At 40.8% G+C, this 57,671-nt stretch carries 52 protein-coding genes and 2 other annotated features; of the genes, 46 read left to right on the forward strand and 6 right to left on the reverse strand.

The genetic code is table 11. The annotated features are described in order from the left end of the window. The first annotated feature begins 402 nt into the window (after nucleotides 1-402). On the forward strand, nucleotides 403-1,473 hold the full coding sequence (spoVID, locus tag AA980_RS12965) for a stage VI sporulation protein D (protein WP_034723179.1): 1,071 nt from the start codon (nucleotides 403-405) through the stop codon (nucleotides 1,471-1,473). A gap of 91 nt (nucleotides 1,474-1,564) precedes the next feature. Next, entirely contained in the window at nucleotides 1,565-2,605 is a 1,041-nt protein-coding gene (gene ysxE / locus AA980_RS12970) for a spore coat protein YsxE (RefSeq protein WP_024026829.1), read from the forward strand. A 16-nt stretch (nucleotides 2,606-2,621) separates the two neighbouring features. Here the strand turns inward: ysxE and AA980_RS12975 are convergent, their stop codons facing one another. Further along, nucleotides 2,622-2,813 carry a hypothetical protein gene (locus AA980_RS12975; protein ID WP_024026830.1) on the reverse strand — a complete coding sequence of 64 codons (192 nt, stop codon included), beginning with the start codon at nucleotides 2,811-2,813 and terminating at the stop codon, nucleotides 2,622-2,624. A 160-nt stretch (nucleotides 2,814-2,973) separates the two neighbouring features. Then, nucleotides 2,974-3,211: a binding site (T-box leader), on the forward strand. 159 nt (nucleotides 3,212-3,370) lie between these two features. On the opposite strand from AA980_RS12975, the gene AA980_RS12980 reads away from it, so the two are divergent. The 5 genes from AA980_RS12980 (at nucleotide 3,371) to AA980_RS13000 (ending at nucleotide 13,986) form a co-directional block, all read left to right on the forward strand. Beyond that, nucleotides 3,371-6,013 carry a valine--tRNA ligase gene (locus AA980_RS12980; RefSeq protein ID WP_024026831.1) on the forward strand — a complete coding sequence of 881 codons (2,643 nt, stop codon included), beginning with the start codon at nucleotides 3,371-3,373 and terminating at the stop codon, nucleotides 6,011-6,013. A 218-nt stretch (nucleotides 6,014-6,231) separates the two neighbouring features. Beyond that, nucleotides 6,232-7,554, forward strand: a complete 1,323-nt coding sequence (locus tag AA980_RS12985; protein ID WP_024026832.1) for a bifunctional folylpolyglutamate synthase/dihydrofolate synthase — start codon at nucleotides 6,232-6,234, stop codon at nucleotides 7,552-7,554. A 76-nt stretch (nucleotides 7,555-7,630) separates the two neighbouring features. Beyond that, a complete protein-coding gene (locus AA980_RS12990; protein WP_024026833.1) occupies nucleotides 7,631-9,343 on the forward strand; it encodes a sensor domain-containing diguanylate cyclase in 1,713 nt (570 codons plus the stop codon). A 184-nt stretch (nucleotides 9,344-9,527) separates the two neighbouring features. After that, the gene (locus AA980_RS12995; protein WP_024026834.1) at nucleotides 9,528-12,995 is read left to right on the forward strand and encodes a DUF5057 domain-containing protein; all 3,468 of its coding nucleotides are present in this window, start codon (nucleotides 9,528-9,530) and stop codon (nucleotides 12,993-12,995) included. A 70-nt stretch (nucleotides 12,996-13,065) separates the two neighbouring features. Beyond that, nucleotides 13,066-13,986, forward strand: coding sequence for an ankyrin repeat domain-containing protein (locus tag AA980_RS13000; protein ID WP_024026835.1), 921 nt, complete (start codon nucleotides 13,066-13,068; stop codon nucleotides 13,984-13,986). A 31-nt stretch (nucleotides 13,987-14,017) separates the two neighbouring features. Here AA980_RS13000 and AA980_RS13005 read toward each other — a convergent pair whose 3' ends face one another. The 3 genes from AA980_RS13005 to AA980_RS25830 are packed head-to-tail and all read right to left on the reverse strand — an operon-like array spanning nucleotide 14,018 to nucleotide 16,711. After that, nucleotides 14,018-15,592: a hypothetical protein gene (locus tag AA980_RS13005; RefSeq protein WP_024026836.1), complete on the reverse strand. Its 1,575-nt coding sequence runs from the start codon at nucleotides 15,590-15,592 to the stop codon at nucleotides 14,018-14,020. 13 nt (nucleotides 15,593-15,605) lie between these two features. Continuing rightward, the gene (locus AA980_RS25825) at nucleotides 15,606-16,229 is read right to left on the reverse strand and encodes a PulJ/GspJ family protein (RefSeq protein WP_024026837.1); all 624 of its coding nucleotides are present in this window, start codon (nucleotides 16,227-16,229) and stop codon (nucleotides 15,606-15,608) included. Beyond that, on the reverse strand, nucleotides 16,226-16,711 hold the full coding sequence (locus tag AA980_RS25830) for a prepilin-type N-terminal cleavage/methylation domain-containing protein (protein ID WP_024026838.1): 486 nt from the start codon (nucleotides 16,709-16,711) through the stop codon (nucleotides 16,226-16,228). The genes AA980_RS25825 and AA980_RS25830 overlap by 4 nt, the downstream gene beginning before the upstream one ends. Before the next feature lie 334 nt (nucleotides 16,712-17,045). Here AA980_RS25830 and AA980_RS13020 point away from each other — a divergent pair, with 334 nt between their 5' ends. From AA980_RS13020 to pheA, 28 genes are all read left to right on the forward strand, one after another. Then, nucleotides 17,046-17,783, forward strand: coding sequence for a hypothetical protein (locus tag AA980_RS13020; RefSeq protein ID WP_024026839.1), 738 nt, complete (start codon nucleotides 17,046-17,048; stop codon nucleotides 17,781-17,783). Nucleotides 17,784-17,830: 47 nt separating this feature from the next. Further along, nucleotides 17,831-19,159, forward strand: coding sequence for a G5 domain-containing protein (locus AA980_RS13025; protein WP_024026840.1), 1,329 nt, complete (start codon nucleotides 17,831-17,833; stop codon nucleotides 19,157-19,159). A 15-nt stretch (nucleotides 19,160-19,174) separates the two neighbouring features. Continuing rightward, nucleotides 19,175-20,836 (forward strand): GspE/PulE family protein, encoded by a 1,662-nt coding sequence (locus tag AA980_RS13030; protein WP_024026841.1) that lies wholly within the window; start codon nucleotides 19,175-19,177, stop codon nucleotides 20,834-20,836. Nucleotides 20,837-20,848: 12 nt separating this feature from the next. Next, entirely contained in the window at nucleotides 20,849-21,898 is a 1,050-nt protein-coding gene (locus tag AA980_RS13035) for a type IV pilus twitching motility protein PilT (RefSeq protein ID WP_024026842.1), read from the forward strand. Continuing rightward, on the forward strand, nucleotides 21,891-23,108 hold the full coding sequence (locus AA980_RS13040) for a type II secretion system F family protein (protein WP_024026843.1): 1,218 nt from the start codon (nucleotides 21,891-21,893) through the stop codon (nucleotides 23,106-23,108). Before AA980_RS13035 ends, AA980_RS13040 begins: the two co-directional genes overlap by 8 nt. A 135-nt stretch (nucleotides 23,109-23,243) precedes the next feature. Beyond that, entirely contained in the window at nucleotides 23,244-23,756 is a 513-nt protein-coding gene (locus AA980_RS13045; protein ID WP_024026844.1) for a type II secretion system protein, read from the forward strand. A gap of 18 nt (nucleotides 23,757-23,774) precedes the next feature. Continuing rightward, on the forward strand, nucleotides 23,775-24,521 hold the full coding sequence (locus tag AA980_RS13050) for a prepilin peptidase (protein WP_024026845.1): 747 nt from the start codon (nucleotides 23,775-23,777) through the stop codon (nucleotides 24,519-24,521). Between the two features lie 16 nt (nucleotides 24,522-24,537). Then, a complete protein-coding gene (pilM, locus tag AA980_RS13055) occupies nucleotides 24,538-25,533 on the forward strand; it encodes a type IV pilus biogenesis protein PilM (RefSeq protein WP_024026846.1) in 996 nt (331 codons plus the stop codon). Continuing rightward, on the forward strand, nucleotides 25,530-26,363 hold the full coding sequence (locus tag AA980_RS25835) for a PilN domain-containing protein (RefSeq protein ID WP_156351158.1): 834 nt from the start codon (nucleotides 25,530-25,532) through the stop codon (nucleotides 26,361-26,363). The genes pilM and AA980_RS25835 overlap by 4 nt, the downstream gene beginning before the upstream one ends. Next, a complete protein-coding gene (locus AA980_RS13065; RefSeq protein WP_024026848.1) occupies nucleotides 26,360-27,157 on the forward strand; it encodes a type II secretion system protein M in 798 nt (265 codons plus the stop codon). The genes AA980_RS25835 and AA980_RS13065 overlap by 4 nt, the downstream gene beginning before the upstream one ends. A 134-nt stretch (nucleotides 27,158-27,291) precedes the next feature. Further along, nucleotides 27,292-28,422, forward strand: a complete 1,131-nt coding sequence (locus AA980_RS13070) for an SPOR domain-containing protein (protein ID WP_024026849.1) — start codon at nucleotides 27,292-27,294, stop codon at nucleotides 28,420-28,422. 195 nt (nucleotides 28,423-28,617) lie between these two features. Next, complete coding sequence (locus AA980_RS13075) at nucleotides 28,618-29,190, forward strand: Maf family protein (RefSeq protein ID WP_024026850.1); 573 nt, start codon at nucleotides 28,618-28,620, stop codon at nucleotides 29,188-29,190. Nucleotides 29,191-29,237: 47 nt separating this feature from the next. Continuing rightward, nucleotides 29,238-29,927, forward strand: coding sequence for a RadC family protein (gene radC, locus AA980_RS13080; RefSeq protein WP_024026851.1), 690 nt, complete (start codon nucleotides 29,238-29,240; stop codon nucleotides 29,925-29,927). Between the two features lie 167 nt (nucleotides 29,928-30,094). Further along, on the forward strand, nucleotides 30,095-31,117 hold the full coding sequence (locus AA980_RS13085) for a rod shape-determining protein (RefSeq protein WP_024026852.1): 1,023 nt from the start codon (nucleotides 30,095-30,097) through the stop codon (nucleotides 31,115-31,117). 362 nt (nucleotides 31,118-31,479) lie between these two features. Then, on the forward strand, nucleotides 31,480-32,361 hold the full coding sequence (mreC, locus tag AA980_RS13090; RefSeq protein ID WP_024027450.1) for a rod shape-determining protein MreC: 882 nt from the start codon (nucleotides 31,480-31,482) through the stop codon (nucleotides 32,359-32,361). Next, entirely contained in the window at nucleotides 32,358-32,876 is a 519-nt protein-coding gene (mreD, locus tag AA980_RS13095) for a rod shape-determining protein MreD (RefSeq protein WP_024027451.1), read from the forward strand. Before mreC ends, mreD begins: the two co-directional genes overlap by 4 nt. 157 nt (nucleotides 32,877-33,033) lie before the next feature. Beyond that, nucleotides 33,034-33,714: a septum site-determining protein MinC gene (gene minC / locus AA980_RS13100; RefSeq protein ID WP_024027452.1), complete on the forward strand. Its 681-nt coding sequence runs from the start codon at nucleotides 33,034-33,036 to the stop codon at nucleotides 33,712-33,714. A gap of 1 nt (nucleotide 33,715) precedes the next feature. Then, nucleotides 33,716-34,519 carry a septum site-determining protein MinD gene (gene minD, locus AA980_RS13105; protein WP_024027453.1) on the forward strand — a complete coding sequence of 268 codons (804 nt, stop codon included), beginning with the start codon at nucleotides 33,716-33,718 and terminating at the stop codon, nucleotides 34,517-34,519. Between the two features lie 478 nt (nucleotides 34,520-34,997). Then, on the forward strand, nucleotides 34,998-35,792 hold the full coding sequence (locus tag AA980_RS13110) for a M23 family metallopeptidase (protein ID WP_034723546.1): 795 nt from the start codon (nucleotides 34,998-35,000) through the stop codon (nucleotides 35,790-35,792). Then, the gene (locus AA980_RS13115) at nucleotides 35,785-36,651 is read left to right on the forward strand and encodes a M50 family metallopeptidase (protein ID WP_024027455.1); all 867 of its coding nucleotides are present in this window, start codon (nucleotides 35,785-35,787) and stop codon (nucleotides 36,649-36,651) included. The genes AA980_RS13110 and AA980_RS13115 overlap by 8 nt, the downstream gene beginning before the upstream one ends. Before the next feature lie 38 nt (nucleotides 36,652-36,689). Beyond that, entirely contained in the window at nucleotides 36,690-38,150 is a 1,461-nt protein-coding gene (locus tag AA980_RS13120; RefSeq protein ID WP_024027456.1) for an Rne/Rng family ribonuclease, read from the forward strand. 36 nt (nucleotides 38,151-38,186) lie between these two features. Further along, nucleotides 38,187-38,270 (forward strand) — a sequence feature (ribosomal protein L21 leader region). Between the two features lie 13 nt (nucleotides 38,271-38,283). After that, the gene (gene rplU / locus AA980_RS13125) at nucleotides 38,284-38,592 is read left to right on the forward strand and encodes a 50S ribosomal protein L21 (RefSeq protein ID WP_024027457.1); all 309 of its coding nucleotides are present in this window, start codon (nucleotides 38,284-38,286) and stop codon (nucleotides 38,590-38,592) included. Between the two features lie 15 nt (nucleotides 38,593-38,607). Further along, on the forward strand, nucleotides 38,608-38,952 hold the full coding sequence (locus tag AA980_RS13130) for a ribosomal-processing cysteine protease Prp (protein WP_024027458.1): 345 nt from the start codon (nucleotides 38,608-38,610) through the stop codon (nucleotides 38,950-38,952). Continuing rightward, nucleotides 38,953-39,246: a 50S ribosomal protein L27 gene (gene rpmA / locus AA980_RS13135; RefSeq protein WP_024027459.1), complete on the forward strand. Its 294-nt coding sequence runs from the start codon at nucleotides 38,953-38,955 to the stop codon at nucleotides 39,244-39,246. A 198-nt stretch (nucleotides 39,247-39,444) separates the two neighbouring features. Continuing rightward, a complete protein-coding gene (locus tag AA980_RS13140) occupies nucleotides 39,445-39,981 on the forward strand; it encodes a sporulation initiation phosphotransferase B (RefSeq protein WP_024027460.1) in 537 nt (178 codons plus the stop codon). Nucleotides 39,982-40,014: 33 nt separating this feature from the next. Continuing rightward, the gene (gene obgE, locus AA980_RS13145; RefSeq protein ID WP_024027461.1) at nucleotides 40,015-41,304 is read left to right on the forward strand and encodes a GTPase ObgE; all 1,290 of its coding nucleotides are present in this window, start codon (nucleotides 40,015-40,017) and stop codon (nucleotides 41,302-41,304) included. A 21-nt stretch (nucleotides 41,305-41,325) separates the two neighbouring features. Then, on the forward strand, nucleotides 41,326-41,781 hold the full coding sequence (locus AA980_RS13150) for an ACT domain-containing protein (protein ID WP_024027462.1): 456 nt from the start codon (nucleotides 41,326-41,328) through the stop codon (nucleotides 41,779-41,781). Nucleotides 41,782-41,949: 168 nt separating this feature from the next. Then, nucleotides 41,950-42,795 carry a prephenate dehydratase gene (gene pheA / locus AA980_RS13155; RefSeq protein ID WP_024027463.1) on the forward strand — a complete coding sequence of 282 codons (846 nt, stop codon included), beginning with the start codon at nucleotides 41,950-41,952 and terminating at the stop codon, nucleotides 42,793-42,795. A 57-nt stretch (nucleotides 42,796-42,852) separates the two neighbouring features. Here pheA and AA980_RS13160 read toward each other — a convergent pair whose 3' ends face one another. Both AA980_RS13160 and AA980_RS13165 read right to left on the reverse strand, forming a co-directional pair. Next, nucleotides 42,853-43,389: a transcription repressor NadR gene (locus tag AA980_RS13160; RefSeq protein ID WP_024027464.1), complete on the reverse strand. Its 537-nt coding sequence runs from the start codon at nucleotides 43,387-43,389 to the stop codon at nucleotides 42,853-42,855. A gap of 33 nt (nucleotides 43,390-43,422) precedes the next feature. Then, nucleotides 43,423-44,568 (reverse strand): IscS subfamily cysteine desulfurase, encoded by a 1,146-nt coding sequence (locus tag AA980_RS13165; RefSeq protein WP_328586682.1) that lies wholly within the window; start codon nucleotides 44,566-44,568, stop codon nucleotides 43,423-43,425. Between the two features lie 368 nt (nucleotides 44,569-44,936). Between AA980_RS13165 and nadB the strand changes: the two genes are divergently transcribed. The 11 genes from nadB to tgt all read left to right on the forward strand — a co-directional run bounded on the left by nadB (nucleotide 44,937) and on the right by tgt (nucleotide 57,666). Beyond that, nucleotides 44,937-46,514, forward strand: a complete 1,578-nt coding sequence (gene nadB / locus AA980_RS13170; RefSeq protein WP_024031205.1) for an L-aspartate oxidase — start codon at nucleotides 44,937-44,939, stop codon at nucleotides 46,512-46,514. Next, nucleotides 46,483-47,331, forward strand: coding sequence for a carboxylating nicotinate-nucleotide diphosphorylase (gene nadC, locus AA980_RS13175; RefSeq protein WP_034725419.1), 849 nt, complete (start codon nucleotides 46,483-46,485; stop codon nucleotides 47,329-47,331). The genes nadB and nadC overlap by 32 nt, the downstream gene beginning before the upstream one ends. Nucleotide 47,332: 1 nt before the next feature. Continuing rightward, nucleotides 47,333-48,430 (forward strand): quinolinate synthase NadA, encoded by a 1,098-nt coding sequence (gene nadA / locus AA980_RS13180; RefSeq protein WP_024031207.1) that lies wholly within the window; start codon nucleotides 47,333-47,335, stop codon nucleotides 48,428-48,430. A gap of 171 nt (nucleotides 48,431-48,601) precedes the next feature. Continuing rightward, the gene (safA, locus tag AA980_RS27605; RefSeq protein WP_053005477.1) at nucleotides 48,602-50,836 is read left to right on the forward strand and encodes a SafA/ExsA family spore coat assembly protein; all 2,235 of its coding nucleotides are present in this window, start codon (nucleotides 48,602-48,604) and stop codon (nucleotides 50,834-50,836) included. Further along, nucleotides 50,823-51,812: a phosphotransferase gene (locus AA980_RS13190; RefSeq protein ID WP_024030743.1), complete on the forward strand. Its 990-nt coding sequence runs from the start codon at nucleotides 50,823-50,825 to the stop codon at nucleotides 51,810-51,812. The genes safA and AA980_RS13190 overlap by 14 nt, the downstream gene beginning before the upstream one ends. A 106-nt stretch (nucleotides 51,813-51,918) precedes the next feature. Further along, nucleotides 51,919-52,614, forward strand: a complete 696-nt coding sequence (locus AA980_RS13195; protein ID WP_024030744.1) for a YhcN/YlaJ family sporulation lipoprotein — start codon at nucleotides 51,919-51,921, stop codon at nucleotides 52,612-52,614. A 318-nt stretch (nucleotides 52,615-52,932) separates the two neighbouring features. Further along, entirely contained in the window at nucleotides 52,933-53,487 is a 555-nt protein-coding gene (locus tag AA980_RS13200) for an intercompartmental signaling factor BofC (RefSeq protein ID WP_024030165.1), read from the forward strand. 294 nt (nucleotides 53,488-53,781) lie between these two features. Further along, the gene (gene ruvA, locus AA980_RS13205) at nucleotides 53,782-54,393 is read left to right on the forward strand and encodes a Holliday junction branch migration protein RuvA (protein ID WP_024030164.1); all 612 of its coding nucleotides are present in this window, start codon (nucleotides 53,782-53,784) and stop codon (nucleotides 54,391-54,393) included. A gap of 10 nt (nucleotides 54,394-54,403) precedes the next feature. Beyond that, the gene (ruvB, locus tag AA980_RS13210; RefSeq protein WP_024030163.1) at nucleotides 54,404-55,405 is read left to right on the forward strand and encodes a Holliday junction branch migration DNA helicase RuvB; all 1,002 of its coding nucleotides are present in this window, start codon (nucleotides 54,404-54,406) and stop codon (nucleotides 55,403-55,405) included. 33 nt (nucleotides 55,406-55,438) lie between these two features. Next, entirely contained in the window at nucleotides 55,439-56,467 is a 1,029-nt protein-coding gene (gene queA, locus AA980_RS13215; protein WP_024030162.1) for a tRNA preQ1(34) S-adenosylmethionine ribosyltransferase-isomerase QueA, read from the forward strand. 59 nt (nucleotides 56,468-56,526) lie between these two features. Beyond that, nucleotides 56,527-57,666, forward strand: coding sequence for a tRNA guanosine(34) transglycosylase Tgt (gene tgt / locus AA980_RS13220; RefSeq protein ID WP_024030161.1), 1,140 nt, complete (start codon nucleotides 56,527-56,529; stop codon nucleotides 57,664-57,666). Nucleotides 57,667-57,671: the final 5 nt, after the last annotated feature.

Here is a 57,671-nt window from a genome sequence, read left to right on the forward strand (position 1 = left end):
GGTAATAAAAAAGTAGTTTGGCGAGATTCGCCTCAAGTTTGGCGAAATAACGATCAAACTTGGCGAAATCAATCCCCAAGATGGCGATATAAATTCAAAAGTTGGCGATATTCTAGGTCAAATTGGCGAAATCCCAGCCTCATCATCGGAATCCTAGGCAAAATCATCGGAATTCTAGTCCGAATCGACGGAAACCCACTCCAAATCACAGAAACCTCGACCTCAAATCACCGCCAACCCCATCTCTTACCAAATCCAAAGCCCGAAAACCATTAAAAAAACAGAAAACCTCCAATCCTTTCCCCATCCCCATGCACTTTTTTATCATAAATAAAAATATTTCTACATAGAGTGTAAGTGACATAGTGATTTTGCGTGAAGGAAACGAAAGGAGGAGTCGCTTTGTCCCAGGAGAATCAATCGTGCCTGCGATTTTCTTTGGAGGAGTCCTTGTGGTTTAGAAAAGGACAGGAAGTCGAAGAGCTTGTTTCGATTTCCTTAGACCCGGACATCACCATCCAGGAAAACGATCAGTACGTAACCATACGTGGTTCGCTGGAACTCACTGGCGAATATAAAAGTTACGAAGCTAGCGATGAAGGCGAGGATGAAGGTTTTAGCTCGCACAAGTTTGTTGAAAGAGTGGCGGAACGAGAGGAAGGAAGCTGTGAATTTTCCCACCGTTTCCCAGTCGATATTACGATTCCGAATAATCGGATCCAAAGTATTTACGATATCGATGTCCTCGTTGAATCATTTGATTATTCCCTGCCTGAGCGCAGCTGTTTGAAGCTTTCTGCAGAGCTGACCATCAGCGGCCTTTATGGAACTGAACAACAGCAGCAGCAAGAAGAGGAGTCAGAATACGAGGTACTTCACCGTACCGAAACGTATGCCGTTGAGGCTGAAGAAGAAGCCCTCGATGAACAAGAAGCTGATCAAAGCGCATTTGAAGAAAACTTCTTATTTGAGGTAGAGGCTAGAAAGCAGCAGGAAGAAGAGAGTGTGGAAGTTTTACCGAAATTTCCAACCTTCAACTATCAGCCACAGGAAGTGAAGGAGGAAGAAGACTACGAGCCACTATGGAACCTTCAGGAGGCGAGAAGTGAAAGCAGCTATCATCAGGAAGTAAGCTTTGAACAAGAGTCCAGCCCACATACTCACTTTGAAGAAGACGTTACAATTGTTGAAGAAAGTTCATCCTCATCTGATGACATCATAAAAAAAGTAAAGAAGAAGCTGACTAAAAAGAAGAGCATGACGCTGACAGAGTTTTTTGCCCGCAAAGAAGAAAGCACCGGGCAAGTGAAAGTAAAGGTTTGTATCGTTCAAAAGGGTGATACCCTTGATGGGCTGGCCGAACGTTATGACGTAACGGTTCCAAATCTCCTCCGGGTTAATAATCTTGAACTTAATCAGGATGTTTATGAGGGTCAGGTCTTATACATTCCAGCGACGCTTGCAAAAAAATAACTTTTTAGAAAAGAAGATGAGCGGGTTTCTTTGACCTGCTCACCTTCGTTTTTTGTAATACTTCTAGCCTTTTTAAGGAGGTAGAATTTTTATGAGTGACATGAATCGACTAGAAGCAATTTATCCTATTTTAAAAGATTATCTTGTTGAGCCTTATTTTGTCGAAGATTACGGTGGTGTCCTAAAGGTTTATTCAGATAAAGGAACGTTTGCCCTGAAAAAAATTGCGCCGACAATCGGTACGGATTTCATTCGCCACGTTCATCTGCTTTACCAGAAGGGCTTTAATCGGATTGTCCCGATTTATCCAACAATGGACGGCAGGTATGCAGTCTTACACGAGAATAATCTCTATTATCTAATGCCCTGGATGCCGAATGATCATAAGGAAGACCGCGAGCATAAAAACCAGCAGTTATTCCGGGAATTAGCACGGCTCCATACGCTTTCCGCCAAAGAAATCACGGTGAGCAACGAAGAACGAACAGAGCACTATGAAAAGACGATCGAGCAAATGGATAAGCATCAGGAATTCCTCGATGGTTTCATTGATGAATGTGAAAGAAAGACGTATATGTCGCCATTCGAATTGTTATACTGCATGTATTATACCGAGATAAGCCAGGCACTGCGCTATTCGAAGGCTAAATTTGAAGAGTGGTATGAGAAAACGAAAGAAATTGAAAACGCCCGCATGGTCATTACCCACGGGAAATTATCGTCGGAGCATTTTCTATTTGATGATCGAGGGTACGGTTTTTTTATCAATTTTGAAAATGCTCGTTACGGTTCACCTATTCATGATCTCCTCCCGTATTTGTCACGAGCTTTAAATACGAGCCTAAAACGAAGTGATACGGCCCTTGACTGGGTATATCATTACTATAAATACTTTCCATTTAAAGAAGATGAGAAATTATTATTCTACAGCTATTTGGCCTATCCGATTCCCGTGATCCAAGCTGCAGAAAGCTACTTTCGAAATACTCGGCCTAGGAATGAGCTGAAATTTGTCCGCAAACTGCAGCAGCACTATTGGCATTTAAAAAATTCCGAGTATGTTGTCATGCGCATGACGGAAATCGAAGCCAGCCAGCAAGTAAAAGAAGGAGCCCAGCAGCAGAGTGATTAACTGCATAATGGGCTCCTTAAATAATTTCAAAATAGATCGTAATGGCGATAACAATAAAGAATGATAATAATAAAACATCAAAGACGGTTGGTAAAAACATCGTTCGGATGAATTGAAAAATAATAAAAGGCAGAATTAATTGTCCGCAAAATCTCCGAAACGTTCGAAACCAGGGACGGTGTTTGTATTTTTGAAAATTTCCCCTCACTTAAAAAACATCCCCCTTCAAATCTGGCATTTGTTTATGTATATTCTACATATCTGTAAATTCCCCTGAAAAATTTCATATAGTATAAATTATAAGAAATTTGGTAATCATGATTGACGTCAAGCCTTATTTTTCGTAGTATAACTATATAATTTAATTATCGTAAGCAAAGACAGGGAAGAGTACGATGCCTAGCCAACTTCAAGAGAGGGAAATCATTAGCTGAAAGATTTCCTAAGAGGCACATCAGAAGGTCGCCCACGAGCTTCTTCTGCGAACGGATGACAAATCCTATTAGTTGAAGACGGATCAAATCCGTTATCCTTTTTTAAGAGCCAATCATCTTTCTTGATTGGAAAAAAGGTGGTACCGCGAAGCAAACTCCATTCGTCCTTTTATGACGATTGGGGTTTTTTGTTTTTTTAGTGGAAAAGGGGCGGAGCGCCGCAAAAATGAGTCAGTTTAACAAATTTAGAACAATTATGAAATTTTTACATTGTAAAGGTGTTGAATAGCTCTGCTCGCACCAGCTTTATTATTAGAAGGAGGAAGGAAAGATGGAAACAAAAGAATTAACAATGCCAACCAAATACGATCCACAATCGATTGAAAAGGGACGTTATGATTGGTGGCTCCAAGGCAAATTTTTTGAAGCAAAAGATGATGAGGGTAAACAGCCGTATACCATCGTAATCCCGCCCCCGAATGTAACCGGAAAACTTCATTTAGGCCATGCGTGGGATACAACATTACAGGATATTTTAACAAGAATGAAACGGATGCAGGGCTATGACGTTCTTTGGCTTCCGGGAATGGATCACGCCGGAATCGCCACCCAGGCAAAAGTTGAGGCGAAACTACGCACCGAAGGGAAAAGCCGCTACGACCTTGGCAGAGAGAAATTTGTGGAGGAAACGTGGAAGTGGAAGGAAGAATACGCTTCCCATATCCGGGCGCAGTGGGCAAAGCTTGGCCTAGGGCTTGACTACAGCCGTGAGCGATTCACCCTTGATGAAGGCCTCTCTGATGCTGTTCGCGAGGTTTTTGTTACCCTTTATAAAAAAGGACTCATTTACCGCGGCGAGTACATTATTAACTGGGATCCATCGACGAAAACAGCTTTATCCGACATCGAAGTTATCTATAAAGATGTTCAAGGTGCTTTCTATCATATGAAGTACCCACTCGCAGACGGCTCTGGATTCATTGAAATTGCGACCACTCGTCCAGAGACAATGCTTGGTGATTCAGCTGTTGCCGTTCATCCGGAAGATGACCGCTATAAACACTTAATTGGTAAAACCGTTATCCTGCCAATCGTTGGCCGCGAAATTCCGATTGTCGGTGATGATTATGTTGATATGGAATTCGGTTCCGGAGCGGTAAAAATTACCCCTGCTCACGACCCGAACGATTTTGAAATCGGAAATCGTCATAATCTTGAACGCATTCTTGTAATGAACGAAGACGGGTCAATGAATGATAAGGCCGGCAAGTACAAAGGCCTAGATCGTTTTGCATGCCGCAAGCAAATTGTTAAAGATTTGCAGGAACAAGGCGTTCTCTTCAAAATTGAGGATCATCTGCATTCTGTCGGCCACTCAGAACGAAGTGGTGCAGTTGTTGAGCCATATCTTTCAACACAATGGTTTGTTAAAATGCAGCCGCTTGCCGACGAAGCAATTGCTCTGCAGAACAAAGAAAACAAAGTAAATTTCGTCCCTGACCGTTTTGAAAAAACTTACTTGCGATGGATGGAAAATATCCGTGACTGGTGTATTTCAAGACAGCTTTGGTGGGGACACCGCATCCCGGCATGGTACCACAAAGAAACGGGTGAAGTATATGTGGATCACGAGCCGCCAGCAGACGTAGAAAACTGGGAACAGGACAAAGATGTGTTAGATACATGGTTCAGTTCAGCACTTTGGCCATTCTCAACAATGGGCTGGCCAAACAAAGAAGCGGCTGATTATAAGCGTTACTTCCCAACAGCTGCATTGGTAACAGGCTATGACATCATTTTCTTCTGGGTATCGAGAATGATTTTCCAAAGCGCTGAATTTACTGGCGAGCGTCCTTTCAAAGATGTTCTCATTCACGGTCTCGTTCGTGATGAGCAGGGACGAAAGATGAGTAAATCGCTTGGCAATGGTGTCGATCCAATGGATGTCATTGATAAATATGGTGCCGACGCCTTAAGGTATTTCCTATCGACCGGCAGCTCACCAGGCCAGGATTTACGTTATAGTACGGAAAAAGTAGAATCGACTTGGAACTTTGCTAATAAAATTTGGAATGCCTCCCGCTTTGCATTAATGAACATGAATGGGATGACATTTGAGGAGATTGATTTTAGCGGTGAGAAGTCTGTAGCCGATAAGTGGATTTTAACACGCTTAAATGAAACGATTGACCATGTGACAAAGCTATCAGAGCGCTATGAATTCGGTGAAGTAGGCCGTGCCCTTTATAACTTTATCTGGGATGATTTCTGTGATTGGTATATCGAAATGGCGAAGCTGCCGTTATATGGTGAAGATGAAGCAGCAAAGAAAACGACTCGTTCGATTCTTGCTTACGTATTAGACCAAACGATGCGCCTCTTACATCCGTTCATGCCATTTATCACCGAGGAAATTTGGCAGAACCTGCCGCACCAAGGCGTCTCGATTACCGAAGCGAAATGGCCGGAAGTAAATCCAGCGTTTTCTGATGACGAAGCAGCTGGAGAGATGAAGCTGCTCATGGAGATGATTCGCTCTGTACGGAATATTCGTGCCGAAGTAAACACGCCAATGAGCAAGAAAATCAAAATGCTTGTAAAAGCGAAGGATGAACAGGTCCTAAAGGCAGTCGAAAATAACCGCAGCTATATTGAGCGCTTCTGTAATCCTGAAGAATTGCAAATGGGGACAGATATTCAAGTACCTGAAAAAGCGATGACGGCTGTTGTTACTGGCTTAGAAATCATTCTCCCGCTTGCAGGCTTGATTAACATCGATGAAGAAATTGCCCGTCTGGAAAAAGAATATGACCGCTTAAATAAGGAAGTCGACAGAGTTCAGAAAAAATTAAGCAATGAAGGCTTTATGAAGAAGGCACCGGAGAGTGTGGTTGCTGAAGAGCGTGCCAAGGAGCAAGATTATCTTGAAAAAAGAAGTATTGTTGAAGCACGGATTAACGAATTAAGAGGATAATAAGTAGAATGAGGCGAATTCAGCAATGGATTCGTCTCGTCTTATGAAAACATGCACTCATTTTTGGTGTTGTGGAATTTTATCGGCGATTTTAAGCGATATATCGGCGAATCAGAGCAGTTTATCGGCATATTTTTGAATTTATCGGCGAATTTCACACATTTATCAGCGAATCTGAAATAGGAGACAATATTACTAAAAAAAGGGGTGCTGCAAAAATGTTTACAACCTATAAAGAAGCCCTAGAATGGATTCATGCCCGTTTAAGGCTGGGCATTAAACCAGGTTTAAAACGAATGGAATGGATGATGGACAGGCTTGGCAATCCAGAAACAAAGATAAAAACAGTCCATATCGGGGGAACAAATGGAAAAGGCTCGACCGTTACTTTTCTGCGCTCCATTCTCGAAGCCGCAGGCTATACGGTTGGAACCTTTACCTCGCCGTATATTGAGCAGTTTAACGAGCGGATTAGTGTGAACGGGAAACCGATTACCGATGTGGAATTACTAGCGCTTGCCAATGTTATTCGTCCATTAGCGGATGAATTGGAGAATACGGAGCTTGGCGGTCCAACCGAATTCGAAGTGATAACCGCGATGGCCTTCGATTATTTTGCCAAGAATAGCAAGGTAGACATCGTTATTTTTGAGGTAGGTTTAGGTGGACGGTTCGATTCAACCAATATCCTTCATCCGTTAGCTTCGATAATCACAAATATTGGTCTTGATCATACGAACATCCTCGGTAACACCTATGAGGAAATTGCATTTGAAAAAGCGGGAATCATTAAGGAACAAACGCCAGTATTTACCGCTGTCAAACATCCTGGTGCACTGAACGTGATTATCGAGCAGGCCGCTCAAAAGACCGCGCCTATTTACCGCTTAAATCAAGAGTTTTCAATCCAAGCTCATGAATCGCTTGAAAATGGCGAAGCATTCACATTACAAACGGAAACACAAACCATACATGAACTTGAAATCAGGATGATCGGCCAGCATCAAACAGAAAATGCTGCACTTGCGGTCAGCGCAGCCCAATTTTTAAATCAAGAAGGCTCGTTAAACGTGAGCACCCAAGCTATCCGCGATGGTTTAAAAAAGGCCTACTGGCCAGGAAGATTTGAAATTCTCTCGCAAGACCCGCTGGTCATCATTGATGGGGCCCATAATGACGAAGGCGTTACAGCGTTAGTTGATGAGTTATCAACCCGTTACCCGGACCGTCACATCCAGATTGTGTTTGCGGCCCTAAAGGACAAAAAGCTTGATAAAATGATAGCCAAACTTGACAAAATTGCCGATCAAATCTCATTTGTCAGCTTTGATTTTCCCCGCGCCGCCAAAGCCGAGGATTTGCTGCAAATCAGCCAATCTGCGAACAAACTGGCGGTCGACAACTGGAAGACCTATTTGTTAGAAGAAATTGATGACCTAGATACGAAAGACATGGTAGTCATTACCGGTTCTCTCTATTTTATTTCGGAAGTTAAACCTCATTTATGTAAATATTTGAAAAATAAGACGATTTCTCTATGACAAGCTGCCTATTATTTGATAAAATTAGGTTATCTTGAATTAATAATAACTGACCGATGGAAAGTAGGAGAGTAAGATGGGTGTAAAACCACAAGTCCAAAGAACGATTTTTCTAGTTTGGTTTTTGCTGGTTCCAGCTGGTTTATGGTTTACCTATACTTATTATCCTCCTGAATTCACCGGCAACTGGATTGATATTTTGGCGTTTTTGCTGTTAACACTAGCTGTTGCGTCGATGCCAATTGTCATCAATGATATGTTTATCTTTCTTATTCAATGGGTGGCACTCGCGACCTTTTTAAAGTTTGGCCTCTTTGTCGAAATCCTCTTTGCCCAGGCTGCGGTGATCTGTTTACTTGTACGGCTAAGGATCCTGAAAAATGGTCAATTATTTCGTCTGCCGCTGAATTTAATCATGTTCTTTATAGGGTCTTTCGTTAGCGGAATCGTTTATTTCTTACTCGGAGGCGAAACAGGTCCCAACCTTTCTCACGATAGACATGCACTCTTGCTAGCTGTTGTCTATGCCGTGGTAAATTATTTATTAAATCAAATCATCATTTCTTTTAATCTCTATTTTATTTATAAAAGGAAAGAGTCCTATTTTGGTAAGGACTTCTTTGTCGAAACGATTACTACATTAATCACGTTGCCAATTGGGATTATGCTGTACATTTTATACAAACAAGTGGGATTACTAGCTATCTTGTTTGTCGGAATTCCGTTTGCTAGTGTATCAATTGTGTTTAACCTTTACTATTCAAGTCAGAAGATAAATGAATACTTACAAAAGGCTGCGGAAATTGGTCATCAGTTAGCCGAACGCCTAAATGTAAACGACGTCATTCACTTATTTATTCAAAAGCTTAGTGAAATGCTGCCCGTTGATTATGCTTATATTTTTGAAGTGTCAGGTGACAAGCTTAAAGTAATTCGCCGGATTGAAAGCGGCACCGTCATGCCGAATGACATTAACCCAATGAAAAAGAACGAAGGAATTTGCGGTATGGTTTGGGCGAGACGGAAGGCTTATCTATTCTCTGCAAGGATGGAGTGGCGAGGAATTTTCAGCGGCCATATTCCTAGTGATGTCGAAAGTATTCTTTGTGTTCCAATCGTAAGCAGTAACGATGTAACAGGAGTATTATTACTGGCAGCAAAAAAGAAGCGCGCCTATGAAAAATTCCAGCATATGATTATCGATATCCTCTGCTCCCATTTTGCCGTGGCAATGGAGAATGCCAAGCATTATGAACAAACCAAAAGGCAAAGTGAACGCTGTGCATTAACAAAATTATATAATTATCGCTATTTCGAGAACATGTTAAACGAAGAATTCGAAAAAATGGCTAGTTTTAACCGTCAGATGCTTTCTTTAATCATTCTTGATATCGACCATTTTAAAGAGGTAAACGACACCTATGGCCACCAAAGCGGCAATGAAATCCTGATCGAGCTTGCAAACAGAATCAGTAAGCTAGTCGGAGGCAACGGTACTGTCGCCCGCTATGGCGGCGAAGAATTCGTTGTGCTTTTACCGGATACTTCAAAGGAAAAAGCCTATCAAATGGCTGAGCACATCCGGCAGTCCATCGCAAACTGGCCGTTTACACTTAGTCAGTCCTTAGACCAAAAACAGCAGCAGGTGCGAATCACCGCTTCGATTGGAGTCGCAACCGCACCAGAGGATGCAGAGGATGCACTGGCATTGATTCGCCATGCTGACAGAGCGCTCTATGTTGGGGCGAAACGGGCTGGGCGGAATCGAGTGGCGGAATATATTAAATAAAGAGCAAAAATCCTTAAACATAGGATTTTTGCTCTTTTTAATAGGTGTCAAAATTTCAGCAATATATTAAGAGTTTGTCATTTTTTCTGTAGTTATTATTTAACGATTTGCTATAATAGTAAAAAAGACATATGTAATGGACAGATATGATAGATTAGCTCGAAAAATTAAGGGGGGATAAAATATGAAACGGTTATTTTCTGTAATTTCGGTGATTGTTCTTTTATTTGGGCTTGTAATACAGACATCCTATGTGAAAGCAGCAGCTCCTACCACAAATCCTGTGCTCAAAGTATTAGAGATTGTGGATGTGGGTTCATCAAAACTAACTAGTAAAATATTAAATAGCGGGAACAACAATTTTTCTGTTGAAACGGTAACGATGAAGAAATTTGTTGCTTCGAGAGAGGAACTTGATGGGAAGTACGATATTATTGCGATTCCTGATGGTGGCACCTACTCTACCAAGACTGTAACTCAATTACTGAATGATAAAAATATGACAGCTGCTAAAGCTCATGATACTAGTGCTATATTAAATGACATAACTAATTTAAAAGCAACTGAAATTATTGAAGACTATATTAATAAAGGGCAGCCCGTAATATTGGGGAATACAAGTATAAAAAATGGTGGAAACCTTCAGCAGCAATTTTATAATAAGTTCTCCTCAAACAAGAATGTTCTTTTTTATAGTACTGATCATAATAGCGCAGCGACTAAAATAAATAATTTTATTAATACGAATAAGTCCGGTTATGTAGCCCGCCCTAGATTTGATTTAACTGTAAAACCATCCGAATTAAGCCAAGAATATAAACCGGGTGACAACCTTCTATTTACTATTAAAATGTTAACGGATATTCAGTCAAAGAATTTGCTAGCAAGTTTATATATTGATTCAGATTTCAATGATAGATACGATCCATCGGAAGTAGTTCTTGAAAAGCAAATAACGAATTCCACCGATTCGATTAGTTATGCATTGCCTAGAGGCTATAGTGGGATTCGAAATTGGAAGCTTGAAGTTACTGACATGGGGACAAATTTGAAGGATTATCAAAAGGGAACCATTTTATTTACAGATCAAAAAGTAGTCGTTAATGTTCTACAGGTCCAAAGTGGTAGTAATGATGGGAGCAGTCTTAAGACACCAAATAATATGAAACAAGAGTACTTAAGTAATTCTAAATATCAAATTGACATTGATGTGGCGGATATGTCACAATTTAATTTGAGTAAGGACCCAAGGAACCCAGATAATACTAAATATTCACATGAAAACATAAATGGGAAATACGATATGCTTATCTTTGGATTTAAAGACGAATACAACAAAGCCGCCATTAATACCAATGCTGTTGGATCAGTAAGGCAATTCATAGATACGAAGCAAAGCATATTATTTACACATGATACTATATATGGTAATGTTGACCCTAAACCTGCAAACAATTGGGTAGGGAACTTTATGGATGATACCGGGCAAAAGAGACCGCAAACGAATTTAGGCTTAAACGCGCCTAATACTTCAATTTCAACGATTAAGGTTAATGAAGGGTTAGTTACAAAATACCCGTATCAATTAGGCAAAAATATTAAGATAAATAACACTCACAATCAGTATTATACCTTAGATTTAGAAGACCCTGAGGTCACACCTTGGTTTAACATAATTGGAAGTAGTCGTGATGAAAACGATAGTTGGAATCACTATTATACTTATTCTAAGGGGAACATCACTTATTCAGGGACAGGACATACGAATAGTAATTTCCCTGATGACGAACAACGACTATTTGTAAACACCATGTATCGAGCTTTCTTAGGATCCAATCACGCCCCTGTAATTACAGTGAATACACCAGGGAACGGCGATAAAATCCCTGCGCATCAAAAAATTGAATTGTCTTATTATATTCAGGATTTTGATTTAAAGGACAAATTTGTATCTACAAAAGTGTTTTTAAATGAAAAACAGGTGTATTCACAGGATAATGTGACAAATGGCTCTACAATTGTTCAATCAATTGACCATGGTATGCCAAACGGTGGGAATGCAGTTTTAAGGATTGAAGCGACAGATAAAAGTGGAGCAAAATCAGAAAAATTGTTGAGCCTTACCATTGTCAAGATCAACGCAAATCTTGAGGTAAGTAGAACTGCATCGACGAATGAAATTGTTCCTGTAAATAAGGAAATTAAGTTAAATTATGCTATTAACCCTAAGGAAATTAGCGGTGTCGCTGCGCAAACTTTAGGTTCCAATGCAGTATTATCAAATGTGACATATACCGAGACATTTCCTCCGAATATTGAGCTTGTATTGCCTAGCGGCTTCACAAAAACAGGTAATTTATCAACCGGATACACAGTAACTGGCAATCTACCTTCTATCACATATAATAAGATTGGTGATAAGTATGTAGCTTCACCGGTGAATTTTGCAATTTCTGTTATCCCAATAACAAAAGGTCAGTTTACATTAAATAATGCAAAACTTAGTTATAAAGACATCGATACCAGTACGCAAATCCTCCAATTTAATACTGTTACAGCACGATCAGATTTTGAAGTTATTGGTATTCAATTACCTGATAATGTGGTGTTAAATAAAGGGATGCCAAAAAACTTTGCTCTTGATTTGAAAATTCTCCCGGAAAACGCGGGAATAAAGGAAATTAAGTGGTCGGGAACAAATAATTCAATATTTACCATTAATGCAGATTCGGGGGTAGTTACTGCCAAGGATTTAGGAGCCGGGTATGTTAATGTTAGAGTAACGGATGTTTTTGGCAATGTAAAAGAGGCTTCCACATATGTTACCGTTAGGATTCCTGTTGAAAACATCGTCGTTAATGATATCACGATGAATGTTGGGGACACGAAGGACTTGCCAATAACAATCACGCCTGCTGATGCTAAATATGGTCTCACCATTGTCCTTGATGAACCAAGCTTAGCCTCCATTGATAAAGATAAATTTAAACTTACAGCTCTTAAACCTGGTACAACGAATCTAAGAGTTAGTGGAATAAATTCCAATGGAGATGTTATTTCCAAAATTGCTAGATTAACGGTTAATAATATTCTTGTTAACAAAATTATCGTTGATCCAAGCTTCAAAAAGTTAAATAAATTTGAAGAATTCATTTTTGGAGCAAGAATAGAACCTGAGAATGCTACTAATAAAAATTTAATTTGGAGATCACTTAATCCTTCTATCGTTCAAGCGTTAGAAAACGGTAAGGTCATCGGAAAATCAACAGGTACAGCTACTATTGAAATTACAGCGGCGGATGGCGGCGGAGCAACGACAACAGTCAAAGTAGTTGTAGGCTCTCCATTGACTGGTATTGAGACAAGCCCTCCAGAAATCGATATTACCAAGGGTGATAATAGTAAAAATATTAAAAACTACCTCGTATACCATCCTGGAGATGCAACGAATGTAAAAGATGGAATTACACTTGATTCATCCGATACGTATATTCTGGATGTTGATTCAAATGGAAATATATTAGCAAAACGTATAGGGAAGGCTAGTATTACTATCACAGTTCAGGATGAAGATGATAAAAAGTATTCAGCGATATTAAAGGTAAATGTTATTGAACCAGGTACTGGTGCTGGAGATAATGACAAATATTAATTAAATAGTGAGAAGCCATAACAGTTGTTATGGCTTCTCAGCATTCCATCCCTAAAAAGGAGACCTCAAAGTGAAAAAGACAAAATGGCTAGTTCTTTTCGGAATCATATTAGTGATCGTGTTCGCCATTCTGCTCGTTAATAAAACTGTATTGCTTAAAGGAAAAACAGAGGAAGAGAAGCAAAATGAGATCATCAGTGCGATTAATAATAATGATACCGATAAAATCAACGAATTTATCAAAAATAAATACCCACTTAATTTTATATCAAAGGAAGGCTTTACACCGTTTGAAACAGCGCTGAATAATCGTTCACTAGAATCAGCTACTCTTCTATTGAAAAATGGAGCTAAAATTAACGATAAATCTTCCACACCCTTATTTGTGCAAATTGTCGCCAATATGTATGATTACCAAGTATCTGAAGAAGGTCCAGAGTATCAAAAGGAACTAAATTCTTATAAGTCATTATTAAAGGTTGCAAGTAAGAATAAATCAAATAATATTAACGCAACCAATGATTTGGGTAACACTACACTACATATCGCTGCATTGAAAGGTCACCCAGAAATAATAAAGTATATTATAGATCTTGGAAGTAATACAACGCCAATAAATAAGGCAAAAGAAACTCCGTTATTAATCGCTGTAAAGGCTGGTAATATAGAGGCAGTTCAGCTTTTATATCGATACCAAAATGAAAATTTAGATAAAGACAATGAGGGAAATAATATATTATACAGTGCAGCGATGAATGGTAGGAAAGACATCGTTGACTATCTTCTCCTTGAAAGTAAAGAAGGACTTAATGATAAAAATGACATGGGTAAAACAGCCTTAATTATAGCAGCAGAATATGGATATACAGACATAGTAAAAATGTTGCTAAATAACGGTGCTGATCCATCTTTGAAAAGTAATGAAGGAAAAACGGCATTAGAATATGCCTTGCACTGGAATCATGAAGAAATTATCAAGTTACTAAAATAGCCGATAAGGATAATCCCTTATCGGCTTTAGCTTAGTCTTTTTTCATTAAATCGGTTAATACTTCCAGTTGATCTACTTTTGGAAGACCTTGTGCTTGATTAATAAAAAGCTTTTTATTATTTTTAATTATTAGTCGGGATGCTTTTTCATCACTCTTTGTTACAAATGTTAAATCCGTGCTGTCAGCACCCGGTACCGTTCCTCGAAACGCATTCACCTCTAAATTTCCATGCGCAAAAAGTCCACCGTCAATATATATATAGGATCCAATAGCATAGACGACAGCTGCTGAATTTGTATATAGAAATGCTTTAATGGAGTTTACTTGATCAAGATTTGTACTATCAGGGTTTTGGAATTTGTTTATTCTTGCAATCTCTAGATCCTTTTGTGTCATCAAAATTAATTCACCATTGTCTAGACCAGAAATGTTAACATTATTGATTGTTGTTTTGCCCAAAACATATATTGTTGAATTAAAGGCAACATTCCCTTTAATACTTACGTTACCAGTAACAAGTATATTAGCAGCAACATCCATTTTGTCATTTCCGATATTTTCAAAATAAGCATCTCCATTTATGACAAGCCATTTTGTTTTATCGACAGTAAGTTTGTTTATATCAATATAAGCATCTCTATTATATAAATAGTTCTTGGTTAAAGGATTATTTTCAATATTATTAAATGAGTTGAGAATTTGCACATCATTGTTACCACCCTTAATATATAGACTGCTTATTGAGGTGTTAACAAGGTTTAGCAAATCAGCGTTTGACATATTAGAAGTCCTTACTTTAGGATCGATGATGCCACTATTTTTCAGTTTTTCAATAAAAGTTTTGATAATGTCTACCTCAACAAACTCTGAATCATCATTCGAATAGATAGGAGCGTGAGGATCAAAAGCATTTTTTAACTCACTTATGTTTAGCGGGAGAAAGGTATTATTCGTTGACCCATTATAGCAATTTTTCATACGATAATCGCAATAATTAATATTTTTGTTTTCTAGAAATAGAAAATTATTATCTTTATTGTAAACGGAAGGAAAGAAAGTATTCACTGTTTTTGAAATGTTATTATATACATATCTTGCTTGATTACTGATTTCTAGTTTTTTGTTCGCATAAATATTCCCTTGCTTTATATACAGAGAACCGTTGATGGTTAATACATCCCGTGAGCCAATCGCGTATTTTAGAAAGCTTGGCATCGGCGTAATATAGACTGTTTGGCTGTAACTTTGACCATTTGGAGTTTTGCTACTAACCAATAGTACTCTTGTGAACTCCTTTAAATCTGGTCTATCGTTTGTTATTTGATAATTTAATTTATTATTAAGAATTTTATCTGTTATCATTTGGTTGTAGTCTTCAATAGACATCTCTGGTGTATATTCAAGTTTAATTGTCTTTTTAATGTATGCGGCTGCTTCATTAAGATTTCTTATGGCGTCAAGATTTTCGACAATGCTTTCTTTTCTAATCTCCGTTCGTTTAGCCCCACCAATACTAGCGGATAAGATTGTCAATCCTAATATTGTGAAGACTAAAATCATCAACAGAACAACTAGAAGAGTAGAGCCTTTTTCATTTTTTATCATCTAATCACTCCTTTTAGAAGCCAAATGAACTTTTTAAGATTAACGGTTTTGTTTTTATAAAACTATTAGGACCTTGATTACTATCTTCTATGACTAAATTTAATGAAATTCTGCCATGCTGGCATTTTCCGCTTGAATCTGTTAAGCTACACGAACCAATTGAAATGGAAGAAGTTTCAGAATTGGTTCCATCAGTAACGGTAGTGTTTTTAACTTTTACTGTTTGTATTTCTGTTTTTTCCATCGATTCATTTTTTTCATTTAGTTTCTCAATATAAAACTTTTGGTTTTCTTGATAAATTAATATATTATCTTCAATTTCAGTAGAATCCTCTACAATAAAACCTTCGACATTTTTTGGCTTGTACCTTACCATTTGGATGCCATTTGCACCGGTAACATTATCTTCATATGGTAATATATAATTCGGTGGACTGTTGTACATCTCATTTAAAATCATTGTTGCTACATAATCAGCATCATCCCTTAACTGGCCTTCGATTCCAATTTTTTGATAGAGCTTTAAGCCTGTAACAAAAACGCTATAGATGACACCAGATAAGATACTCATAATTACTAGAGTGGCCAAAACTTCAATCAGTGTCATTCCTCTATTAGAAGTAAGTAGCTTCCTCATTTTTTTATTAAACCCCTTACTGTAGCAGTTTGATTCGCCCATTTTACTTCAACTTCAACACCGGTTAAATACATGGTTAAATCATGTGATATTTGATTATTATCCACTTTAACATCGCTTGTTAACGTTACAATAGCGGAATAGTTTACATTATTGATAGTAGTTGAAAAGAACCCTTCGCACACAGCTACGGAATCAAAAGCAGGATCTTTACAATTTTCAAATGTTAGTTGTACTTTTTTCGGAGGGTTTTTACCTGGAAAGTATAGTGCTTGAAAACGATTGTAATCCTGCTGTTCCATATAATATAAAACATTCCTTGCAACATTAATTCCAATGGTTTTATCCTGATTTTTTTTTGTATATGAGTAAGCTTGATTAAAGAAAGATAGGAAAGTAGTCAGGACTATTCCTAATAGAGTGATAGACACTAAAACCTCTATTAAAGTTAGACCTTGCTGGTTTTTCGGTAATTTATACATATTCCTTTCTTCTCCTTCTTTCGAAAATATAGATTTACTATACTATAATAATAATTTAAAAATGCAAATCTAAATTTAGTGTCGTATGGGGAATAGGATTAGTCATTGTTATAGGACATAATAAAGTCTGATTTTATCGCAGTTATCATTTTTATAGTAGAGAAACCCGGAAATTTCTTTGTTCATCTTCTTTAAAATTACTTAATAGTATTATACAATATTTAGTAGGAGTATTTTGTCTAATTTTAATAGAAATGATCAAAAAATAATATTAATTGAAAAAAATTATGTAGTTTAATAGTATAAATGAACGAAATAGAGAGGGAGTGAATGGATGCTACCGATAGTATTGGCCATTAGTTCTATGCTTGTTCTTATTTTAATTATTTCCTTTTTACCACTAGGAATTACTGTAAAAGGGAAGTTATTCATCGTTTTGGCTAGTTTTTTGCTTGCACTAGGAGGACTTGCAGCGGTTTTAGCTATTCCGTTGTGGGAAACCGTTATAATGCTGGTTGCACTCATTTTCTTTACTGCATACTTTATGGAAAAGCAATGGGGAAAACTGATCTTTAAAGAAATTCCTTCATTTGAAGAAGAGCTAGCCGATAAATTTGATATTCCCCTTTACGATTCAAATATAGACATTGAAAAGAGTAATATGTCTCTAGATTTAACTGAATTAGAATTAGTTCAACCGTCGGTCACAAATGTGATAGATAATAGTCAACTTGATATAAACCTAGTAAGGGAACAATTTGCTGATACTGATCAGGATATTTCATTTTTATTAGAACGGGATTTAGAAAATGATGTAGAAGAACAGAAGGAAGTTTTAAAACCTGAAATTGGTCATTCAACTGACATTAAGAGTTTGCTAGATGAAGAAAAAGTGGATATCGATTGGCTTGAAGAAATCGATGTTTTTTCATCAAAAGATGAAGAAGAGCAATCATTTGACGATAGTAGTACTAAGGAAAATGTGCAGTTATCTGATCCTACTTTCGATTTTCTCTTTGCACGAAAAGAAGTGGCGGCGAGTAATGATGATGTTCAAGAAGAAAATAAATAGAAGAAAATGATAACCTTACAAAAGTAATTTGAAGGGAGGCAGATCATTTGGGCAAAAATCAACAAATCATAAAGTTGTTTATTGTTATATTTGTAAGTACGGCAATAATATTTAGTTTCTCCCACTTTGGGGCTAAAGCATTTGAAAAAATAACAAATGCTGATGGAAAGTACTCAGTTGGAACAACAATCGGGCCATTAGATGTTTCTGGGAAAACGAAAGGTGAAGCCGTTAGTATGTTGGAGGAAAAGTATGTCGACTGGCTTAGAGATACGTCGATTGAACTAAAATATGGAGAAATCACTTTTTCACTGGATTTAAACCAATTTCATTTGGATTCAAAGCAAACGATTGATTCCATAAAAGAAGGACAAACAAATCCTGTTAATATTATTATTACAAATTCACAAGTAAAAGAGCAATTACAACTGCTCTTCCCGCAACTAGAAGCCAGCACTTTTGATATAACAAAACTTACGTCTAGTTTAAATGCACAAGCTTCACTTTTCGAATCTGGGGAACATTCATTTAACCTTGGTAATGATTTCTTGTTAGCAAATCAAACAAAAGAGGATACTGTCTTAAGTGATGCCATTGTAGCAATGAAGGAAGTTCCAGATGATTTAGCAACTATCATTGAGAATAATCCAACAATTGAGATCCAAGAAGAATCCACCTTTTCATTGCTAGATTTTGCAAAAAAACATAAGATCGGAAATTCATCTTCCTTAAATATTATTGCTACTGGAATATATCAAGCCATTTTACCTTCAGACTTTTTGATTGTAGAAAGAAACATTAGTAGCTCTCTGCCGGATTATGCGACATTGGGCTTTGAAGCAAAAGTAAACCAAAATGAACATGTCGATTTTGTCATAGCAAATCCGATAAAGGAAAAATATATTCTCGAACTTCAATTAGAGAACGACAAGTTAAAGGTTATCTTAAAAGGTAAAAAGTTTCTAAATAATTATAAAATCAACAAAAAAGATGAACAATCATTAAAGCCTAAGACGATTGTACAATATAGTCCACAGCTACTCCCTGGAAAAACAAAAATTCAGACACAAGGTGCAGACGGTCAAATTGTCAAGGTTTACAGGGAAATATATCAGGGAAACCAGTTCATTAAAAGTGAATTAATCTCAGAGGACTATTATCCACCAATATATCAAGTGATAGTTCAAGCCCTATCGAGATACGAACAGGAGACGCCGCAAACATCTGATACTTCTGGTAGTATAGTCGATACTGAAAATAATAGTCAGTCCAATGATGATCCGAATTCAATTGGAAACGAAACAACAACAAATTCTGATGAGGTTCAACAGGATGATAGCAATCTTTGGGGAAAACCAAATGAACAACCAAAATAATAGTAGGAGTGTAGAATGAAGCAAATGCGAAAAAGACTTGGAGATTTGTTAATTGAAGAAGGTCTTATAACAGTTGAACAGCTTCAAGCAACACTTGAAAAAAAGAGTTCGAATCAAAAACTTGGTGAAGCACTATTGGACCGGGGGTACATTACCGAACAACAGTTAATTGAAGTGCTGGAATATCAGCTTGGAATCCCGCATATTAGCCTGTTTAATTACCCGTTTGAAACGAATCTTTTTTCGCTTATTTCCAAAGAAACAGCGAGAAGAAATTTAATTATTCCGTTAAAAAAAGACGGGAATAAGCTGTTCATCGCTATGGCAGATCCGATGGATTTCATTGTTATCGATGATTTACGCTTATCAACAGGATTCCAAATTGAACCGGCAATTGCCACAAAAGATGATATCCTGCGTTCGATTAATAAATACTATGATGTCGATGATGGTTTTGCTGAGCTGCTTGATGAATTACAGAAAAATGAAAAGGGGCGGACAGATGATGTAACTGACCTAGATTCACCGATTGTTCGCCTGGTGAATCAGATTTTGTCAAATGCTGTCATTCAAAGAGCCAGCGATATTCATATTGATCCGCAGGAAACGAAAGTTGTCGTCCGGTACCGAGTGGATGGAGTTCTACGGGTTGAGCGTATTCTGCCTAGCCACATGCAAGGCGTTCTAACAGCAAGAATTAAAATCATGTCAAATCTTGATATTACCGAGCACAGAATTCCTCAGGATGGACGGATTAAATTAAATCTTGAATTTCACCCAGTTGATCTCCGTGTCTCCACGCTGCCAACTGTTTACGGGGAAAAGATTGTTATGCGACTTCTTGATATGGGATCAACATTAAATGATTTAAGTAAACTTGGATTTAATACCCTTAATATGAAACGTTTTAATGAAATGATTGAAAAGCCAACGGGCATATTGCTTATTACCGGTCCAACAGGTTCAGGTAAATCTTCAACCCTTTATGCAGCTCTTAACAAGTTAAATAATGAAGCCGTCAATATCATAACAATTGAAGATCCTGTCGAATACCAATTGGAAGGGATAAATCAAATTCAGGTGAATGCGAATGTCGGGATGACCTTTGCTGCCGGATTAAGATCAATTCTCCGTCAAGATCCGAACATTATCATGGTCGGAGAAATACGCGATAAAGAAACAGCTGAAGTGGCAATCCGTGCATCTTTAACAGGGCATTTAGTATTAAGCACTCTGCATACCAATGATTCAATTGGGACTGTTACAAGGCTCATTGATATGGGAATAGAACCGTTTTTACTAGCAGCCTCCTTAAGTGGTATTGTTTCACAGCGGCTTGTCCGTAAAGTGTGCCGTGATTGTCTAGAGGTCCAGGAACCTTCAAAACGAGAGCTGGAAATTTTTGCGAGGCGCGGCCTGAAGATTGAACAAATTTCACGGGGAAAAGGCTGTTCTTCCTGTAACATGACAGGCTATAAAGGCAGGATTGCCCTTCATGAGGTGCTCGTTATCAATGAAGAGATGAGCCGGGCATTGATGAATGGCGAATCTTTTCAAAAATTAAAGGAAATAGCCACTAAAAATAAAACCATCTTTTTAATAGACGATGGATTATTGAAAATAAAACAAGGGTTAACAACAACTGAAGAAGTATTAAGAGTAGCTACTCTGGAGTAGGAGTATTAGGGTATGAAAGAAAAAATTGATGCAATTTTGAAAGCGGCTATTGAATATAAAGCATCTGATGTTCATTTAACTGTTGGAGTTCCCCCAGTCCTGCGCATTAACGGTGATTTACGAAGGTATGGAACAGAAAAACTATTGCCAACCGATACTGAAGCGATGGCAAAAGCAATTATTCCAGAAAATATGTGGGATTTATTTAAGGAAAAAGGCGAACTTGACTTCTCATATGGTGTACCGGGTAGTTCGCGTTTCCGTGTCAATTCGTATCATCAACGGAAAAGTGTTTCAATAGCCCTTAGGGTAGTTGCTTCAAAGGTTCCATCTATTGAGGACCTAGATTTGCCTGACATCGTCTCTAAGCTTGTGGAGAAGCCGCAGGGTCTAATCCTTGTCACAGGCCCAACAGGTAGCGGGAAATCAACAACACTCGCGTCGATGATTGATTATATGAATCGAACGATGAGGAAGCATATTATTACCTTAGAAGATCCAATCGAATATCTCCATCGACACGGTCACTCGGTAATTGATCAAAGGGAAGTTGGATTTGATACAAATAATTATGCAAGCGGCTTAAAGGCTGCACTTCGACAGGACCCTGATGTTATTCTTGTCGGTGAGATGCGCGATTTAGAAACGATGTCGATTGCGATTACAGCAGCTGAAACAGGGCACCTTGTTCTAGGAACGCTTCATACTTCTAGTGCACCGACAACTATTAACCGAATAATCGATGTCTTTCCCTCGGGACAACAGCCGCAAATTCGTATCCAATTGGCCTCTGTCCTAGTTGGGGTCATTTCACAACGATTATTTCCAACTGCTGATAAAAAAGGCAGAAAAGCAGCCACAGAAATTTTGGTTAACAATGCTGCTATCGCTAACTTGATAAGAAATGAAAAAGTCCACCAAATTCAGAGTACAATGCAAACGTCCCGAGCCCAAGGGATGCATACGCTTGAAATGAGTATTCGAGACCTTATTGATCGAAATATAATTCAAAAGGAATCGGCAGTGCAATATTTACAAGAAAAGATGTTGATGAATGGCTAGATTTAAATACGCTGGAAGAGACCGAAAAGGAAAACGGCAGGGCACCGTAAATGCAGGTTCTAAGCGAGAAGCAATGGTTAAGCTTAAGGAAGAAGGAATTCGTGTAATTGAAATGACGGAGGTTCCTGAGACCTTGATGACCAAGGATATCTCATTAGGAAATCCAGTGAAGCTGCAGCATTTTGTCATATATTTAAGACAATTTTCGACGTTAATTAAAGCAGGAGTAACGGTTGTCGAAGCAACAGCAATCCTTGCGGTACAAACAGATAGTAAAGCGTTAAAGAAGGCATTACTCGACGTGGAACAAGAATTACGGGAAGGTAATCCTCTTTCTGATGCAGTTGCAAAGCATAAGAAAATATTCACACCTATGTTTATTAATATGGTTAAAGCTGGAGAAGTCAGCGGTAATTTGGATGAAACACTTGACCGCTTGGCTGAACATTTTGAGAAACAGCATTATACTAAACAAAAAATCGTATCTGCCCTGGCATATCCTACTGTAGTGGGGATTATAGCAATTGCGGTTGTGATCTTTTTGTTAGTTGCCGTTGTTCCAACATTTGTCACGATGTTTGCAGATTTGGGCGGTCAACTGCCTGCAATTACAAGGTTCGTCCTTGCAGCAAGTGGTTTTATGCAATCATTTTGGTGGCTTGTAGCTATATTTATTATTGCAATTGTAGTGTTCATTACTTATCTTAAGAGTAACAATCAGTCTAAATACTATTTAGATTATATGTTATTAAGAATGCCGATTTTCGGAAACTTGTTGCAAAAAGCAGCTCTGGCTCGAATGATGCGAACCCTTAGTTCTTTATTTTCCAGCTCTGTCCCGATTCTACAAGCAATGGCGATTGTCGAAAAGGTAGTCGAAAATGAAGTTCTCGCCCGGGTGATACAAGAATCACGAGAATCGCTTGAAAAAGGACGTTCAATGACGGAACCGATGCAAAAACACTGGGCCTTCCCACCGCTTGTTACACAAATGATTGCGATTGGGGAGGAAACAGGCGCACTTGATGCAATGCTTTCAAAAATTGCAGAGTTCTATGAAAAAGAAGTCGAAACAGGAACTGATAGACTAAAATCATTGATTGAACCATTAATGATTGTTGTTCTAGCAGGTCTTGTTGGAACGATAGTAACAGCAATTATGGTGCCTATGTTCGACATGTTCAACCAATTTCAACAACATAATCAATAAACCAGCAAAAAAACAAAAATGTTGATGAAAAGTGACAATATACCCAAAAATACTCTTTATTTTACTTTGTAAAATACTGTATACTACAAGAGATAACATTACTAGGTTCATAGAACCTTAAAGGGAGATGAAATTATGTTTCAAATGTTAAAAAAGAAGCTTAAAGATCAACGGGGATTAACGTTAATTGAATTACTTGCAGTTATTGTTATTTTGGGGATTATTTCAGCTATTGCTATTCCGAGTATTTTGGGATTAATTGACAATAGTAAGAAAGATTCTGTTGTTGCAAATGCTCAACAAATGATTAACTCAGCAAAACTTGCTGTGGCTGGTGATGAGGTTCTTCGACCAAATCTAACTGATCAAGAAAAGTATGTTAACTTGAAATTTTTGGAAGAAGAAGGTTACTTAGAGCCTTTAAAAGATGTTGATGATACATCTAAATTTTATTCAGAAGGTCAAAACAGTAATAAAAATAACTTAACAACACCTCCGAACAAAGGGTCATTTGTGAAAATAGAATATGATTCATCTAATCCTAAATCATATAAATATTCTGTTGTATTATTAGGAAAAGAAAAAAGTATTGGTAAAAAAACAAGCCCTGAAGCTGAAAGTAACTTGAAAAGAAGCATAGTAAAATAAAAGGATACAAACTATTATATGATATTATTAATATATGGTCTCCTACTTGGTTCATTCTATAATGTAGTTGGCCTTAGGGTTCCATTAAAAAAATCAATCGTTGCCCCACGTTCATCTTGTCCAACCTGCGGGCACCAATTAACAGCATTAGAACTCCTCCCGGTGGTTTCATATATAGTTCAAAAGGGAAAATGCCGCGGCTGTAAGTCGCGGATTTCTCCTATCTATCCAATTATGGAATTGCTTACTGGTATACTATTTGTAACTTCATCCTATGAGGTTGGCTGGTCAGGGGAGTTAGTAGTAGCATTAACGCTAGTTTCGATGTTTATGATTATCGTTGTTTCGGATATTCACTATATGCTCATCCCTGATAAAATTCTGATTTGGTTTGCAGGGATTTTTTTATTGGAGCGTATTGTTTGGCCGCTTAACCCCTGGTGGGACAGCCTAGTAGGAGCTGCAACAGGTTTCACACTGCTATTACTAATTGCCGTTGTCAGTAAAGGCGGCATGGGCGGCGGGGATGTTAAACTGTTTGGATTACTCGGCTTTGTCTTAGGTTTTAAGCTAGTGTTATTATCGTTCTTCTTATCAACCTTATTCGGTGCCGTTATTGGCGGCCTGGCACAGCTTTTTAGAATCGTAAAAAGGCGGCAGCCGATTCCATTTGGACCGTTTATTGCAGCAGGAACCTTGTCCGCATATTATTGGGGACCGGACCTCATCGACCTATATCTACGTTTTCTTAATCACGGATTTTAACTAAGGGGTTATTTAAATGGCTTTTTCCCTCTTCAACTCTAAAAACCGAATAATCAACCTGGTGCTAAATGACCACTCGATTCGCTGTGTTGAATTGAAGCAGGCGAACCCGCCACAGGCACAAAAATGGGGGGAACGCTTTTTGCCGTCTGGTATCATTGTTGACGGCAAAATTGCTGATATCGATTCCTTAGCGAATATCTTGGATGAGTGTATTGATGAGTGGAAGATTCAGCGGCGCTCGATTCGCTTTGTGGTGCCCGATCAATTAGTCATTATTCGGAAGGTTTCTGTACCAGCGGAAATCCAGGATGACGAAATGAAGGGCTATCTTTATTTGGAGCTTGGCGCCAGTATTCATTTACCGTTTGAAGAACCGATTTTCGACTTTTTTCCATTGACTAATAACGGGAAAACAAGGGACCTGCTTCTGTTTGCTGCTCCGGAGCAAAATGTCATGGAATATGCGGATTTATTTTCGAGTCTGAAGCTGCATCCTGTGGCAGCGGATATTTCTCCGCTGGCACTCTATCGTTTATACCACCAGCTTGGTCAAGGGGATGCAAATGAAAATCTGTTTACGATTCAATTTGATTTGACCAGCGTCAATTTGTGTATATTTGAAGGGGTTGTCCCTGTTGTTATGCGTCCGTTTGCTTTACCGTTTGAGCTTGACCAATGGGAAATTAGGCAGGACAGCTCGGGGATGATGGTCTGTAAATATACAGGTAATACGGATGAATTGGTCATCCAATTTGAAGATATTTTTAAAGAATTAACGAAATTATTGGATTTTTATCGATATTCACTGAGCAATGAGCAACATGATATTACCAAGTTTTTATTAACTGGGGACCATCCAATGCTCCAAGCCGTTGCTGATGAAATGATTGAGCGATTTGAAGTCCCTGTTGAATTGCTTTCTCTTCACCCAGATTTAAAAGGAAAAACAGGAAGCGTACCGGCTAATTTATTGCTATCTTTAGGTCTCGCTTTAAAAGAGGTGCAATGATGTTAGTAGAAATTAACCTGCTTCCGCAAAAAGAACCAAAAAAATTTGCCTTTATCATTACCTTATCCAGTTTGCTTGCCGTATTTCTAGTAATTGGCGGTTTCTATTTTTGGCAGACACAATCTGTTAAAGATGAGTTGACTTCTTTAGACAGGCAAATTTCGACGACGAAAAAGATTGCCGAGAAAGAACAGCAAAATAGCGAAACAGTTGCATCTTCAAGCTCTGTCAGCCAATTAAAGAGTGCGATTGAATGGGCAAAGGATTATCCCATTCAAACAGTGCCGGTAATGCAGCATTTAACCTCGTTACTGCCGGAGCGCGGTTTTATCCAAACCTTTGGCTACACGGAATCAGGAGCTGTTACTCTCACCGTTCAATTTGACAGTGCCAGAGAGGCAGCCTATTTCTTGGACAGCCTTAATCACTCGAAATGGATTGAGGAAGCAAGCCTAAATTCATTAGCAGCTACAGAAACGAATACTGAAACTGATACTAATGCTGCAAATAACACAGCAGCTTCAAATAGCCAAGCGAATACAACAAGTACAACAACAAGTGCTACCAGCCCAACGACATCAGAATCAACCACAACTGTTGATAATCAAAACAATTCATCAACAGATCCAGCATTGAATCAGAATAACACAATGACCACGACAACGAATCAAAACACAGTAAGCAATAGCTCTACAACTGCCTCAAAAAGTAACACAAGTAACTATCTGCCTCGTTATACAGGGCAATTTGAAATTATGTTTAACAAGGAAGAAATTAAGAAAATTTTACAACAGGGCAACAAGGATGGGGAAGGAGTGAAGGGATCATGAAGCCTCATTTCTCCAAACGTGACCAACTTATTGTTGGAGCCGGTGTACTCTTATTAGTGTTACTCATCGTCTATGCTCAGTTCTTTTTCCTAGCTCCGTTGAAATCAGACCTGGCACTCAAACAGCAAGAATTAACGTCAGAACAAAAGCTGTTAGACATTCTTAGTCAAAAAAAGGCAGACATTACAACTGCATCAGCTGAAGATACAAGAGAGCTGCAGAAAAAGGTTCCTGTCGAACCGCTTCAAGAACAGTTTATTTTAGACTTAGAAAAGGCAGAAAACGTTTCTAATAGTGAAATTAAATCAATGAGCTTTAGTAAGGATGCTGAAGTCGCTACAGGGGATCAGGCTACTCCGCAAACCTCTGATGGTGCCGAAAACACTTCTGCAGACCCACATGTTGCCGAAAACACTTCTGCTGACCCTAATGCAGCAAATGAAAGCAGCGGGAATCAGCAATCTGTATTAACGGCTCCTACAGGGATGAAAAAGCTAACCGTTCAATTGAGCGTGGAATCTCCGACCTATGAGGACTTGGAGAAATTCATCGAAACCCTGGAATCGTTAAAACGGATTGTAGCGGTTGAGGCGATTACGTATTCTGGCGGACAAGAAATTACCAGCCTCGATCAAGAAGACCAGCCAATAAGCTCCAGCCTTACGATTTCTGCGTACTACCTGCCTGAATTAGCTGACCTAAAGGCGGAGCTGCCGAAAATCGATGCACCGGCACCTGCCGGTAAAGCGAATCCATTATCACAATTTCCTTCAACAGAACAGACGCAGCCCTAGTTTACAACATGGCGAAGGAACAAATAATTTGACGAAAGCATTCGATAACAAGACGACAAAAGTCTTGTTATTTTTTTTTGCCATTATGTTAGGATGAAACCAATTACGCTTCGATTGGGAAAGGGGTACGATTTGTGGACAAGCCTAAAAAAGGCCATACAATTAAGATCAAATTAAATGTTGAAGACAAAATAATTCGGGAAGAACCGCAAACGAAGGAATCGGAAGTCAGCAGTAAACCATTTACCAAAGTAATAAAAATAAATCCGGAACGACCGGAATCGGAAGAACACAACGAACCAGAAACAAGAGTTATAAAAATTAATAGGGATCATGCGGAATCGGATGGATTTTTAGAGACAGCGGCTGCCCAGGAACCTGTCGATGAAAGCTTTGACTGGATCATTCCGGAATCATCGGAAAATGATATTGAGGAATTTACCGTTGTCAACGGTAAAAAGACGATAAAAAGCGGGTCGAAAAAACTGACATCCTTTTCAGCAAATTTTAAAAGGAAGGATCGGCAGCCAGTTGGGTCGATTGTGATTTCGGCTATTTTTGCTATCCTCATTGGACTTACGATTGGTGGGATTATGTTAAAGCTGGTGATCATGGAGCCGAGCGAAAAGGCAGCGACAGAACCGGAGACAGTTGAAGCAAACGGCAATGAAAACAAAGCAGCCGCCGGTAAGACAACCTCATTGACCATCAATCAATTAACCACTTTTGTTATCCAAGGTGGTGCCTATACCTCAAAAGAGGGTGCCAAGGATTTTTCTAATGGGCTGGTTTCAAAAGGGATTCCGTCACAGGTAATTGAAATAACGGGAAAACATTATATTTTTCTTGGTGTTGCTGATTCAATTGAACAGGCCAAAACGCTTGCTGGCCAAAATAAAGAAAATGGGGTTGAAGGTGCATTTGCCAAGCCGTTATTATTAGAGGAAAAGAAGTTTTCAGAGATCACGGCAAAGGAAAAGAGCTTTCTAGAAGCGGTACCCGGCATCTATCAGAAGTTATCTGCTACTGCAGCAAATGCTTTAGTCAGCAAGGAAATTTCTGAAGAATCCAGCAAAGCACTAGCAACCTTAGAAACGGAATTAAACGGTAGCACAATTAAAAATGAAAAGGTTAAGACACTTCAGGCGGAATTAGCAAATGCGGAGGCAAAGCTAAAGGCATTCCAAAAATCCAAAGACACCAAAAGTCTAACAGAAGCCCAGCAGCACTTATTAAACTTCCTGTCATTCTACTTTTCCGTGTAAACAACATAACTCGATATTTTCTGGGAAATAAGGCCTGCCCGAAATCGAGGCAGGCTTTTTGACTCCCTGAGAATCTCCGCATAAATTTACAAATTTCATCAAACTTTAATCATATAAAAATTGTTTGATTCTACAATTTCTGATACGATTAACTTGTATCTCCCAAAATGATAACGAATAAGGTAAGGTGATTTGATGCAGAACCTCATTTTAGCCTCTTCATCTCCACGGCGCAAAGAACTTCTAGAAAATCTCCACTTAACATTCGCGATGATTAGCAGTGAAGTTGATGAAAGTTTTGATCCTGCTCTCTCCCCCGAGGAAGTAGTGATGGAGTTAGCCAATCGGAAAGCACAGGCGGTTTTTAAAGACAACCGTGATGCCTTTGTGATTGGTTCAGACACGATTGTCGTTGCGAATAACCAAATCTTAGGGAAGCCAAGCGATGAGGCCGAAGCCATTAGGATGTTAACAACTCTTTCAGGATGTCAGCACGATGTGTTCACAGGTGTTTCAATTGTGTCTCCAACTAGTTCGACTGTGTTTTACGAAAAAACTGAAGTTTGGTTTTGGGAGTTGACGGACGAAGAGATACGTGCATATGTGAAAAGCGGCGAACCGTTTGATAAAGCTGGTGCATATGGGATTCAACAGCTTGGAAGTATGCTTGTCAAAAAAATAAATGGAGACTATTTTGCGGTTGTCGGTCTGCCTGTTGCAAGGACTATTAGAGAATTGCGACAAGCGGGGTACCAGTTGCCGTATTAACAAATTTTAAAGTTCATTAACTCCCAGCTAATAAGGGAGGAAAAAGAGTGTCAACCAATACATTAATGATCCGTGATTTCCCTCAAGACGAAAGACCGAGAGAACGATTTATCCAGAATGGTCCGCAAAGCTTATCGAATCATGAACTGATTGCCATCCTGCTGCGCACAGGAACAAAAGATGAATCGGTCCTGCAATTATCGAACCGTCTGCTAACCCATTTTGAAGGGTTAAGGATGTTAAAGGCGGCTACATTAGAAGAAATGACAGAGATTAAAGGAATTGGCTCGGCAAAAGCTATTCAAATTCTTGCTGCTGTCGAAATTGGCCGCAGGATTACCAATCTTTCTTATCATGACCGCTATGTCATCCGCTCTCCAGAAGATGGAGCCAAGTATCTCATGAACGATATGCGTTTTTTGTCGCAGGAGCATTTTGTTTGCCTCTATTTAAATACGAAGAACCAGGTCATTCATAAACAAACGGTTTTCATAGGGAGCCTGAACGCCTCAATTGTTCACCCAAGGGAAGTATTCCGCGAAGCGTTAAAACGCTCGGCGGCCTCTGTTATCGCGGTGCATAATCATCCTAGCGGTGACCCGGCACCAAGCAGGGAGGATATTGAGGTTACCAAGCGCCTGGTTGAATGCGGGAAGATAATTGGCATCGATTTACTCGATCATCTGATTATCGGTGAAAATAAGTTTGTCAGCTTGAAGGAAAAAGGTTATTTATGACACTATATTTTTATTTGACGTTACGCTATAATATTGGTTATGATTTTTTAAGATTGTTTTTGAAATTGTTATATAAATAATAGGAAAATAGACATGATATAAAAGGTAAATTACCTACTAATGGAGTTTTTGCATTTCGTATCAGAAAGAAAGGGAGATACAACACTATGTTTGGAATTAGATCTAGAGATCTTGGGATTGACTTGGGGACAGCAAATACCCTCGTTTATGTAAAAGGAAAAGGAATTGTTTTACGGGAACCATCGGTTGTGGCGATACAGACTGAAACTAAGAGTATTGTCGCCGTTGGGAACGATGCGAAAAACATGATTGGGCGGACGCCGGGAAATGTGGTCGCCATGCGGCCAATGAAGGATGGCGTTATTGCGGACTTTGAAACGACTGCTTCGATGATGAAGCACCATATCCGCCAGGCGCAAAAAAGTAATAACCCATTCTCTGGAAAGCCATATGTCATGGTGTGCGTGCCTTCAGGGATAACCGCAGTTGAGGAACGGGCTGTAATTGATGCAACAAGGCAAGCGGGGGCAAAGGATGCCTATACGATTGAAGAGCCATTTGCGGCAGCTATCGGCGCCAATCTGCCGGTCTGGGAGCCAACCGGCAGTATGGTCGTTGATGTTGGCGGCGGGACGACTGAAGTAGCGATTATTTCCTTAGGAGGAATCGTAACTAGCCAATCCATCCGTGTGGCCGGCGATGAAATGGATGATTCCATCATTTCATATATTCGCAAAAATTATAATTTAATGATTGGTGAGCGGACGGCAGAAACAATTAAAGTGGAGGTTGGATCTGCCGGTACACCTGATGGTATCGAAAATATGGAAATTCGCGGCCGTGATTTATTAACCGGTCTGCCAAAAACGATTGAAATTACAGCAAAAGAGATTGCGGCTGCTTTAAATGACACTGTCTTTGCGATTGTTGAAGCCGTTAAGAATACTTTGGAAAAAACACCGCCGGAACTTGCTGCCGATATTATGGATCGCGGCATCGTGTTAACGGGCGGAGGTGCGTTACTACGCAATTTGGACAAGGTGATTAGCGAAGAAACAAAAATGCCTGTACTAATTGCCGAAAATCCGTTGGATTGCGTGGCAATCGGAACCGGTAAAGCACTCGACCATATCCATTTATTTAAAAACAAAGCGAAAGATTCGCGGTAATTAGAAAAGCGGAAGAGCCCGTTTAGCGGCGTATGGACTGGAGCGCTTCGACTGAGATAAAGGAAACACGGAGAGCGTAGCGATCCGATGTTGACTTATCGTAGGGAAAAGAGCGAAGTCCACTAGCCGCTGGGCTCTGGAGCTAGACAGTACTCTAAGTTCAAAGAACCAAATCTAAATTATCGATTAAAAAAATTGCTGTGTTAAAGAACAATGTTGATTTTGAGCACAATGTTGATTGGAGTGGAAGGCGCGAGACTCCTGCGGGAGCAGCGGGACAGGTGAGACCCCGCAGGCGCTTTAGCGCCGNTGGAACGGAACATTCAGTTTTAACACAGCAAAAAAAATAGAGGTGTATAATCATGCCACAGTTCTTTTTGAATAAACGTCTGATTATTTTGCTTGTCAGCATTATTGTTCTCGTGGCATTGATTGGGTTTTCTTTAAGGGAGAGAAACAAACTATCCTGGCCGGAGCAATTTGTTAAAGATACGACCGGCTGGGCTCAATCCCTGGTTTCAAAGCCTACTAACTATATTGCAGGCTTTTTTGAAAATCTCCAGGACTTACAAAATACATATAATGAGAATAAGGAATTAAAATCGCGGCTTGACAATCTTGTCAGCCTTGAAGCACAAGTTCAAGCGCTGAAAAAAGACAATGAAGACTTGCGAGCGGTTCTCGGTGAAGAAAAGACCCTGCGAGATTTTGAACCACTGCCAGCTACTGTAATTGGCAGGAATCCTGATCGTTGGCATGAAATGATTATTATCGACAAAGGCAGTTTAAACGGTATTAAGAAAAATATGGCGGTTGTTACAGCAAACGGTTTAATTGGAAAAATAAAAAATGTGAATAAATTCAGTTCAACCGTGCAGCTCCTAAGCGCAACGGACCCGAAGAATCGGATTTCCGCCATTGTTCAAGGTAAAACCAAAGTGTATGGTCTTGTTGAGGGCTATGATAAAGAGAAAAAATTACTTATGGTGAAGGCGATTCCAGCCGGTGCTGAAATTGAAAAGGGACAAACGGTGATAACATCTGGGTTAGGCGGTATCTTTCCTGAAGGGCTGCTAGTAGGAAAAGTAGTCGAGGTGAAACCGGACCAGTATGGGTTGAATCTGACAGCACTTGTCGAACCTGGTGCAGATTTTTATGATATAAAAAATGTAATGGTCACGAAAAAAATCATGCGAGAAGCGGATGTAACAGATTTAACCGATGGGAAGGAGGAGGGATCGTGAAAAAGTTCCTTCTTCCTCTTTTATTTCTATTTTTGTTTTTAGTAGAAAGCCTTTTTGTGCAATATTTACCTGAAGATGCTTTTGGCCATAATCGCATCTTAGTGCCACACTTTCTATTTGCGGCAATATTGTTTCTTACAATTTTTGTCGGAAAGAAGCAGGGGATTATTTATGCGGCTATTTTCGGCCTGTTATTTGACATTGTTTATGTCGAAATTATTGGCATTTACTTATTTATTTATCCATTTATTTCCTATGTCATTTCGAAAATTATGCAGATCTTGCAGACAAATATGATCATTGCCTTCCTCGCTTCGGTTTTTGGCATGGCCTTATTAGAAGTGGGCGTTTATGAGATGAATCATTTAATTCACGTAACAAACCTTGACTTTATGAGCTTTGTTAATTTGCGTTTATACCCAACTCTTATCTTAAATGCAGCCTTTATTGTTATTGCGGGTTACCCATTAAAAAGGCTATTTGAAAAACATGCCGAGGCACTTAGAGTAGAATGAGATTTTTTTAAAAAAAAAGGAGAATGGACGCATCGTGTCGAATTTTTACTTAAGATAGTCTATACTTCCGATTCGGAAGAGAGCTTGAGGGTATGCAATTTCTAGTAGGATTGCATGTTCTGAACTTGCTTGCTTAATTATGAGGTGAATTTTCTCCATGAAAAAACGGCAAAATGTTACAATAAAAGGAACGAAGGAAGGTCTTGTCCTTCATCTAGATGACAGCTGTTCATATGAAGAACTAAAAAGGGAACTAGATCAAAAGCTTTCAGCCAACTTGAGGACACAGGAAGAGCGCCATGTACTCTCTGTTAAGGTGGAAATCGGCAATCGCTATTTAACCGAGAATCTACAGGAAGAGCTGAAAAACTTAATCCGACAAAAGAAAAATTTAGTTGTCGATGAAATTGTATCGAATGTCATCACAAAAGAGGAAGCGAAAGCATTAAAGGCTGATACCGAGGTTATCACGGTAACGAGAATTGTTCGTTCGGGTCAGGTGCTTGAAGTTCCAGGTGATATCCTGTTAATAGGCGATGTCAACCCGGGTGGAACGGTGATTGCCGGGGGCAACATTTTTATTATGGGCGTATTAAAGGGTATAGCCCATGCCGGTTGCTTTGGGAATGATCAGGCTGTAATTGCTGCTTCCAGTATGAAACCGGCGCAGCTGCGGATTAGTGATTACCTAAATAGAGAGCCAATTTCCGTTCAAAGCAATGAAAAACAAGAGATGGAATGTGCTTACATAGATGAGAACCGTCAAATCGTCATTGATAGATTGCAAGTTTTAATTCGATTAAGGCCTAATTTGACAAGATTAGAAGGGGGACAATAAGGTGGGAGAAGCAATCGTAATTACATCCGGGAAGGGCGGCGTTGGGAAAACAACCACTTCCGCTAATATTGGCACGTCTCTGGCCCTTCAAGGGAAAAAAGTCTGCTTAGTAGATACAGACATCGGTCTTCGAAATTTAGATGTTGTAATGGGACTTGAAAATAGAATTATTTATGATCTAGTTGACGTTATTGAAAAAAGATGCAAAATCCATCAAGCACTGGTTAAGGACAAACGTTTTGATGGTTTATTATACTTACTCCCAGCCGCACAAACCGTTGATAAATCAGCTGTTAAGCCAGAGCAAATGAAGGAACTAATCATGGAATTAAAGCAAGACTATGATTATATCATTATTGATTGCCCCGCAGGGATCGAGCAAGGCTTTCAGAACGCAGTGGCCGGTGCTGACAAAGCGATTGTTGTGACAACACCTGAGGTTTCCGCTGTTCGTGATGCAGACCGTATTATCGGACTGCTTGAAAAACAAAGGAATATGGAAGCGCCTAAATTGGTTGTCAACCGGATTCGCAATCATATGATGAAAAGCGGCGACATGCTTGAAATTGATGAAATTACCCAGCATTTATCAATTGAACTAGTGGGGATTGTCGCTGATGATGAAGAGGTCATCAAAGCCTCCAACCATGGTGAACCGATTGCTTTAAATCCAAACAGCAAAGCGTCAATCGCTTATCGCAATATTGCCCGCAGGATTCTCGGTGAATCCATTCCGCTTCAACCGCTTGAGGAAGCAAACAAAGGTGTCTTTACAAAAATTAAGAAGTTCTTTGGTGTTCGCTAATTATCGCCTGTTCACGAGATTTGTGGACAGGTATTTTTTTGGGCTCTGTTATTAAAAGTGAATGTTGATTTCGTTCCAGGCGCGAGCGGTTCGCGGGGCGGGCTCTCAGCTGGAGTTTTTGCCCGGATTTTCTTAATAAAGTCTGATTCGCTAATAAATCCTTAAATTCGCTAATAAACATGGCAGATTCGCTAATAAACTTGTAAGAATTGCTAATAAACTCTCGAAATTCGCTAATAAAAAATTGGGCGAGTCTAATTGACTGCATTTCTTGCGGGAAAAACATGTTTTTCAGACGGGCAAGTCTCTTCTGATTACATCTTCTGCCAATTCGAAGTCCAAAATGGATAATTTACCTCACAACTGGCTTTTTCGAGGAGGCCATACGCCGCTGATCAGGGCGCTTGCGCTTTTCTTGTCATATTCGTCCATTCCTTTTCATAAACTTGTACAAAAAGTGGGAAAAGGGTTGATGGAAATGGCGCGGTCTACACCGGAGGAAATACGGCGACGAATCGCAAAGCGGAAAAAAGATCAAGGTCTGGGATCGGCAGCAAAAACGCCGGAACGGCAAATTGCTTGGCCGGTTGATGATGAAAAATACGGCTATAATTATATTGCTCCTTCCGAAAACTCTGGTGGAGATGACGGGCATCCATTATTTAAAAAGGAGGTATTCTTTTTCAAAATATTGGCTTCTGTACTTCTGTTTTTAATGGTGGCCATATTGTTTCGTAATCATTCCGCGACCTTTAAACCGGCAAGGGACTTCATTACGAGCACAATGAACAAGGATTTTAAGTTTACCGCCGTGTCAGAATGGTATGAAGGCAAGTTCGGTAAACCATTGGCATTGCTTCCGTTTTCAGAAAAGGATAAAACGGGAAAAAAAGCAACAGCGGAAACACCTAATTTTTCCGTTCCGGCAATGGGAAAAATTCTTGAAAACTTTGAGAAAAACGGTCAAGGCATCATGATTGAGACGAGTAAAGGGGCTGCAGTCCAGGCGATTAATGGGGGGCATGTTACATTTGCCGGGGTTAAGGAGGACTTGGGGAAAACCGTCATTGTTCAGCACGCCGATTCGACGGAAACTTGGTACGGAAATTTAGATGAAATTAAGGTCAAATTATTCGAATATATCGAGAAGAGAACAGTAGTAGGCACGGTTTCCACGTCTGCCGGCGATGATAAAACGAAAGGCAAGTATTATTTTGCGATCAAAAAAGAAGATGATTTCATCGACCCAATTCAGGTGATTCGCTTTGAATAAAGCTATCGGTTTACTTCGGTTGATTTCTATCCATCCATTGTTGTGGATTGTTATTGCCTTATCGATTATGACCGCGCATTTCCTTGAAGTTTGTTTATTACTAGGGATTATTTTTATTCATGAAATGGGGCATGCTGCTGCGGCTGCTTTTTTTTCATGGAGAATTAAAAAAATTACGCTTCTGCCCTTTGGCGGCGTTGCTGAGATGGATGAGCATGGTAATCGGCCTTTAAAGGAGGAAACGATTGTCGTGATTGCCGGACCGCTCCAGCATGTCTGGATGGTCGCGTTAGCATACGGTTTACTTTCTCTTCACTTAATTCCAAAAGATTTATTTCAATTATTTATCAGTTATAACGTGATGATTTTTGTATTTAATCTTTTTCCGGTGTGGCCGCTTGATGGCGGCAAGCTCGTTTTCTTACTGCTCTCATTGAAAAATTCCTTTCCGCATGCACACCGGCTGACACTGATTATTTCGTTTTTCAGCCTCTGTTTCTTTTCAATTGTTATTTTATTGGCCGCACCGTCCCATCTTAATGTATGGGTCGTGATTGCCTTCTTGTATTTCTCGCTCTACCACGAATGGAAGCAGCGCCGTTTCATCTTTATGAGATTTTTATTGGAACGCTATTATGGAAAGAAATCCAGCCTCCGAGCTCTGAAGCCGATTCAGGCCGATGAACAGGATTTGCTTATCCACGTTTTGGAAAAATTCCAGCGTGGCTGCAAACATCCAATAATAGTTGAAGCTGGCGGCAGGGAAAAAGGTCAATTAGATGAAAACGAACTCCTGCACGCCTACTTCACAGAAAAACGACTAACCGATAAAATCAGCGACCTTCTTTTTTTATACTAAAAGAGTATAATAAAAAGAAAAAAGCGAGGACGCTACGTTTGGAAACATTAATAATTAATTTTATGGCACGCGAAAAGCGGTTTGCTTATCTCAGAAACAATCTTGTTGAACAGATCGTTTTTGACCGTCCTGAACATCGCTCGCTGGTCGGTAATATTTATTTTGGTACGGTGACAAAGGTGTTGCCGGGGATGAATGCTGTATTCATTGATATTGGCGAAGACAAAAATGCCTATTTGCATCGTGATAACCTGCCATCCTATGTGCTCTCTTCCGAAAAACAAAAGAATGTTACTAGCTTTGTGCATCAGGGCGAAAAGATGCTCGTGCAGGTGGATAAGGATGCAACCGGCACAAAGGGACCGAAAGTAACAGGTATTATAGAAATTCAAGGAAATAATCTCATATATATGCCCAAGGGGCGTTATGTTGCTGTTTCAAAAAAAATCGCTAATGAGTCTAAACAGACTACCCTTCGCCGCCACGGTGGCCGTCTCAAAACGGAAGAAGAAGGGATCATTTTTCGCACATCAAGCATTTCAAGTACGGAAGAAGAAATTCATGATGAGCTGCAAACATTAAGACAACAATATCAGGAACTCTTACAGAAAACCCCTAAAAAGCCGGGAATAATTTTTCAAAAAGATACCTTTATTGAGATGATTTCAACTCAGACAACGAAAATGAAGGCTGGTGAAGTCATTGTCGATGATCTGGAGCTAAAAAAAATCCTTGAGCAGGTTAACCCCAAGGTGAAATACACGTACTACAATGGAAAAGAGGATATTTTTTCAGCAAATAAAGTGGAGCATGAAATTGATAAAGCGCTTAAAAGAATTGTCTGGCTCGATCATGGTGCCTATCTTATCTTTGATGAAACGGAAGCTCTCACAATTATCGATGTGAATACGGGGAAATTTTCTGGGAAAGCCGATTATCAGGAAACGGTCCTGAAAACAAATCAGCTCGCAGCCCAAGAAATCATCAGGCAGCTCAGACTTCGCGATATCGGCGGAATTGTCCTGATCGATTTTATTGACATGAAACGGGAGCAGGACAAGCAGGCGATTCTCGACACCGTCGAAACGGAATTATCCAAGGATGAGAAGAGAACAAAAATCATCGGCTTTACACCGCTGGGAATCCTGCAACTAACACGGAAAAGGACAAAGGTCGCACTGTCAGAGGCGCTTCAAGTGAAATGTCCTGTCTGTGAGGGCACAGGCCGCATTCTAAGTGCCGAAACGATTGCATTCCGGCTTGAGCGCGAGCTGTTAGAACACCGCCATGGTGAATTTGAAGCCATATTAATAGAAACAACAAAAGAAGTTAAAGAGATGCTGCTGGGCCCGAATGAAGCCCATAAAGAAACGTTAACAGGGATGCTAAATTTAAAACTTTATTTTTCGATCCAAGCAGCAGCAAAACCATACTATATTCTGAAACAATTCGGCGAGGAACGAGATATCTCCCTAAAGGCTATTGACACTCTTCCCTGAACTATGTTAGTATTCTAATGTTATGTTTGTAGCGCACCCGTGCTACAACCGCACAGAACAGGTAGTAAGCTTTTGTGTTCCTTCGCAAAACGCCTGGAGATGGCGAGTCTGAGTTTATAAGGAGGTGCAGTTCATGTACGCAATTATCGAAACTGGCGGTAAACAACTTAAAGTCGAAGAAGGCCAAGCTATCTACATTGAGAAATTAGATGGTGAAGCTGGTGAAACAGTTACTTTTGACAAGGTTCTTTTCGTTGGCGGTGAAACTGTAAAAGTTGGAAGCCCTGTTGTTGCAGGCGCTACCGTTACAGCTAAAGTTGAAAAACAAGGCCGTGCGAAGAAAATCGTTGTTTTCAAGTACAAAGCGAAGAAAAACAACCGTAAGAAGCAAGGTCATCGTCAACCTTACACAAAAGTAGTCATCGAAAAAATCAACGCGTAAGGTGTTGGAGTATAGATGATTGGAATTACGATTACCCGTACTAAATCCGGAATGATTCAATCCTTTGAAATAAGCGGTCATGCGTTGTTCGCAGACCGGGGGAAAGATATCGTTTGTGCAGGCGTATCTGCCGTCTCCGTTGGTGCTATCAACGCAGTGCACGAACTGACTGGTATCACTCCCGACCTTGAACATCGGGCAGATGGATTCCTCCGATGCGTCGTGCCGGAAGATCTTCCGCAAGATACCAACGAGAAAATCCAGCTTATCCTTGAAGCAATGGCTGTTTCATTACGATCGATTGAAGAACAATACGGTAAGCACATACAAATAACCTTCAAAAAGCAGGAGGTGGAATAAATGTTATTAAAATTAGATCTTCAGTTGTTTGCATCTAAAAAGGGAGTAGGTTCTACAAAGAACGGACGTGACTCTATCTCAAAGCGCCTTGGTGCGAAGCGTGCAGACGGTCAATTCGTAACTGGTGGTTCAATCCTTTACCGTCAACGCGGTACAAAGATTTACCCAGGTGAAAACGTAGGCCGCGGCGGAGATGACACACTATTTGCGAAAATCGACGGCGTTGTGAAATTCGAGCGTTTAGGTCGTGACCGTAAACAAGTGAGCGTTTATCCAGTAGCTCAAGAAGCTTAAGAACTGCATCGGAAACTCTAACCTGATTGGTTAGAGTTTTCTTTTTGCTAGCGAATATTACCTTCCATTCAATTCTTCTTGGGAACTACTTCGTTATAGCTTCTTTTTTCCTCTAAAACACGTCATTTGGATAAAAATGCTTACTCATGTTTGTTTTTTTGATATACTAACAGCATCACTTAATGTGGGAGTGTACGTATGGGGAAAGAATGGGATATCGTTGAAGTGCTGCGGCACTCACGACATGATTGGTTAAACAGACTCCAGTTAATAAAGGGCAACCTCGATTTAAATCGGCTTGACCGGGCAAAAGCAGTCATTGATGAAATTGTAATCGAGGCCCAGCATGAGACAAAGCTATCGAATTTACATATACCTTTGTTTGCTTCGCTGCTGCTTAAATCGAATTGGGAGAATCCTTTTTTTAAGCTTGAGTATGAAGTGCTTCTCGACTCGGAAACGATAAAAGTTGATGATGCAGTCCTGACAGAATGGACAAATTCATTTTTTACATGCTTGAATCAGGCAATTGAGGCTTTCCAAGAAAATCATTTATCAATCACTATAGAACCGCAATTAAACGGTATTCGTTTCTTTTTTGATTTTAGCGGGATAATAAAACATAAGGAACTGCTGGATCAATTTCTTGCCGGCCAAGAACAATCTTTGGATATGGCGGTCAAGGAATTCAGCGAAAGTGAACTTGCACTAGAAGTGTTTATGCCATTTTTATAAATAGTGGCAATCAGTGCAAACGGGAGGAATAAGATGTTTGTCGATCAAACGAAGATTTATGTAAAAGGTGGAGACGGCGGTAATGGGATGGTTGCGTTTCGCCGTGAAAAATATGTACCAAAGGGCGGTCCAGCCGGTGGTGACGGCGGTAAGGGTGCCAATGTTATCTTTGAAGTAGCCGAAGGTCTAAGGACACTAATGGATTTCCGTTATCAGCGCCATTTCAAGGCTGATCGGGGTGAGCATGGCATGTCCAAGGGGCAGCATGGCCGTGGTGCTAAAGATATGATCGTTAAAGTACCGCCCGGAACGGTTGTAACGGATGCAGAAACGAATGAAGTCATTGCTGATTTGGTAGAGAATGGACAGCATGCTGTCATTGCGAAAGGTGGACGCGGCGGTCGAGGAAATACTCGGTTTGCGACACCGGCAAATCCGGCACCTGAGATTGCTGAAAATGGTGAACCAGGACAAGAGCGTGATGTGATTCTAGAATTAAAGCTCTTGGCAGATGTTGGTCTTGTGGGATTCCCGAGTGTAGGGAAATCGACACTGTTGTCGGTTGTTTCTGCAGCGAAGCCGAAAATTGCTGAGTATCATTTTACCACGATTGTTCCTAACCTTGGCATGGTAGAAACAGAGGACGGGCGGAGCTTTGTCATGGCCGATCTTCCTGGATTGATTGAAGGAGCGAGTGAAGGCGTTGGTCTTGGCCATCAATTCTTACGGCATATTGAACGGACACGAGTTATTGTCCACGTTATTGATATGGCAGCGATGGAAGGCAGGGACCCATTCGAGGATTATCTGACAATCAATAAGGAATTAAATGAATATAATCTGCGCTTAACAGAGCGGCCGCAAATAATCGTAGCTAATAAAATGGATATGCCTGAAGCAGAAGAAAATCTGCAAAAGTTTAAAGAGCAGCTTGAAGAGGATTTTCCGATTTTTCCAATTTCCGCTGTTACGAGAAAAGGGCTTCGTGAGCTGTTATATGCGGTTGCTGATAAGCTTGAGACGACATCGGAGTTCCCGCTTGAACATGAAGTAGAGGAAACAGGGGTTCATCGCGTTCTCTATAAGCATGAAGCAGACCCAGAGGCATTTACGATTACAAGAGAATCGGATGGCTCGTTTGTGGTCTCAGGTGAAAAAGTCGAAAAGCTATTTAAGATGACCGACTTTTCAAGGGAAGAATCCGTCCGCCGTTTCTCGCGGCAGCTTCGTGGTCTCGGGGTCGATGATGCCTTAAGACAAAAAGGAGCACAAGACGGGGATATCGTAAAACTATTAGAATTCGAATTTGAGTTTATTGAGTAGTGCTCCTGAAGAGGTAGTGTGATGAAAGTGGATAATGCAGATAAGAGATATTACTTGGTTCGTGAGGATGTTTTGCCGGAAGCAATGAAGAAGACGATTGAAGTGAAGGATATGCTGGAAAGAGGCAAGGCAGAATCCATTGCCGTCGCTACACAAATGGTTGATTTAAGCAGAAGTGCCTATTATAAATACAAGGACACTGTATTTCCGTTTTCATCGATTAGGAAGGAAAAGTTGGTTTCGCTTTTCTTTCATTTGGAAGATCGCTCAGGGACACTTTCTAAATTGTTAAGTGTTGTTGCTTCGTCTGGCGGGAATGTGTTAACCATCCACCAAACGATTCCATTGCAAGGCAGAGCAAATGTTACACTGTCTTTAAACACGTCAAATATGACGATGGAAATTGACCAATTACTTACGAACCTAAAAAAGCTTGAATTTGTCGAGAAGGTAGAAGTGCTGGGAACAGGTGCATAATGAACGGTTTGTTCATTATGAAGGCTGTTCTCGGCTTTCTTTTTACATTGATTAGACGCAAAATTTCGAAAAATAGTTTTGTGCTGAACAAGCGCTTGCTCAGTTGGAAAAGAGGCTTCGCTGTGCAAAAACGAAAATGTTTTGCGAGTAAAAGGAGTGGGGAAGGAAATGAAAGTTGGTTTTTTGGGGCCAAAGGCTACGTTTACGGAATTAGCAGTGAAAAAGGTTTTTCCAGGATTTGAACTTGAGCCATATCAGACGATTCCGGAAAGTATGGATGCCTTAGTAGATAAAAAAGTAAATCTTGCCGTTGTTCCGGTTGAAAATGCCCTTGAGGGTTCAGTGAATATTACCCTTGATTATTTAACTCACGTCGTGCAAATTCCGATCGTTGGCGCAATCACGCTGCCAATCAAGCAGCATCTAATGGTTCACCCGGCGAATCAAGATGATTGGCGGAAGGTAAGCGTGGTTTACAGCCATTCACACGCGATTGCCCAGTGCCATAAGTTTTTGCATACGCAATTAAAAGGGGTGCCAGTCGAGAGTGTATCATCGACAGCTGCGGCGGCAAAGATGGTGATGGAGCAGCCAGAAACGAAATTAGCGGCGATTGCCAATGAATTGGCGGCGGTTGAGTATGGGCTTGCTATCGTTCAAAAGGGTATTCACGATATTGATTACAACCATACGAGCTTTTTCGTTCTGTCCGAAATGGACTTGGATTTTGAGTCGATTAGTGGTTCATCGCATTACAAAACAACGCTCATGGTTACACTGCCTTCAGACATGGCCGGGGCGCTTCATCAAGTGCTATCTGCGTTTGCCTGGCGAAAAATAAACCTTTCAAAAATTGAATCAAGACCAATGAAAACGGGAATTGGCAATTACTTTTTCATTATTGATTTGGAAATGAAGCTTGATGAGGTTTTGATTCCTGGGGCAATTGCCGAGCTGGAGGCCTTGGGCTGCGGTGTGAAAGTGCTGGGGAGTTATCCATCGGTAATGGTGTGATACAAGGAAAAAGAGGATGTCGTCAAAGGCTCTTACCCTTTGATGATATCCTCTGCACTATTCAATCAAAAATCCCTCATCCTTTAGTGCTGCTTCCGCTTTATCCAAAACTTTCGTGCTGGATGCTGAAATGGTATGGAGGTGGATGCCGCCTGTTAACTCCGATAATAACGAGGCTTTTGTGTTTTGAATATTTTCCAAAAATTGTTTCACTTCTTGTCGATTTGAAACCATAATCGATGCTGTCAAATCGCCATATACCGAGTGTTCAATTTTTACATCCTTCACCAAAACACCATGGTCAACGAGCAAGTTTAGCTCTTTCGCTGTGTCCTTTGGTGAATGGTGGCAGGCAATCGTCCTTTCGAAAGTAGGAGTACCACTGTTTTGCTTTAAGTACATATATCCTTGACTCGTTGCGATAATCGGCTCATTTCTTGCTTTAAGCAGGGTAATATCACCGACGATAACTTGTCTGCTTACATTCGTCCGAGTTGCTAGCTCGCCGCCCGTCAGAGGTTCAGAACTGTCCTTTAGTAGTTGTAAAATGAACAATCTCCTTTCCTCTCCTAATATTTTTTTTTGCTCAGCCATATCCAACCTCCTGATTTCATCTGTTTTTCTATTCTAGCACAAATCCGCGATTTTATATTGATTTACGATATTATTAATCGTTTCCCCTAGACGAATAACATCTTCCATTGTTGTGGAATTGCCAAATGAGATACGGATAAATTCCTTTGCTTCTTGTTTGTTTAAGCCTAACGCTTGCGTGACCTTTGCCGGAGTTTGCATACCAATCTGACAAGCGCTTCCGGTTGAAATCGCGAACCCTAAACGATTGGCTTCTAACATCATCCATTGCCCCTCGATTCCTGAGATCCCTAGACCGATGATGCTCGGCAGCTGGTTGTCATCGTTAGCCTGATAAATATTTACCCAATTATTAATCGGATTAAGTGTTTCTATAAACACTTTGCGCCACGAGTTATATTTTTGATAGGCATCAGCCAAATTACTGTTGTTTTTTTGTGCCGCTGCCGTCATTGCTGCAATCGCAGGGACGTTCATCGTACCAGGGCGAAAACCTTTTTCATGTGATCCGCCGGGGAAAAACGGGCTCCAGGATATAGCCGGATTGATATAAACGCCGCCAATCCCCTTTGGCCCATATATTTTATGACCGGAAAAAGAAAAGCTGCTGACTAAGGGGGCGATCCCCCTTAGCTCAATTTTTCCAACCGATTGGACAAAATCACTATGAAAATGAATGTTTTGTGCTTGACAAATTTGCGCGACGGTTTTAATTGGCTGGATGGTCCCAATTTCAGAATTAACATGTTGAATCGAAATTAATACCGTTTCTGGCGTGATAGCAGCTAATAATTCCTCTTCGTCAATGAGCCCCAATGAAGTAAGCGGAAGAAACGTAATATCATAATCCGTTAATCGATTAAGGACACCATGGATGGAGGAGTGTTCTGCCATGCCGGTAATAATATGGTTCCCTTGTTTTTTAGGCGAAGACAAAAGTGCTTCGATTGCTAGAAAATTACTTTCTGAGCCACCGCTTGTAAAAAATAGTCCGTTCTTATCTATCCCCAAAAGGGCAGCCAATTCTTCGCGGCAGTTTTCTAGTAAGATGTGAGCCTGTCCGCCAATATCGTGAAGGCTGCTCGAATTTCCAAAGTATTCAGTCGCCACTTTCATGTAAACTTCAGCTGCTTCCCTATCTAATGGAGTTGTAGCCGCATAATCAAAATAGTTCATCATGATTCTCCAGTATAGTAATTTTAAAAATCTTTTTTTGTTTATTTTTTATGCTGTGTTATAAGTGAATGTTGATCTCCGTTCCAGGCGCGAGCTTTCCGCGGGGCGGGCGGTGAGCCTCCTCGGCGCTAAAGCGCCTGCGGGGTCTCACCTGTCCCGCTGCTCCCGCAGGAGTCTCGCGCCTTCCACTCCAATCAACATTGTGCTCAAAATCAACAATTTTCTTTAACACAGCCATTTTTTAAAATAAAACGGACTTATCGGCCTTACCATACCCCCTAGCATAGCATTAATAAAAAAATCCTTGTCAACAGTTTAATTATATGTAAAGATATATGTCAAGACACCTGTTAATCCAGGAGGCTCGAAATATGATTAATGATGATGTGTTAATAATTGGAAGTGGAATAGCGGCACTACAGTTAGCTGTTCAATTAAATAAGGATATGAATGTGAGAATACTCACAAAGGAGCAAATAAGAACGGCGAATTCGTATCTTGCCCAAGGTGGGATTGCCGCTGCAGTGGGCGCGAATGACCATCCGGCGAAACATATTGTTGATACGCTCGAAGCGGGAAGATTTCACAATGATCACGAGGTGGTTCAGCAAGTTATCAATGCCGCGCCCGGACTCATTAGGGACATGTCTCAGCATGGAGATTTTTTTGACAAAAATCAGCATGGCGAATTGCTGCTAGGGATGGAGGGGGCGCATAGCGAGCATCGTATCGTCCATGGCGGCGGAGATGCAACTGGAAAAAACGTAATCGAGTATCTGCTTGACAGTCTTAAGGCTAATGTCACCATCGCGGAGAATAACTTCGCCTATGAATTAATGCTAAATCCCGAGAAAAATCGTGTCCATGGTGTGAAAGCGAAAACAGCAGATGGAATCATCCAACACTATTACGCAACGCATGTGATCATCGCTACTGGAGGCTGCGGTCAATTGTACAGCTATACGTCAAATGCCGAAACAGTAAGTGGCGATGGGATTGCAATGGCCTATCTTGCTGATGCTGAAATCGTCGATATGGAATTTATTCAATTCCATCCCACACTTTTATATATTGATGGTGAAACAAAGGGATTAATTTCAGAAGCCGTCAGGGGAGAAGGAGCGATTCTTGTTACCGATGACGGGATCCCGATTATGGAAGGAGTTCATCCATTAAAAGACTTGGCTCCGAGGCATATTGTTTCGCAAAAAATCTATGAGTTTCTTAGAAACGGTGAAGATATTTTTTTAGATATTCGTAAAATTAACGACTTTACTAAACGGTTTCCATCGATTGCTTCTCTCTGTGAAGCTAATGGAATTCGGTTAGCAGCCGGCAGAATTCCCGTCACACCGGGAAGTCATTTTTTAATGGGCGGCATTAAAACCGATTTAATTGGAAGGACGACAATCGATGGGCTATTTGCCATCGGAGAGGCCTCCTGCACTGGATTGCACGGAGCCAATCGCTTAGCTAGTAATTCCTTATTAGAGGGGCTTTATCAAGGCGGCGAATTAGCGAAATGGCTTAATAATGCACAAAAAGAGCCACATGTTCCGTTTCGAACGGATAGTTCTCTTCCTGCAAAAAAAGCGAAGGTTATTTTACCAGAAATCCAGCAAATTAAGGATTTGATGATGGAGCGGGTAGGAATTGTTCGAAATGAAGTGAATCTAAAAAAGCAGAAAGCGTGGTTAGATCAATTCATGGCCGATGAAATCAAGTTAGATCCGTATTCCTTTCCGGATATAGAAAAAGTATTTATGCTGATTACCGCCAAGCTGATTACGAAAGCGGCGCTAGAGCGGACAGAAAGTCGCGGCGGCCACTATAGAAATGATTATCCGCTGGAAAACGATGACAAGTGGTTAAGAAAATCAATTATTCATCAATATGATCAGGGAATGGGGAAGAATGATGAACACATTAAAACTCCGCTCGCTACTTGAGAAATTTTTTATCGAAGATATCGGCGAACAGGATATGACCACCGATTTGATCTTCACAGGCAATACGAATGGAGAAATTGTCTTTCTTGCAAAAGAAGCTGGAGTCTTTTGTGGTGAAGCCGTAATTAAAACTGGCTTTCAGCTGTTAAATAACGAAATCATGACACAGGTTTTTGTGAAAGACGGAGAACGGATTAATATCGGTCAACAGCTTGCGCTTATCTCTGGAAACATAGCAGACCTATTAAAAGGGGAAAGAGTGATCCTTAATCTCGTTCAAAGAATGAGCGGGATTGCCACCCTCACCCAAACTGCCGTGAACACTCTAAATAGCAATCATACGAGGATTTGTGATACGCGTAAAACGACTCCGGGACTGCGAATGATTGAAAAATATGCTGTCCGCTGCGGAGGCGGCTTTAATCACCGTTTTGGACTCTACGACGGTGTGATGATTAAGGATAACCATATTTCCTTTGCGGGCTCGATTTGGAAGGCTGTTGAAAGTGTCAGGAAAAATGCCGGCCATATGGTGAAAATTGAAGTCGAGGTTGAGACGGAAGAACAAGTAATCGAGGCCGTAAATGTTGGGGCAGATGTAATCATGTTTGATAACCGCACTCCTGAGGAAATCAAGGAATTCATTAAATTAGTGCCGCCAGGAATCATCACCGAAGCCTCTGGCGGAATTCAATTAAGTAATCTAGCCGCCTATGGGAAATCAGGTGTTGATTATATTTCTTTGGGGTTTATAACCCATTCAGCAAAAGCGCTAGATATAAGCGTAAAAGTTCTGTTGAACAAAGGAGAGGAATAAGATGAACATTTTAGCCACCTTGCAAAAAACAATCATGATTCCTGAAAAATACAAGCAGATGTCAAGGGAAGAGCTAGAAGCTAGAGTCATGGAAGTGAAAAAGCAACTTGGTTCACGGTTATTTATTCCTGGACATCATTATCAAAAGGATGAAGTGATTCAGTTTGCTGACGCAACCGGGGATTCATTAAAACTGGCGCAATTATCGGCCGAAAATACGTATGCTGAATATATTGTCTTCTGCGGCGTCCATTTTATGGCGGAAACAGCAGACATTTTAACTGCCGAGAATCAAACGGTATTTTTACCTGATATGCGTGCGGGCTGCTCAATGGCGGATATGGCGGATATTATGCAAACAGAAAAAGCCTGGGGGAAGCTTCAGGAGATTTTTGGGGATACGATTCTTCCGTTAACCTATGTCAATTCTACTGCGGCGATTAAAGCCTTTGTAGGTGCAAATGGCGGAGCAACCGTAACCTCTTCCAATGCAGAAACAATGGTAAAATGGGCATTTAAAAAGAAGGAGCGCATCCTATTCTTGCCCGACCAGCATTTAGGCCGGAATACAGCTGCTGATTTGGGTGTAGGTTTGGATGATATGGCGATTTGGAATCCAATAACGAATTCCTTAGAACATGAAGGGGATGTTTCGAAAATTAAAGTGATTCTCTGGAAAGGGCATTGCTCGGTTCATGAAAATTTCACGGTACAGAATGTAATGGACACTCGCAGCCAATATCCTAATATGAAAATCATCGTTCATCCGGAATGCCGCCGCGAGGTTGTGGAATTGGCAGATATGGCGGGATCAACAAGCTATATTATTAATGCAATTGAAACGGCGGAGCCTGGATCGGCATGGGCGATTGGCACAGAAATGAACCTTGTTAATCGCCTCATCAAGAACCAACTGAATAAACATATCATTTCTTTAAATCCGCATATGTGTCCATGTCTAACAATGAACCGGATTGATTTGCCTCATTTAGTATGGAGCCTTGATACACTTGAAGATGAAAATAATATCATTAAAGTAAGTCCTGAAATTGCCGTGAATGCTAAATTGGCGCTAGAACGAATGTTAGCCAATTCATAATAAACGAAAAAAGATGCAGTTTTACAACTTGCATCTTTTTTTATATTTACGATTTCTTTAGAGCCGATTCATATTTTTTGGAAAAATAGCATAAGTTTTTCTGAAGAATGTTAGCACTTTGCCCAAATTCACATACACTATATGGACTTATGCCATAGGAGGGAAATCAGAGTGAAGATCCATATCGTACAGAAAGGGGATACTCTTTGGAAGATCGCCAAGAAGTACGGCGTGAATTTTGAAGAGCTGAAAAAGATGAATTCACAGCTCAGCAACCCTGATATGATTATGCCCGGTATGAAAATAAAGGTTCCATCTGCAGGCGGAACCGTTAAAAAAGAAGGGCCAATCCATATAGGAAAAAAAGAAGTTCCCATTGCTGAGCATCCGTTTGCTAAAGAGAAGCCGAAGGAAATGCCTATCAAACAACCTATTAAAGAAATGCCCATCAAAGAAATGCCGATAAAGGAGATCCCAAAAAAGGAGATACCGATAAAGGAGATACCGATAAAGGAGGTACCAAAAAAGGAGGTACCAATAAAAGAGGCACCAATAAAAGAAGCACCGATTATAAAAGAAGCACCCAAAGCACCCTACACTCCAAAAATGCCTCTAAAAGTAATCCCAGAAAAAGATATTAATAATTATTATATGTCTAACATGACAAATATCACGCCAAATCTGCCGCCGAAGCCAGCAAATATCCTTCCTGAAGTAAAAGAAGTACCGATGCCTTTACCAATGCCAGTTCAGGAAGAATGTGTACAGGATTATTGTGTCCCGATTACACCGGTAATGCCTGGACCTGGATTCTGCCCGCCAATTGGTGGGGTAGGAGGGTTCCCAATGATTCCTTATTCACAAGTTCAAGGGGCTGCATTCGTACCAACACCTGGAATGATTCAAGGCACACCGGGAGTCGCTCCAGCAGCAGGAATGCCTATGATGCCGGGGGTTGCTCCAACAGGGGCTGGTGTACCAGCAATGGCAGGACCTTACTTCCAGGATGAATCATCATCATTTATGCCGCAAATGCCTATTATGAACCCTGCTTATAACCCGGCTGTAATGGGTGCGCAAAACCCGGGGATGCAAACACCTTATATGGCCCCAGGAGCCTACGGCCAAATGCCAGCAGGATACGGAGAAATGCCGGGAGCCTACGGCCAAATGCCAGCAGGATACGGAGAAATGCCGGGAGCCTACGGCCAAATGCCAGCAGGATACGGAGAAATGCCGGGAGCCTACGGCCAAATGCCAGCAGGATACGGAGAAATGCCGGGAGCCTACGGCCAAATGCCAGCAGGATACGGAGAAATGCCGGGAGCCTACGGCCAAATGCCAGCAGGATACGGAGAAATGCCGGGAGCCTACGGCCAAATGCCAGCAGGATACGGAGAAATGCCGGGAGCCTACGGCCAAATGCCAGCAGGATACGGAGAAATGCCGGGAGCCTACGGCCAAATGCCAGCAGGATACGGAGAAATGCCGGGAGCCTACGGCCAAATGCCAGCAGGATACGGAGAAATGCCGGGAGCCTACGGCCAAATGCCAGCAGGATACGGAGAAATGCCGGGAGCCTACGGCCAAATGCCAGCAGGATACGGAGAAATGCCGGGAGCCTACGGCCAAATGCCAGCAGGATACGGAGGAATGCCGGGAGCCTATGGTCAGATGCCAGCAGGATATGGAGAAATGCCGGGAGCCCAAGGCCAAATGCCAGCAGGATACGGAGAAATGCCGGGAGCGTACGGTCAGATGCCAACGGGATATGGAGAAATGCCGGGAGCGTACGGTCAGATGCCAACGGGATATGGAGAAGTGCCAGGAGCCTATGGTCAAATGCCGCCAGCAGGATACGGAGGAATGCCAGGATCCTATGGCCAAATGCCAGCAGGATACGGAGAAATGCCGGGAGCGTACGGTCAAATGCCGACAGCAGGATACGGAGGAATGCCAGGAGCATACGGCCAATCGCCAGCTGGCCAAATGCCAACAGGTCAATCGCCAACAGGCAGGAATGGTAATCCGTACGGGATGGGAACACCATACGGATATCCGCAAATGAGTGGTTCAGGACCACAAGTACCGGACTTTGAAGCTTCACAAGGAACTGCAGTAGCAGCAAGGGCTCAGGCGCCATACATGCAGACTCAGAGCCTCCCAGTTGGGTCAGGCGGTGACTGCGGCTGCGGCGGTCCAGGACCTTCCATGGACAAAATGCAGCCAGCTGGAGCACGACCAAATGAAATGCCAGCAAACTTTGTCCCGCCAACTCCGCCTATTTACAGTGCACCATATACAGGACCTGTTAATGCTGCACAGCCACCGTATATGAATCCATATGGGATGGCCCCGGCTGGAACAAATTACGGTATGCCAGGTTACCGTGATGAAAGCGACTAACGCGTCAATGAACCAAAAGGGAGACGATGATTACCTTAATCGTCTCTTCTCTTATTTTCAGTCGCAGTTTTATGAAAAAATTATTCAGCTGGTCCCGATTCGAAAGTCGGTTTTTATTCTAAAAACCGTTAAAAATACTTATATTGTTAAAGGGTATCAAACGAACCGCCGACTAAAACTCCAAGAGGCTTTTACAGCTACACTGAGAAAAGAAGGGTTTAACAAGACCTATCAATATTTAACTTCTCCGGTGAGAGCTCAGCTGTTTTTTGAAGGAACCTATTTTGGCTGTATGGAGTATATTACTCCTCATAAAACCGCTTTTTCGTTTCATACTCAAAATGATCGTCAAGAAGGAATGGCACTCCTTGACCAATTCCACAAGGCGACGGCGTCGTTTGAAGCTCGATATCGAACATTACTTCCCAAAGGCAATTTAATTGAAAAATGGACAGAGCGGTTTACGCTTTTTTCAAATAATCTTCCCTTTCTCAAATATTTTATAAATGAACCATTTATCTCGGAAATGGTGTCATGGGCCAATTGGTCATTAGATGGGATGGAAAAAAACAAGGACTTTTTTCAAAAAAAACCGTTTGTCATCCTTCACGGTGACGTGGCCCATCATAATTTTTTACGGGATGAACACGGGAAGCTGAATTTACTTGATTATGATTTAATCAGCATCGGTACTCCTGCATTGGATTATTTACAATATGCAAATCGAATTCTTCCCTATATTGATTGGTCATTTGAGAAGCTTAAGATTTTTAAACCAATGCAGCAATATTTAGAAGATGACGCCTTTTTATACGCCCTCGTTTTTCCAGCTGATATTTTTCGGGAATGGAATCGACTGATTCGCGAAAAAACATTTACGGATGAGGTGAAATTTAGGCAGGTCATGGAATTATCAATCGGTCAGTTTTATTCGAGGAAAAAATTTATTGATCGTTTAATAAATCAGGTGAACTAAATTTTCCTTTGGTATTTTCTAGCTGAATGAATTCCCCTCGAAAATAACACCCTATAAATGAGCATATGAACCATGCTCAGGATGTTATTATGAGGGGGTTTTTCGCTTGAACAAGAAACAGTGGATGATACCTCTATCGGCCCTAATCATAATGGGTACAGCGGGCTGCGCCAAAGACAATAATCGTGCTGGCGTTAATAAAACAACGAACAATTCGTTACGGCCAGTAGGTTATTACTCAAATGAAAACCACCCGAGAAATGGAAATGACTTGTTTCGAGATAATGATGGTGCGCTAACGGAAATGATGGATCATACACTTGGCGATGAGGACAAGCTTTTAAATGAACAAAAAAGAAGGCAGCTGCAAAAGAGAGATAAAAATGGGAATCCAATAAATCCAACAAAGCCATTAGCTTCAGAAGATCGTAATTTTTTTCAGCGGGATGATCGTTTTAGTACAAGTGATATGAATTATCACGGTCATTTGAATAAAAATATCAGAAATACGGGGGTAGTTACCGACCCGAATTTCCAAGATGATTTTTCAAATAAAATTAGAGACAAAGTAGCAAGAATAAACAATGTTAGCGATGTAAGATCTGTATCCTACGGAAATACGATTATGGTTGCGGTGAAGTTAAATGATAATCGCAAAGCTGCCGCTACCAAAAGGGCGATTAAGAATATGGTGAAGCCATATGCGGATGGGAAAACGGTCACCGTTATGATTGATGAAGGCGCCATTGGCAACGACGCCAATAAAGAAAATGATATTCAGCGCAGTAAAGGTGGAAGATAAAAAGAAAAGCGCAAGCGCCCTGGTCAGCGGCGTATGGCCTGGAGCGCTCCAACTGAGATAAAGGAAACACGGAGAGCGGAGCGCATCCGTGCTTGACTTATCGTAGGGCGGAGCGCGAAGGACACTAGCCGCAAGGGCGCTGGAGCTGGATAATTCTCAAAGTTAAAAATTTATACTTTCTTATTCCACATAAAGGGCAAAGCTTCCATGCTTTGCCCTTTTAAAATTCGCTGATTTCGTTGCGGATAAAAAGGCAAAATAAGGCTAAAATAGTACTGTAAAGGATGTTCAATTTTTATCAAATAAGAGGTGAGCGCCATGAAGTTCTTTTGGATAGCAATGTCTCGGTTATCTATACCTGTATTCGCTGTTATTCTCTTCATGTTTATCGGCGGGGCACCGTTCATTGTGATTACCGGCTCCGCTGCGCAGCTGGACAGCCATCAATCAAAGCAAATGCAGGAACCGCTAAACATAACAGTGATTTTGGAACGAATGTACCTCGATGGAGAAATCAGTCAAGAAGTAATCCATGAGACATGCTGGTCAATGGAGAATTTTTGGGCAAGGTATGACCAGTGGCAGCTTACCGATACGGATCACTCGACCTATGTTTTTAGGAAACAAGTTGACGATATCTCCCCATTATTGAAAGCAAATGGCTTTTTTGGTATTTCTGAGAATGGGGTGTTGACGATTTTTAACGGAAGGCCCGATCAATCACGAATCATTCAATCTTTTTTTCAAATAGATATCAAGAGGCTGGAAAGTAATAAACAGGAACAATTGATTCAAGGGATCCCGATTAGGTCGAAAGATCATTATGTGCAAGTATTAGAAACATTTAAGTCCTATTCAGTAAATAAAGAATAGAAATATCCTAAAAACAGACTGATTAAGTGAAATCAGCCTGTTTTTTTTGCAAAACTTTTAGTCTTGGCATTTTTTCTAGACTCGAATTAAGTTTATTAGCGAATTTCGTATAGATATTAGCGAATTTCAAACATTTATTAGTGAATTCCAACAGTTTATTAGCGAATTTCAAGATTTATTAGCGAATCGCCTAAAACTGAAAATTCAACCTCTTCTCAGCGCAGCTATTTTCTATAACTAAGATGAAATTGTATGGTAAAATGGGATTTAGTGAAATTAGGGGAGAGAATACGATTGTATGAATTTATTAAAGGGACCGTCGAATTTGTTGGTCCGGAATATATTGTGATTGAAAACAACGGGATTGGTTATCAACTATCAACACCAAATCCGTTTATTTATGCCAGTAAAATGGAAACAATGGTTATTGTATATACCTATCATTACGTTCGCGAGGATATCAACGCATTATATGGCTTCGAAACAAGGGAAGAGAAAAAGCTTTTCACGAAATTATTAAATGTTTCAGGCATCGGACCGAAAGGGGCACTCGCTATCCTTGCTTCCGGTGAGGTGCAGCAGGTGGTCACGGCGATTGAAAATGAAGACGAAAGCTTCCTTATCAAATTTCCCGGCGTCGGCAAAAAGACAGCTAGGCAGATGATTCTTGACCTAAAAGGAAAATTGCAGGATATCGTTCCAGACTACTTCCCGAATTTGTTTAATGCAGATACACATCCACTACATACACAAACAAATAACACGGCTCTAGAAGAGGCCATCCTTGCCTTGAAAGCTCTTGGCTATTCAGAAAAAGAAATAAAAAAGATTTCACCTGAATTAAGAAAAGAACAGCTGACAACAGACCAATACATTAAAAAAGCCCTGCAAAGGCTTTTAAAATAGGTGATGTTCCATGGAAGAAAGAATTATTTCGAGTGAAGTGAATGAGAGTGAGATCAGCTTCGAACAAAGTCTGAGACCGCAAACCTTAAAGCAATACATTGGACAGGATCAGGTGAAGGGCAATCTAGAAATATTTATCAAGGCAGCTCGTCTCCGTAAGGAAACGTTAGATCATGTTCTTCTTTATGGTCCACCGGGATTGGGGAAGACAACACTTGCGGTTATTATCGCCAACGAAATGGGAGTGAATATCCGGACAACCTCAGGACCGGCAATTGAAAGGCCGGGTGATCTGGCAGCCATTTTAACAGCATTAGAGCCGGGGGACGTTTTATTTATTGACGAAATTCACCGGCTTCCGCGGACGATTGAAGAGGTGCTTTATCCGGCGATGGAGGACTTTTGTCTTGATATCGTGATTGGAAAAGGACCGAGTGCGAGGTCCGTCCGCCTCGACCTGCCGCCATTTACCCTTGTCGGTGCGACGACAAGAGCGGGCTCGCTATCCGCGCCCTTAAGGGACAGATTTGGAGTTTTGAGCCGGCTCGAGTATTATAAGGAAGATCAATTAAAAAGTATTGTCATCAGAACGGCTGAATTGTTCGGTACCGAAATAGACGACGCTTCAGCTGCAGAAATTGCCAGGAGAGCAAGGGGAACCCCGAGGATTGCCAATCGTCTGCTCCGCAGGGTGCGGGACTTTGCTCAGGTTAAAGGAAATGGTACAATTGACCTTACCCTCGCAAAGGAAGCTCTAGAACTGCTTCAGGTTGACCGCCTTGGCTTAGACCACATCGACCATAAGTTGTTAAAAGGCATTATTGAAAAATTCCGCGGCGGTCCTGTTGGTCTTGATACAATTGCCGCATCCATCGGTGAAGAATCGGAAACGATAGAAGATGTTTATGAACCGTATTTATTACAAATTGGTTTTTTACAAAGAACACCACGGGGGCGAGTAGTCACCGGAGCCGTATACGACCATTTTGGCATCGAGATGCCAGCCCAATGATTCGTTATTTTAAAAAGATTAGGATGTCATAATATGAAAGTAGATTTATTTGATTTTCATTTGCCTGAAGAATTAATTGCTCAAGTACCTTTAAAAAATCGGACAGACAGCCGGTTAATGGTATTGAATAAAGAAACAGGTGAAATCAATCATGAAGTTTTTAAAGATATTACTCAGTATTTGCGTGAAGGGGATTGCCTTGTCTTAAATGACACAAAGGTATTGCCTGCACGCCTTTTTGGCGTCAAACAAGATACCGGCGCCAAAATTGAAGTCCTGCTCCTGAAACAGCTTGAAGGCGACCAGTGGGAAACCCTTGTGAAGCCGGCCAAACGGGTGAAGGAAGGGACCGAAATTGATTTCGGCGACGGCTTGCTTACTGCCGTGTGCACAGGAACCTCTGACCATGGCGGCAGAGTGATGGAATTCAAATATGAGGGGATTTTTTACGAAGTGCTTGATCAATTAGGCGAAATGCCGCTGCCCCCATACATAAAAGAGCAGCTCGAAGACCGCGATCGATACCAGACTGTGTTTGCCCGTGAACCAGGTTCCGCTGCCGCACCGACGGCAGGGCTTCATTTTACTGAAGAACTATTGACCGAAATTAAAGAAAAGGGTGTCCATGTTGCGTTTATCACCCTCCATGTTGGCCTTGGTACGTTCAGACCTGTAAGTGTTGAGGATGTATTGGAGCATGATATGCATTCGGAATTTTATATTGTAACGGAAGGAACCGCGCGGCTCTTAAACGAGGTACGTCAAAATGGCGGCAGAATCATCACCGTCGGGACGACATCAACAAGGACGCTGGAAACCATCGCTTCCGCTAATGAGGGGCAATTTGTCGATGGAAGCGGCTGGACCAATATTTTCATTTATCCTGGCTATAAGTTTAAGGCAATCGATGGAATGATCACCAACTTCCATTTGCCAAAATCAACCTTGATTATGCTCGTCAGTGCCTTGGCCGGCAGGGAAAATATTTTGCACGCCTACACGACAGCAGTGGAAGAGCGGTACCGATTCTTTAGCTTTGGCGATGCAATGTTCATCATCTAAGGTCATAAACGGTGGCGTAAACAGCAATAGAGGTTTTGCATTAGGAAGGAGACAACAATTTGACTGCGATTCGTTATGAATTAATTAAAACATGTAAACAAACGGGGGCTCGGCTTGGCCGCGTTCATACACCGCACGGGTCATTTGATACACCTGCCTTTATGCCGGTTGGAACACTGGCGACGGTGAAAACGATGTCCCCTGAAGATTTAAAAGAAATGGGCGCCGGGATTATTTTGAGCAATACCTACCATTTATGGCTCCGCCCCGGACATGAAATCATCAAGGAAGCAGGCGGGCTTCATAAATTTATGAACTGGGACCGGGCGATCTTAACGGATTCCGGCGGGTTTCAGGTGTTCAGTTTAAGCGAATTCCGCAAAATTGAAGAAGAAGGGGTTCATTTCCGCAACCATATGAGCGGGGAAAAATTATTTCTATCGCCGGAGAAAGCGATGGAAATCCAGAATGCCCTGGGCTCGGATATTATGATGGCCTTTGATGAGTGCCCGCCATATCCGGCAACCTTCGATTATATGAAAAAGTCAGTCGAGCGGACATCGAGATGGGCGGAGCGCTGTTTAAATGCGCATGCCCGCCCTGAAGACCAAGGTTTATTTGGCATCGTTCAAGGGGGAGAATATGAGGAACTTCGTAAACAAAGTGCAAGAGACCTAACATCCCTTGATTTTCCTGGATATGCAATCGGCGGCCTGTCGGTGGGCGAACCAAAAGACATTATGAATCGAATGCTTGAATACACGACCCCGCTATTACCGTCCAATAAACCCCGCTATTTAATGGGGGTAGGTTCACCGGATTCATTAATTGACGGCTCAATCCGCGGAATTGATATGTTTGACTGCGTGCTGCCAACAAGGATTGCCAGAAATGGTACCTTGATGACAAGTACGGGCCGGCTGGTTGTTAAGAATGCACAATATGCGAGGGATTTTGGACCGCTCGATGAAAATTGTGACTGCTATACATGCCGAAATTATAGCAGGGCTTACATTCGTCACTTAATAAAGTGTGACGAAACATTCGGAATTCGATTAACGTCTTACCATAATCTTTATTTTCTGTTAAGATTGATGGAGAAAGTCAGACAAGCCATCATGGAAGACCGGCTTGGTGATTTCCGCGAAGAATTTTTTGAACGTTACGGCTTTAATAAACCGAACGCGAAAAATTTCTAATAGAT

It is taken from the genome of Neobacillus vireti, from assembly GCF_001026695.1.
GTDB lineage: Bacteria > Bacillota > Bacilli > Bacillales > Cytobacillaceae > Neobacillus > Neobacillus vireti.

Bases quoted from the DNA above. Each gene is read 5' to 3' on its own strand.
- AA980_RS25825 (WP_024026837.1), bottom strand. From the start codon at position 16,229: ATGAGGAAGCTACTTACTTCTAATAGAGGAATGACACTGATTGAAGTT.
- nadB (WP_024031205.1), top strand. From the start codon at position 44,937: ATGATTAATGATGATGTGTTAATAATTGGAAGTGGAATAGCGGCACTA.
- AA980_RS13150 (WP_024027462.1), top strand. From the start codon at position 41,326: ATGAAAGTGGATAATGCAGATAAGAGATATTACTTGGTTCGTGAGGAT.
- AA980_RS13085 (WP_024026852.1), top strand. From the start codon at position 30,095: ATGTTTGGAATTAGATCTAGAGATCTTGGGATTGACTTGGGGACAGCA.
- AA980_RS12980 (WP_024026831.1), top strand. From the start codon at position 3,371: ATGGAAACAAAAGAATTAACAATGCCAACCAAATACGATCCACAATCG.
- pilM (WP_024026846.1), top strand. From the start codon at position 24,538: ATGGCTTTTTCCCTCTTCAACTCTAAAAACCGAATAATCAACCTGGTG.
- AA980_RS13050 (WP_024026845.1), top strand. From the start codon at position 23,775: ATGATATTATTAATATATGGTCTCCTACTTGGTTCATTCTATAATGTA.
- AA980_RS13020 (WP_024026839.1), top strand. From the start codon at position 17,046: ATGCTACCGATAGTATTGGCCATTAGTTCTATGCTTGTTCTTATTTTA.
- AA980_RS13200 (WP_024030165.1), top strand. From the start codon at position 52,933: ATGAAGTTCTTTTGGATAGCAATGTCTCGGTTATCTATACCTGTATTC.
- AA980_RS13160 (WP_024027464.1), bottom strand. From the start codon at position 43,389: ATGGCTGAGCAAAAAAAAATATTAGGAGAGGAAAGGAGATTGTTCATT.
- AA980_RS25835 (WP_156351158.1), top strand. From the start codon at position 25,530: ATGATGTTAGTAGAAATTAACCTGCTTCCGCAAAAAGAACCAAAAAAA.
- AA980_RS13130 (WP_024027458.1), top strand. From the start codon at position 38,608: ATGATTGGAATTACGATTACCCGTACTAAATCCGGAATGATTCAATCC.
- queA (WP_024030162.1), top strand. From the start codon at position 55,439: ATGAAAGTAGATTTATTTGATTTTCATTTGCCTGAAGAATTAATTGCT.
- AA980_RS25830 (WP_024026838.1), bottom strand. From the start codon at position 16,711: ATGTATAAATTACCGAAAAACCAGCAAGGTCTAACTTTAATAGAGGTT.
- AA980_RS13140 (WP_024027460.1), top strand. From the start codon at position 39,445: ATGGGGAAAGAATGGGATATCGTTGAAGTGCTGCGGCACTCACGACAT.
- AA980_RS13030 (WP_024026841.1), top strand. From the start codon at position 19,175: ATGAAGCAAATGCGAAAAAGACTTGGAGATTTGTTAATTGAAGAAGGT.
- AA980_RS13045 (WP_024026844.1), top strand. From the start codon at position 23,244: ATGTTTCAAATGTTAAAAAAGAAGCTTAAAGATCAACGGGGATTAACG.
- AA980_RS13035 (WP_024026842.1), top strand. From the start codon at position 20,849: ATGAAAGAAAAAATTGATGCAATTTTGAAAGCGGCTATTGAATATAAA.
- rpmA (WP_024027459.1), top strand. From the start codon at position 38,953: ATGTTATTAAAATTAGATCTTCAGTTGTTTGCATCTAAAAAGGGAGTA.
- nadC (WP_034725419.1), top strand. From the start codon at position 46,483: ATGAACACATTAAAACTCCGCTCGCTACTTGAGAAATTTTTTATCGAA.
- ruvB (WP_024030163.1), top strand. From the start codon at position 54,404: ATGGAAGAAAGAATTATTTCGAGTGAAGTGAATGAGAGTGAGATCAGC.
- AA980_RS13075 (WP_024026850.1), top strand. From the start codon at position 28,618: ATGCAGAACCTCATTTTAGCCTCTTCATCTCCACGGCGCAAAGAACTT.
- pheA (WP_024027463.1), top strand. From the start codon at position 41,950: ATGAAAGTTGGTTTTTTGGGGCCAAAGGCTACGTTTACGGAATTAGCA.
- obgE (WP_024027461.1), top strand. From the start codon at position 40,015: ATGTTTGTCGATCAAACGAAGATTTATGTAAAAGGTGGAGACGGCGGT.
- mreC (WP_024027450.1), top strand. From the start codon at position 31,480: ATGCCACAGTTCTTTTTGAATAAACGTCTGATTATTTTGCTTGTCAGC.
- AA980_RS13165 (WP_328586682.1), bottom strand. From the start codon at position 44,568: ATGATGAACTATTTTGATTATGCGGCTACAACTCCATTAGATAGGGAA.
- AA980_RS13005 (WP_024026836.1), bottom strand. From the start codon at position 15,592: ATGATAAAAAATGAAAAAGGCTCTACTCTTCTAGTTGTTCTGTTGATG.
- ysxE (WP_024026829.1), top strand. From the start codon at position 1,565: ATGAGTGACATGAATCGACTAGAAGCAATTTATCCTATTTTAAAAGAT.
- AA980_RS12985 (WP_024026832.1), top strand. From the start codon at position 6,232: ATGTTTACAACCTATAAAGAAGCCCTAGAATGGATTCATGCCCGTTTA.
- AA980_RS12995 (WP_024026834.1), top strand. From the start codon at position 9,528: ATGAAACGGTTATTTTCTGTAATTTCGGTGATTGTTCTTTTATTTGGG.
- AA980_RS12990 (WP_024026833.1), top strand. From the start codon at position 7,631: ATGGGTGTAAAACCACAAGTCCAAAGAACGATTTTTCTAGTTTGGTTT.
- AA980_RS13065 (WP_024026848.1), top strand. From the start codon at position 26,360: ATGAAGCCTCATTTCTCCAAACGTGACCAACTTATTGTTGGAGCCGGT.
- AA980_RS13040 (WP_024026843.1), top strand. From the start codon at position 21,891: ATGGCTAGATTTAAATACGCTGGAAGAGACCGAAAAGGAAAACGGCAG.
- minC (WP_024027452.1), top strand. From the start codon at position 33,034: ATGAAAAAACGGCAAAATGTTACAATAAAAGGAACGAAGGAAGGTCTT.
- AA980_RS13190 (WP_024030743.1), top strand. From the start codon at position 50,823: ATGAAAGCGACTAACGCGTCAATGAACCAAAAGGGAGACGATGATTAC.
- nadA (WP_024031207.1), top strand. From the start codon at position 47,333: ATGAACATTTTAGCCACCTTGCAAAAAACAATCATGATTCCTGAAAAA.
- rplU (WP_024027457.1), top strand. From the start codon at position 38,284: ATGTACGCAATTATCGAAACTGGCGGTAAACAACTTAAAGTCGAAGAA.
- AA980_RS13110 (WP_034723546.1), top strand. From the start codon at position 34,998: ATGGCGCGGTCTACACCGGAGGAAATACGGCGACGAATCGCAAAGCGG.